The following is a 56,557-nucleotide window of genomic DNA, read 5'->3' as shown; positions in this document are numbered from 1 at the left end:
CAGAACATTTTTGGACGGTTGGCGCGTCACGTCTTCGATCGTGACTCCGTCGAGTGAGGCAAAAAATGCCTCTTGCGCGTCGTGGAGTGCACTCCGCAGGAGGCATCCGCCGCGCAGAGGGCACGGTTTGTCGCCTTCGCAGTCCACAACCTCTCCGGGCCCTTCGAGGCGTCTGGCGAGCCAGCCGATGGTGGCGGTCCGACCCAGTTCGGTGATGGAGAGCCCGCCGCCGCGCCCGCGTCTGGTGTTGACTATGCCCAGTTCGCCGAGTCGTGTGACCACTTTGGTTGCGTGGGCGTACGACACGTTGAGCTGCTCGGCAATTACCCGCGTACTGGGGGAGGCGTCGGCGTCGAGTACGGCAAGCCGCATGACGACGCGCAATCCCAGGTCGGTGAACTGCGTCAGTTGCATGACCTGAATCTACATAATTCGCATCTGAGATGACTATTTATGTGAGGGGGATCTCGAGCTCAAAGGCGGGTGGCCGAACCGCCCGGGGCGACGTGAAGAAAACGGGGCGGTTGCCAGGTTCGCGCTGTAAAGGCCTCGCAGATGGATGCGGTGACAGCGGCGGACTTCCCCGCCGGCATCAGTGCGATGGCTGATCCGCCGAATCCGCCGCCGGTCATCCGGGCAGCCACAGCGCCGCCGAGTCGGGCAGCGGTGACCGCGACGTCGAGTTCATTGCACGAGACTTCGAAGTCATCGCGCAGCGAAGCGTGGGAGCTGTTCAGCAGTGAACCCATGTCGCCGAATCTTCTGATGCGCAGAAGTTCTGCGGCCGACAACGTTCGGTTGATTTCTGTAACCACATGCCGTGCCCGCGCCCGGAGTATCGGATCGCTCAGGGATTCAGCCTGCTCCGCGGTGGCTTCTCGTAGACTGGTGATGCCGAGAACCGCTGCGGCATCTGTGCATTGGGTGCGGCGCAGCCCGTACTGTCCGTCCGCAAGTGAGTGTTTCACGCGCGTGTCGATGACCAAGAGTTCGAATCCGGCATCGCGGAGGTCGAAGGGAATGTGTTCGATAGATCCGTCCTGGCAGTCGAGTAACAGGGCGGTCGACGGCTTGGCGAACATCGCGATGGTTTGATCCATGCCGCCGGTCGGTGCGCCGACGCCGTCGTTCTCCGCTCGAATACACACCTGCACCAGCTGATCCCGGGTAAGGCTTGCGCCCTGAAGATCATTGACCGCCAGTGCAACCGAACAGGTCAGGGCCGCTGAACTGGACAGACCTGCCCCTACCGGAACCGACGAGTCGATGACCAGATCGAGGCCGGCAACGGTCATGCCTTCGCGGGCGAGTGACCACAGGACTGCTGTGGGATAAGCCGCCCAGCCTGCTCCGATCTCGCCGACGGCTCCCACATATGTCTCGTCGGACTGCCTGCTGTGTATGCGAACTGTCTGGTCGTCGCGCAGGGCAACTGCTACCAGCGTCCGCTGCTCGAGAGCGACGGGCAGACATAACCCGCTGTTGTAATCGGTGTGCTCGCCGATCAGATTGACGCGGCCCGGCGCCGACCACACGCCGGTTGCCTGATATCCGTACGCGTTGTGGAACTGATGGAGTACAGAATCTTTCGATACGGAACTCATCAGGCGAGCTCACGTAGGCGGGTCGCAACTGCCTCCGGCACCGTGTCGCTGATCCAGGCGCCCATCGCCGATTCGGACCCGGCGAGATACTTGAGCTTGCCGGGTGCACGCAGGATCGAGAACAACTGCAGGTGCAACCGCCCGAGGTGCCGGTCGATGCGGATCGGGGCCTGATGCCACGCCGCTATGTACGGCACGCGGTCGATTCCCGGGTAGAAGCTGTCGATACGCTGGAGTAGGTCTTGATAGACCTGCGCAAGCTCTTCGCGCTCTTCGGTATTCAGTGACGGGAGGTCGGGAACATCGCGGTGTGGTGCCAGATGAATCTCGATGGGCCAGCGCGCGGCGGCCGGGACGTAGGCACTCCAATGCTTCCCGGAGTACACCACCCGGGCGCCGTCTTGTCGTTCGAAGGCCAGGACGTCCGCGAGGAGTGAGCGTCCGGTGCTCTGAAAGTGCTTGTCCGCCTGAGCCAGTATTGCCTGGGTTCGCGGTGTGACGTAGGGGTAGGCGTAGATTTGGCCGTGGGGATGAGTGAGAGTCACACCGATCTCTTCTCCGCGGTTCTCGAAGCAGAACACCTGCTCCACCGACGGATCCGCCGACAACTCCTCGGTCCGCGAGATCCACGCGCCGACGATAGTGCGCAGGCGTTCGGCAGGTAGTTCGCCCACCGACGCGGTGTGATCGCTCGAGAAGCACATCACCTCGCAATGGCCGACCGCGCGCCGATCATCGGGCCCGAAGCGGTTGGCGGACAATAATTCGTCTTGCGCGGGCGCAAAACTGGGAAACCGGTTCTCGAACACTGCGACGTCGTAGTTCGCCTCGGGTATCTCGGTGGGCGCGCCGGCTAGAGTGGTGGGGCAGAGCGGGCATTCGGCTGTGGTGGGCAGGTGCGTTCGCGTCATACGATGCGACGCCATCGTGATCCACTCGCCGGTCAGTACGTCGTAGCGCATCTGCGACTCGTTTGTGGCGGAGGGTAGTTCGCGTAGATCGCGGGCGGTCCGCGTGTGGGTGGTGCCCGCGTCGTCGAAGTAGAAGATGTGTCGACCGTCGGCGAGTGTACGACGCGTCGGACCGCCCGCTGGCGTCATGCGTCAACTTCCCATTCCAGAACTCCCTTGCTCACAACGGGTTTCCACACTCCGATGGTATCGCCCGTCTCGAGTGCGGTGGCGTGGGCCGCCAGCATGACCGAGACAGACGCCCAGATCGGTCCGCCGTTGTCGGTCCCGTCCGAGGCGTATTCGGTGACGCAATGGTGCAGGGCACCGCCCCGTGTGTCCACGAAAAAGTGGTACTCGTCCAGTCCGGCGAAGGGAATGAACGTCGGAATGAACATGTTTGCAGCAGTACCTGCATCGTCCCGATCGCGTCGATCCATTTCGTCTGCGGGATAGAGGTCGGGATTCTCGTAGATCGTCTCGTCCCACGTTTCGAGCAGCGTGAGACGAACCTCCGTCGCGACGTCGATGGGGTACAAGAACTTGTCGGGAAGAACGCTTCCGAGAAAGAGTCCGGTCCTGTCGTCGTGAGTCAGGCTGCCGTTCTGGACTCGATAGAGGTCACGCAGATCCTGGGGCCAGGAAACACCGGTCGACGCCTCGAACTCGTCGATGATGCTGTCGCTGAGTCCTGGTTGAAACGCGGCAGCCGTCACCGGTGCGTGTGTGCGGCACCAGGTGGTGATTCGACCCCATTCGTCTGCAACGCTCATGGGCTTTACGATACGTCCGCGTCAGGACCCGTGAATCAGGTACTGCAGCGTGCTCACCAGTGCCCGGTCCGAATCCTCGGACTTGCGGCCCGCGATTCCCGAGCGGAGAACCGCAGAACCTTCGAGCAGGCTGACAATCGTCTGCGCCGTTGCTGTTCGCCCCGCCGCATCAAGATCTGGTTGTGTGCACACGACAACCCGCTCCACGTGCGCGATGTACTGCGCGTAGAAATCTCGGACCACAACGGAGACTTCTTCGTCGGCGGCGGATAACGCCCACACCTCGACGTACAGCCGAACAGTGGCAGGATCGTCCTGTTCGCCGAGCAGGATTCTGACGAACTGCTCGGATTCCTCGCGGGACACGGTCTGCTGTGTGTCCGTCACGGCGGCCAGCCGGTCGAGCGAACGGGTCAACGCGCGCGCCATGACGGCGCGGATCAGGTCGGCACGGGTGGGGTAGTAGTGCTGCAGGTGCCCCACCCGCACACCGGCCGCGGCGGCAAAGTCTCGCATGGCCGCGTTTGCGTTGCCCTGCGTCGTCAGTACCTGTTCTGCAGCGTCGAGTAGTGCTGCCGCGCGAATGGCGCCCTTGGTCGGGGTCATGTCCGCAATACTGCCACGCCGAGATTCTCCAGCTCGGAGATAGCGTGGCCCGGATTCGGAACTGATTCGGGGAAAGCAACTCCGGGACGTGCGTCGTCGCTCAGGACGTGCCGCACTGCGAGTGCACCGCCTACTGCTGTGAGATGCGCCTGGCCTTGCGGATCGACAATTGTTGCGCTTGTAGCACCGTTGGCACCGGTGACGTCGACTCGTACCTGAGCGCTACCGCCTGTGCCGGGTGAGTACAGCAAGCCGCGTCGTAGCGAGGTGAAGCGTTCTCCGCGTCCCCACCGAAACAGACCGACCTTCTTGGCGGCAAGCAGTGCTGTCGTGGAAGCATTCGAGCTGAAACCGATTCGAGTGCTTGCAGTGTCGACGTTCAGGGTCATGGGAAACGTGAATTGCTCGGGAGTATCGATCCTTCCGACTTTGGTGCGCGATCCCGGGAAATCCACCCAGCGGGTATCCGTCAAGGGGCTGACGGTGATCGGATTTCCGTTCTGCATAACCTCGAAGTCCTGACCGAGACGGTCCATGAACTCGACGGAGTCGAGGCCGGCAATGTCGTTGACGTCGTAGCGAATCGAGACGTCGATCAGCTCGGCGCCGCCGAGCTCTTCCGCGAGCGCGGCGGCAACGATGTTGGTGACACCGCCCATCCAGCCGGACGACAGGTAAACCGTTGCGGTGGGCGACATCTGGCTTGCCAACGTGGCTGCGCGGGCTACCCTCGTAGTCCAGCGGGTGATGTCCACGTACGGTATTCCCGCTTGGACCGCGGCAGTCAACACACGATCGTGTGGATCGTTGACGGTCGACACGACCGCACGTGCCGAGGCGTCGAAAGGCGTCGGATCGGTGAGGTCCCAGCGGCGGACCGAAGCTCCGTGCCGGCGGGCCAACTCGGCGCCCTTCTCGGGGGTACGTCCGGTCAGGAGTAGCAAAAAGTCAGGTGCAAGCAGGGCGGTCAGCGCGCTGCCGACGGTTCCGTATCCACCAGCTACGAGGATGGCGCCGTCTGGGTCGTGGCGCAGTGTGTCGGTCATGCAGCCAACTCTAGGTCAAATGACCTAAAACGTCGAACGGTCCCGGTGTCAGTCCCGATGAGCCACGATGTTGACCACGTTGCCGTCCGGGGCCCGGACCAGGAACCGGCGCACACCCCACACTTCGGTTGTCAGTGGGTGCACGATCTCGTATCCGAGTTTCCGGGCTTCGTCGTACGCGCCGTCGACGTCGTCGGTGTGGACGGAGATGACCGAGTCCTCAGGGGAGGTCGCATCATGCGTGACGAGTTGTACATGCGCATCGGAGTCGGGAGACGCGAAGCGTGCCACCCAACCCATGTTGAACTCCTCGGTGCTCAGGCCGAGGAAGTCGGCGTAGAAACTCTTAGCCGTCTCTACATCGGGAACTTTGAGGTTGGTCGTGATTCGTTGTGAGCGCATGCGGTCTCCCGGTCGTCGACAATAGGTAACTTCGATAATTGCCTGCGCGCCGGGACATGTCGAGAGGTGTTGTGGCGATTGACTGCACGAAATTCGGGCAAGTGGGGGACAATCACCGTCAGGCGACAAGTCGAGGAGATGCAAATGTCCGAGGCCAAATCCGAGCACACCGATGTTGTAGTTGAACCCGAACCGTCGATGATGAAGCGGTACTACCCCGCTGCGGTGCCCGTGATCCTCGGTTTGATCATCTTCTTCCTGCCTGTGCCGGATGGTGTCGATCCCAAAGGTATGCAGATGCTCGGCATCTTCGTCGGCACGATCGTCGCGTTGATCCTGCAACCGCTGCCCACCGGATCAGTTGCCCTCGTCGGCTTGTCGATTGCGATGATCACACAGACGGAGACGCCTTCGGAGGCGCTGGCCGGCTTCAGTAACACCACGATCTGGCTGATTGTGGCCTCGTTCTTCATTGCCGAAGGTTTTCTGGTCACCGGTCTGGGTAAACGGATCGCGTTGATGTTCGTCACGAAACTCGGAAAGTCAAGTCTTGGACTGTCTTACGGGATGGCGCTGACCGATCTGATTCTTGCACCGGCAACACCGTCGAATACCGCGAGAGCGGGCGGCGTGGTGTATCCGATCATCGTCTCGCTGAGCAAACTCGAGGATTCCAATCCGGAACCGGAGGAATCCCGGAAGAAGCTCGGCGCGTATCTGCTGCTCACCTCACTTCAGGTCAACGTGGTCACCTCGGCCATGTTCATCACCGCCATGGCCGGTAATCCGGTAGCCGTCGACGCGGCCGCCAAGCTAGGTATCGAGATATCTTGGGGTAAATGGGCATTGGCGGCTTCGGTGCCGGGAATTGCCAGCTTGATCGCGATCCCGTGGGTGATGTCCAAGATCTTCCCGCCGACCATGCTGAAAACCCCCCAAGCTCCGGAGCAGGCCAGGGACGAACTACGCAAGGCCGGTCCCGTGAGCCGCGACGAGAAGATCATGGCCGCAACGTTCATTCTGCTGCTTGTGCTCTGGTGCCTGGGTACACAACTCAACGTCAACGCCACCACCACGGCGTTTGTCGGCATCGCGATCCTCCTTGTCACGAAGGTGCTCAGCTGGAACAACCTGGTGACGGATAAAGGAGCATGGCAGACGCTGGTCTTCTTCGCTGTATTGGTGGGTATGGCAGGTCATCTCGAAGAGTTGGGCGTGATCGCGTGGATCGGCGGCCAGGTCTCGTCCAGTGTCGACGGGCTGCCGTGGATCTGGGCATTCGCGATTCTCACACTGGTCTACTTCTACGCGCACTACCTGTTTGCTTCCAACACGGCGCAGATCGTCGCGATGTACGCCGTGTTCCTCGGCGCAGCGGTTGCCACGGGCGCTCCACCACTGTTCTCGGCCTTGGTGTTCGGATTCATCGGCAGCCTGTTCGGCGGTATCTCGCACTACGCGTCCGGACCCGCCGGAGTTGTCTACGGCTCCGGGTACATCAAGACCTCCGAGTGGTTCCGAATCGGGTTTGTCATGAGCGTTGTGCTCATCCTCATCTGGACGATCATCGGTGGCGCGTGGATGAAAGTGATCGGTGCCTGGTGATCAGTTGTCCTTGCGGCGCAAGCTGAACCGCATGGATTCCTTGTTGACGGCGGCGATTGCCGTCAACGGGATCTCGGCTGGACACACCTTTGCGCATTCGCCGTAGGTCGAGCACGGCCCGAAGTCGGCTTCCATCTGATCGGACATCGCGCGGGCGCGCTTGCCTCTTTCGTTGCGACCCTGCGTTACCAGCGACAGATGGGTGAGTTTGGAACCCGTGAACAGATGGGCCGCTCCGTTGGGGCACGCGGCAACACAGGCGCCGCATCCGATGCAGGCCGCAAAGTCCAGCGCGGCTTCGGCATTCTGATGGGAGAGCGGTTGACTGTCGGCGTCAGGTGCCGTGCCGGCGTTGACGGAAACATAGCCACCGGCCTCGAGAACGCGATCCATAGCCGACCGGTCGACCACCAGATCCCGTACCACCGGAAACGCCGCAGAACGGAACGGCTCCAAAACAATTCGATCACCGTCCGAGAAACTACGAAGATGCTGGCGGCACGTCGGCGTGTTGGCCACCGGCCCGTGCGGGGTGTTGTTGACGGTGAAACCGCACGAACCGCAAATACCTTCGCGGCAATCGGAATCGAACGCGATGGGGCTCTTGCCCTCTTCGACGAGTTGATCATTGAGTCGATCGAGAAGTTCGAGCAGCGACATCTCGACGCTCGCGTCGTCAACCTGATAAGTATCGAAGGCGCCGGAAGATTCAGGTCCATTCTGGCGCCACACGTCCACAGTGATTTTCATGCGTAGTTCCTCGTTTGCAGCGGAACAGCGGTGAAGGACAACGGTTCGTCGTGACGGATGTGCCGACCGTCCTTGGCGGTTTCCCAGGCCGAGACAAAGCACCAGCGATCGTCGTCGCGTAGTGCTTCACCATCCGACGTCTGGTGCTCGGCACGAAAATGTGCTCCGCATGATTCGTCCCGGTCGAGCGCGTCGACGCACATCAGTTCGGCGAGTTCGAGAAAATCAGAAACCCGCCCAGCCCGTTCGAGTTCCTGGTTGAACTGGTTTCCGGTTCCCACAACCCGCAGGTCCGACCAGAATTCGCCGCGCAGTTCCCGGATCTCCGTAATGGCCTTTGTCAACCCTTCTGCCGAACGGGTGACTCCGCAACCCGCATACAGGATCTCGCCGAGTCGGCGATGGAATCTGTCGGGGCCGTGCTTGCCACCTACAGACAACAGGAGTTCGACTCGTCCTCGTACGTCGTTGAGCGTCGACACCACCGCCTCGTCGTCGAGGCTGAGTTCGGGAGTACCGAGCAGGGGTGCAAGGTAGTTCGGAATTGCATAGGGAAGGGTGAACCACCCGTCGACGCAGGCGGAGAGCAGGGAATTGGCGCCGAGCCTGTTTGCTCCGTGGTACCCCCAGCCGGCTTCGCCACCGACAAACAGGCCTGGGATCGACGTCATCTGGTCGTAGTCGTTCCAGAGGCCACCCATGGTGAAATGCGCGCCCGGTGCAATACGCATCGGCACTGTATAGGGATCCTCACTGGTGGCATCGCGATACATCGAGAAGAGGTTTCCGTACCGCTCTTCGATGGTCTTTCGACCCAATCGCGCGAGCGCATCTCGAAAATCCAGGTACACACTGTTTTTCAGTGGGCCGACGCCATGACCGGTATCGATCTGCTCGCGGGCGGCACGCGAGGAAACATCGCGGGGTGAGAGATTGCCGAAGGCGGGGTACTTGCGTTCGAGGTAGTAGTCGCGCTCGCTATCGGGGATGTCTCCGGGTTCGCGACTGTCTCCCGGTTGTGCTGGTACCCAGATGCGGCCGTCGTTGCGGAGCGACTCGCTCATCAGGATGGTCTTGGACTGCCACTCGGAATTGACGGGAAGTGCGGTGGGATGGAACTGAATGAAGGACGGAGACGCCATCAATGCGCCGCGCCGGTGCGCTCGCCACGCGGCAGTGGCGTTGGAGTTCTTGGCAAGAGTCGATTTGTGGAAGACCGTGCCGTAACCACCCGACGCGAGGACAACCGCATGTCCTGTGGTGGACCTGATTTCGCCGGTCACGAGGTCGCGCGTCACAATGCCCTGGGCGCGTCCGTCTGCGACGATGAGATCGAGCATCTCGGTGCGGGTATGCAGGTTCACGGTGCCGGCAGCGATTTGTCGTTGCAGTGCCTGCGACGATGCTATCTGCAACTGCTGGCCCGTCTGCCCACGCGTGTAGTACGTGCGCGAAACCTGGACGCCACCAAACGATCGGGTGGCCAACGTGCCGCCGTATTCGCGTGCAAACGGAGCGCCGATGGCATTCATATGGTCGATCACCCGCACGGATTCCTCGGCTAGCCGGAAGCAGTCCGCCTCGCGTCCACGGAAGTCGCCGCCCTTCACGGTGTCCTTGACAAATCGATCGAGGCTGTCGTTGTCGACCTTGCGGGCGCGGGCTGCGTTGATGCCGCCTTGAGCGGCGACGCTATGTGCGCGTCTCGGTGCATCGTGGAACGTGAACGACTCTACGTGATAACCCAATTCGCCGAGCGATGCGGCACAGGCCGCGCCGGCGAGTCCGGTACCGACAACGATGACCGTGAACTTGCGGCGATTGAGTGGGCTGACGAGTTTGTAGTCGAGTTTGCGGTTCGGCCAGGCTCTCGACGGATCTCCCGGCGGTACATTACCTTCAATCGGGGTACCGATGGTTCGCAGGTCGTCGGCGTCGAAGCTGCTCATCTGATCACGCTCCTGTTTTCGAGACGAGTCCGGTGAGAACGGCGATGGGGATCGACATGTTTCCCACCATGACAACCAGTGCGATGATGCCGGCGAGCGCGACCGCAACTTGGCGGAACCGCTGACCGGTCACACCGAGATCATTGACGGCACTCCATAATCCGTGGGCCAGATGCATAGCGAGCAGGGCCATCGCGAGGATGTAGAAGGCAGCGACAGCGGGGCGTTCGAAGCTGGCAACGAGATTGTCGTAGGCGTAACTCTGCGATCGGGTGGCCGCTTCGTATTCGGTGCTGCCGATCGGGCGGGTGCCGGTTGTGAGGTCGAGGATGTGAAAGACGATGAACAGCAGGAGAACTGCTCCGGTCACCGGCATTGTCCGGGCGGTGAACGACGAAAGTCCTAACCCCTTGCGGCGGAACGGTCCTCGGGCTCTGCGCGCGCGAAGGGTGAGAAGCCACGCGCACCACACATGGGCGATCAGGGAGACCAGTAGAACGCTGCGGAGAATCCAGAGCAATCCTTCGTAGGGAAGGAACGGTTCGAAGACGGTTCGTAGCCAGTGTGCATAGTCGTCGAAGTGTTCGGCGCCGGTGTACACCTTCAGATTGCCGATCATGTGGACGACCACGAATGCCGCAAAGATCAGCCCCGTCACTGCCATCAGAATCTTGCACGTGACGTTCGACGGGCGTGGGCGTGACCGTGTTGAATCGGCACCGGCGTGCGGTACGCGGGTCGGAACACTCACTCGTAAAACCTCCCAAGCCAGACGTGCCGGATAGGTGTCGTCAGCCTAGGCGTGATTGTGCAATTGGGCAGGGGAACGCAGTGCGACTTGTCGGTTCGTGCCGGTCAATGGTTATGTAACGGACAATATTACTCGGAAGTAAGGAAGCGTGGGCGATGGTGAACTCGACGTCACGACGACGAGCAGTGTGCGTCGGCGCTGCATCTGTCCTGGCAGCTGCCCTGATCGCGGCGGGGTCACCGGCCGGGGCGCAGGAGGCCGCCGACCTGTCCGAGGTCTTCAATCCGCTGGTTGTGCGAGCTCTCCAGGGTGGTGAGATCTCGGGGGAGTTCACTCCACTGGGACTCGCGTCGGACGATCCGTGGTTCGACGAACCGGAGCTCAGCGGCGACACAGCGCCGGGGATCCTTCTGAAAGCCCGCCCTGTGAGTGTCCAGGTCTATCAGGTGCGTCCCGACGCGGTCAGTGCCTACCAACTCATGTACACGACAACCGATCATTTCGGACGTCGGGTGATCAGCACCGGAATCCTGATGATTCCCGAGGACGGCACCGCTCCCGCTGATCGCAAGATCATCGGGTATGCAGAGGCGAACGACAGCCTCGGGGCAAACTGTGCTCCCAGTCACCAGTGGACCGGTGGAAATCAGAGCGACCCGGCCATGTTCTCGGCACTCGGACCCGTTGCGGAGATGTTCGGACGCGGTTGGGCCGTCATGATGAGCGATGTCGGAAACGACGGGGATACCTCGCCGCACCCGTTCTCCGTCGGTCAGTTCTCGGGCAAGGCCACCCTCGACGGTGTACGAGCGGCGCTGGCGCTTCCCGAGGCCGGATTGGCATCCGATACACCGGTTGGCATCTACGGAGTTGCCGGTGGCGGTGTCGCGGCGGGCTTTGCGGCGGAGCAGGCCCATACCTACGCGCCAGAGCTGAACGTGACGGCCAGTGCGATCCAGGCGATGATGATCGATCCGGCAACGTTCGAGGCAACTGCAGCCGGCGGCATCGGTTCCGGGTTTGTCTTCTCGTCCGTCCTCGGTTTTGATGCCGGGTATCCGGAGATCAAGCTGGACGATCACTTCACTCCGGTTGGCCGCGACGTTGCTGCGGCTTTTCGGACATCTTGTCAAGCACTGTATTTGGCGCTTCCGTTCGTTCCGTTCGATGTTCTGTTGACCAACCCCGCGCCCCGAACCATTCCGGCGCTGGCGGCCGCCTACGAGGACAACACCTTGGGCAAGCAGGCACCGAAGTCGAAGTTGCTTATCTCGTCCTGTGAAGACGATTTTCTCGTGCCCTTCAGTGAGGCGCAGGAATTGGCGGATACGTATCGCGCCGACGGTGGTGACGTCGATCTGATTCCTTCGCCGTGTGGGCCTCTCGACTATGTCACCAACCTGTACAAGACGGTTACCGATCAGCTCGGGATGCAGGACGTCGCCTGGCTGGCTGCGGAATTCGATGAAGCAGAGAGTAAGTAGATGATCCGAAAGTCTTTGACGCGCAGAGATTTTGCCCGCACCGTTATGGTGGGCTCGGTTGCACTTGGCAGCGCGATGGCGGTAGGAACAACTGCTTCGGCGCGCGAGGTGGATCGGTACCTCGATCTCGCCGCGGTCAACGCCGATGCCGAAGCCGCAGGTGGGCTTCATCCGACTCTGCCCGCCGATTCCGCGAAACTTCGTGTCCTGCTCGACGAGGCCAGATCGGCAGGGGTGGATCCGCGGCGGTATCAGGTATTGCTGAAGCAGTATTGGCTTGCAGTCGGAACGGAATCCGCGGGAATCGACCTTGCCTCCTGGACTCCGTTCGACGGTGTTCACGCAAATCTCGGCAACCTGACCAATACCTTTGCGTTCTACGAGCGCCTCCAACTCGAACACAGTGAATTACAGTGGGCTGGAATGGGTGGGATGGTTGGTCCGGCTTTTGCAGCGGGACTACTCGACGTGGATTTCGGGCGGGTCGTGCTGAACATCAGAGCGATCAGCGACGCTATGGCCGTGGTGTGGCGCGAACTCGATCGTGTCGGCACACCCATCGCGCAATCGATGGCAGCGCCCGAAGACCTCCAGGCGTTGCTCCAGGTGGGGCACGAAATTCGACCTGAGGATGTGATGTGGTTTCAGGGCAAGGTAATTGCCATGAGCAAACACATTTTCTCGGATCTCATCCCCATGCATATGGCGTGGATACACAACGGGGCGGACGGGATAGGCGAACTGGACCGGGCCGGCCTGCTCGACGAAAATGCGCGAATTGCCTGGCGCAACATTGCATCCGGTAATCCGGAAGCGGTGTTCGACGGTAATGTGCGACTGCTTCGGCGTGAGCAGTACCAATCCGTCGGCGATCAATGGGACGAGGCAAAGAACTATCGCGGAAGCGTCGGTCGGGCGCTGACGTATTTGACCACGTTTGCCGCGTCGCCGTCGATGCCGGGTGTAATCCCACCGCGTGAGTCCGATTCGCTCGAGTTCCAGGTTGGCGCAGCAAGAATCGCGACTCCGTTGCCGGACTTCAACTGGGCGGATCGAGACGGGCGCTGGATATACATCACCAACCAATTGCTTCCCGTCTACCGCGATCTCATGAACGATCAACCGGTCCTGTGGCGCGAGACGTTGGCCGCCCCGGTATCTCAACGGATTGCGGGTCAGGGCATGATCGCGCAGCTGCCGGACCTGCTCCGTTCGATGCTCTCGGCGGTCAAGATCGACTGGAACTGACGGTTGATCCAGGATCTTTCCTGAATAACAATCCTGCCAAAACGGGTAAATAAGACAAAATTCTCGTTACCGTGACCGGACATCCGACATTTCAGGGGGTCCAATTTGATGGTCACTGTGCGTAAATCGGTGTTGAGAGGAATTGTTGCAGCCTCGTTGGTTGCGGTAGCAGGAGTAGGACTCTCGCCGGCAACAGCCAGCGCTGATGTCACGCCCGTTACCCTGGTCAACGGCGTTCTGTCCACAGTTGGTGGGTGTCAAACCACCATTCGTGAATTGATCGTGTTCTGCACGGGCGCAGAGACGTTGACCAGGCGGTCGCCGCTTCTCCTCGATCTGAATCCGGTCGGAACCAACATCGTTGTGCTCGGCGCTGGGCTATTCGACGACGGCACCATGCGAGATATGTTGGTCGACCGTCTGCAAGCTGCCTTGTACCTCGCGCAGAGGTATCCAGCCGCACCGATCATCACCAGCGGCGGTGCGCCCAAGTCGGGTGTCACCGAAGCCAGGGCTATGCGGGATTGGCTGGTGGCCAATGGCGTTCACCCGGGCCGCATAACCGAGGAAGGCCGATCGGGTTCGACAGTGCAGAACGCGCAGTTCACCTCGCAGATCTTGGCCGACCGCGGAGCAACCGGCGTTGTCGTGGTGTCGAGCGCCAACCATGTCGAGCGGGCGATGATCGACTTCAGGGTTGCGGTGGCAGGCAGAATGCTTGTCGCCGGCGTTATTGCTGCGACTTGATCAACTCTGCTTCGGCCAGCAGTTGCTCGTCACCGCTCTGGGCGCGCAGAGCACGTTCCTTGATGAAGGCGACGGCAACAAGGCTGAGCAGCCCCAGAATTCCGGCAATCAGAAACAGGCGTGCGGTGGCGTCGCCGTACGCGATGCGGACGACGTCGGCAAGGGCGTCGGGCAGTTCATTGAGATTGGACAGCCCGGCGCCTCCCGTTGCGTCGACGCCGATTGCGCTCAAGCCCTGAGCAGTCAGATGTGCCACGTGTGTCGACAGAACGGCGCCGAGGATCGAGACTCCGGCTGCCCCGCCGAGCGAGCGGAAGAATGTGATGGTTGAACTGGCCGCTCCGAGATCGCTCGCATCGACCGTATTCTGCACTGCGAGAACAAGATTTTGCATCACCATGCCCATGCCGGTGCCTGCGATGAACAAAAACACGCCGATCCAGACGACTGAGGTGGCGTGGTCGATGGTGGCGAGCAGGAAGAATCCGAGTGTCATCGTGCTCGCGCCGGCAACGAGGAAGATCTTCCATCGACCGAACTTGGTGATGAGTGAGCCGGAGATACTGGACGACAGGGTGGATCCGATCACCATCGGAAGTGTCAGAAGCCCTGCGACAGTGGGTGAGTAACCGCGTGCGATCTGAAAGTACTGTCCGAGGAATACCGCGCCGCCGAAGATGGCAACACCGACGGTGATGCTGGCGAAGGTCGCGAGCGAGGTGGTGCGGTCACGGAAAAGCCGCAGGGGAATGATGGGTTCCTCCACCACGCTCTCGACCCAGACTGCCGCGGCGATAAGCACGATTCCGAGACCGCACAGGAAGAACGACATACCGGAGGACCACTCGAAGTTCTTGCCCGCCAAAGTCACCCAGATGAGGAGTGTGCTTACGCCGCCGGCGATGAGAGTCGCACCGGCGTAGTCGATCTTGACCTTTCTGCGTACTACAGGAAGATTGAGGGTGCGCTGTACGACTATCAGTGCGATCACTGCCAACGGGACGCAGACGAAGAAGGTCCAGCGCCACCCTAGCCAACTGGTATCTACGATGACGCCGCCGATGAGTGGACCGGCGATGGTGGCAATCGACATGACGGCTGCGATCGGACCTTGGTATCGGCCACGTTCGCGAGGACTGAACATGGCTGCGATCACGATGATGACCAGTGCCTGCAAGCCGCCGAGTCCCAGGCCCTGCACAACTCGGAAGGCGATCAATATGCCGACGGATTGTGCGAGTCCGGCCAGGATGGATCCGATGGTGAAGATCAGGATGGAGAGTTGAACCAGCAGTTTTTTGCTCACGAGATCCGAGAACTTGCCCCAGATGGGCGTTGTGGCTGTGGAAGCCAGAAGAGTTGCCGTCACGACCCAGGTGTACTGATCTTGGGTTCCGTGTAGTTCGGTGATGATGGTCGGCAGGGCATTCGAGACAATGGTCGAGGATAGGAAGGCCACGAACATTCCGAGGAGAAGTCCGACAAGCGCCTCGATCTTCTGCCGGTGCGACATCGGAGCGGCGGGGGCCTCCTGCAGGCGGATCGATCCGACTTCTTCATGCGTGACCACGGCGACCCCACTTAGTTAGTTGACACATGCAACATTAGGTTAAGTTGGTTGTAGAACGCAACGGTTTTGCGATTAGTTTTCCATGCTGCCCAGTCGATGCAGAAGCGACGTCAGCGCGATGACGTCCTCGGGATCCCACGTCGCCAATCGTGCACGCCACTCGTCGGCCTGACGATTCTGGACGGTGGTCACACGTTCCCGGGCCTCGGGTGTCAGGGCAACCAACTTTGCCCGGGCGTCATCGGGATCGGGGATCCGCTGTACCAGCCCGAGGCGCTCGGCCGAATCGATTTGTCTGGTCAATGTCGACTTCTCGATATCGAGCGCAGCAATGAGATCCGACATCGGAACCGCATTCGAACGGTTCAGTAGAACCAGGACGGAGTAGAGCGCCGGATCGAGTTTGGGGTGGATGGCCCGCGCGTACTTACGGGCGCGAGCGCGCCCGCGCTGCCACATATCGGCGAGTTCCATCTGCAGGCCCGAGATGGGATCTGAAACCACTGTTGCTACCCCTTAGGTGCGTCGACTTCCGGTGTTCATCCAACCAGAAGGGGCGCGGGATGCGAGTTCCGGATTCATTGTCACCCGAATGCAAATTAGCCATAGCCCTGGCTCGTAGACTCCGCGGCTTCGCGTCGTCGACTGCGGAGTCGGCGAGAATCTCCTAACGGTTTGATGCGGTGACTGATCTATTGTCTGATTCGGGACGGTCCGTAGCTGGATAGTTGCCTGACCAGGCGATATTGCAAGCGCAACGTGTTGGTCGGACCGTCCGTTTTGGCTATGCTGCACGCTATGGCCGAATTTTCGGGGAAATCAGGAAAGTGTGGGCCACCCTGGGGGAAGCGAGAGATTTGCCCTCGAATGATCGAGGCTCCGTCATGAAAGCGTTGATCGACCTGATCGCGCAGTGGTGGCGTCTGCCCGATCAGTATCAGAGTTTCATGCGTTACCTCGAAGACCGTGGTCTTGTGTCGGCTTGCCGAATCCTGGTTGGCGGAACTGCGTTCGGGATGGGGGTGATCCTCGTCCTCATGAGGTGGAGTGCTGTGGGACCGCAAGGTTCGTTCTGGCGATCCGTCAACCTGATTGTGGTCGCAACCTGCCTGATCGCTGCCCTCATTTGGTGGCTGTTTCCGCCAACCCGGCTGTGGTCCTACACCTTTGTTGTCGGCTCCGATATTGCTATCGCGGCGGCGTCGTTCTCGGACGTCGATCCGCTGGCACGATTGTTGTGCTGTGTGGTTTTTGCCTCGATCGGTGGCTACATCGCGTTTTTCCACAACCCCACGTTGCAGCTCGGGCACCTGGTATTCGCCACCCTGGTCACGATTATGGCGGGGTGGCCGCTGCTGTTTGGTGACAACACGGATCCAGGATTGGGAATTGCCAAAATAGGTGTCACTCTCGCGACCGTCTATGTGATTCCCGTCGTCTCACAGATCATGTTGGCGATGCTCAGTTCCGATGCAACCACATCGGAATTCGATCCGCTGACCGGGCTTCTCAATCGACGTGGGCTTTCACGTCGGGCGACGGACATCGTGGGCGAGCAGATAGACGAACACAATGCACTTCTGGTTGTGGTGATCGATCTCGACCGATTCAAGGAGATCAATGATCTCCACGGACACGATATCGGCGACAACACAATTATCAGGACCGGTTTGCGCATCAGGCTCTGGACGTCGCAGTCGGCTCTGATCGCTCGAGTCGGCGGTGACGAATTTGTAGTGCTCGAGCGGGCGCCCTTCAATTCGGTGGCAAAACTGTCGACGCGGATCACCACATTCATGAGTGGTGACAATGACGTACCGGCAATCAGTTCGAGTATCGGAATCGCGATTCGTACGGCGCCCCGAGAAGTGGACGAAACCGTGGACGAGATTGTTTCCGCACTGTTCAGGGTGGCCGATTCGGCTATGTATCAAGCCAAACGTGAGGGTGGAAATCAGGTGCGTGCCAGCGTCGTGTGAAGACTTCTTCAATCGCCGAACGACAACCCTCGTTCGGCGAGTGCCTCACCCAGAATGCGAAGGGCTTTGGGGCCCATTCCGTGAAGCTTTGCCAATTCCGATTCGGATACCGATGCGAGCTGCGACAACTCGGTGTAACCGGCGGCAAGAAGAGCCCGCGTTGCAGGCGCGCTGGTTTTCGGGAAACCGTCTCCGGGCTGTGCAGACTGAGATTCGGTCACGGTTGATCTCCTCGAGACGACGGGAAGGCGCGCGCTGCGATCGCCACACCGATACAGGCTACGACGGCAAATGTGATCAGGAGTAATTGTGCGGAACGCAAAGTCGAGGGTGCGCCGAGATTCACCAGAACTCCGGCGAGAGCGGCGCCGAACGCGTTGGCGATCAATTGCACGGTATTGATCGCCGCGGCGGCTTTTGCGCCTTCGCCTGGTTCCGAAACCGAGTTCATCGCACCGACAGCCAGGTGTGGCCAGGCGATGCCGATACCCGCCCCGGCAATGACCAGTCCGACGATCCACGCTGCGATTGCGCCGGCGCCGGCCTGATCGGTGAGGAACGCGGCCGTCAGAGCAAGCCCGAATGCGACCAGAACAGGTCCGCCGACAACGATTGTGCGGACAGCGCGAGGTGACGTTGCCGAGGCACTCGGAATTTCGCCGAGGGTCCAGCCGAGGGCGAGGGCGGCGCCGAGGAAACCGGCGGCCAACGGTGTCAGACCGGCGAGGAGCTGACCGAACAGCGGAATGAACGTTTCGACCGTCGAGCTCAGGGCCAAGGCGACGATGGTCAGGTACACCCATTTGAGGGACGACGCGGTGAAGGTCGACGGCGGGAGTACTCCATGGCTCGCGCGACGGTCTGCTGCGACAAAAGCAATCAGAAGTATCACTGCCGCAAGAACCAGTGTGGCGGTCACCGCAAGGTTGGACAGAATTCCCGCGACGCTCACCAACAGCGCTGCTGCGGTCAGCAGGGCCAGCGAGAGAATCGGAACCGGACTGCTGGTGGTGCTGCCTGCAGTATGTGCCGGCAGCGCGCTGGGGACGAGCGCGGCAACCGCGATTGTCGCGACCACCAAGGCACCGAATGCCCAGCGCCAAGCGCCGAATTGAGCGAACACTCCACCGATGGCCGGCCCGGCGAACGTGCCGACACCCCACATTGCTGATACGAGTGCCGATGCGCGCGTCCACAACTGCTTGGGTAGGGCGGCGTTGATCACGGCATAACCGAGACCCGCAAGCAGTCCACCGCCGGCACCTTGAACAGCACGCCCGACCAGAAGCATTTCCATCGACGGACTGAGCGCACAGACGATCGTGCCGAACGCGAAGATCGCAAGCGCAATCAGATACGCGCCTCTAGGCCCTTTCGCGCCGAGGATTCGGGTGACCAGCATCGAGGAGATGACTGAGGCAATAAGGAAAACTGTTGCAGTCCAGGCGTAATACCGTTGCCCGCCGATGTCGTCGATCGCCGTCGGAAGCAAGCTGGTCGTGAGATAGACGTTCGTGGCATACAGCGCCACTCCGCCCGCCAGGACGGTAGCGGTCCCGAGATGCCGCCCGCTCAGTAATTGACGCCACGTGCCGGCGGAGACATCAGTAGGGGAATGCATGTCGATGAAGGTAGAGTCTCAAGTGCGCTTGAGGTCAACTTCGGGCGCCAGACGGGAGGCGAGGATGATCCGCAAGAGCGACGAACTCCTCTCTATCGGCGAGGTGTCGGCCCGCACAGGCGTTGCGGTGTCGGCCGTGCGGTACTACGAAACCCTGGGTCTGGTTCCTGCCGTTCGCACTGCCGGCAATATGCGAAAGTTTCCGCGGCATGCCATACGGCGAGTGACGTTGATCCAGTTGGCCGTCCGCTTCGGCATTCCGTTGTCGGAGGTCGGGGAAGTGTTCGCCTCCCTGCCAGAGGGCCGCACACCCAACAAGAAGGACTGGGCAAAGATCTCGACAGCCTGGAATCAGCGGCTAGAGGATCGTAAACAGGCGATCGCGCGCCTCCAGGAGGAGTTGACCGGGTGTATCGGGTGCGGGTGCTTGTCACTGCAAACCTGCAACCTGCTCAATCCGGGAGACGAACTCGGTTTGGGCGGGCAGGGCGCCCGCCGGATCTGACGAACTGTCAGATCAGTTGGCTCAGTTGGTTCCGTTGGCGAGGGTGGGACCTGGCATTCCAACGTCCATTGCGTCGTTCGATCTTGATGGGATGTGAGAAGCAGTCGCTGATGTTCTCCGACGTGATCACATCGTCGGCAAGTCCGGTTGCCGTGACAACGCCGTCCTTGATCAGTAGTGCATGTGTTGTCGTGCTTGGGATTTCTTCGATGTGATGGGTGACAAGAATGCTTGCCAGGGACGGGTTTTGACTACGTAGGTCATCCAGCGCGCTCAGCAGCTGTTCGCGGGCTGCCAAGTCGAGACCGGTGGCGGGCTCGTCGAGAAGAAGCAATCGTGGCTCGACCATGAGCGCTCTGGCGATCAGTGCGCGTCCGCGCTCTCCCTGAGACAAATTGGGCCACAGTGCATTCGATCGGGGGCTCATGCCAAGCAGGTCGATCAAGGCGTCGGCGTGTGCTTCCTGCTCCGGAGTTGGTGACCAGCGAGGCATCAACTCGGTGGTGTTGGTGAGTCCGGTGATCACGACGTTCCGCACCGTGATCGGAATGCCGATCGTATGACGCGGATTGACATGCCCGATGTCCATCCGCAACTCACGCATGTCGACACGGCCCAACTTGTGGCCCAGAACGAATACGGAGCCGCGGGTGGGGTGCGCAGTTGCCCCGAACAGGCTCAGCAGAGTGCTCTTTCCCGCACCGTTAGCCCCCAGCAATACCCAATGCTGGCCGGGCTCGATCGAAATGTTGATGTCCTGCAACAAGTACCGGCCGTCTCGGACCAAGTCGACATGTTCGGTCGACAGCACTGTGCCGCTGGAGTGTTTCACGGATGAAGCCTCTCTATGAATCGAGAATGCGTAGCTGACGGAGGACGGTGTCGATGTTTTCGCGTGTTGCAGCTACTGCGGCGTCGGGATCCGAATCCCATAGCGCGTCGAGCAGTCTGTCGTGGGCCTGTGAAGTATCGGGAACTCCCTCTTCGATGTCCACCATGTCGATGAGAGTCTTGCGGAGAAGCGGACGCACCGATTCGAACAGTGACAGCAGGACAGCGTTTCCCGAGAGTCGAACGACTTCTGTATGGAAATCGAGGTCGGTGTCGACAAACTTCTCGACATCCCGTTCGAAGTGGCTGTGGCGGAGCGTAAGTCGGCGTCGAAGACGCTCGAGATCTTCCGGTTGTGCGCGCTCCGCCGCGAGTCTGGCGGCCTCGACCTCCAACGCCCGGCGCACCTCGAAAACCTCGAGCATCTGTGAGCGTCGTAGTAGCCGGGTGAATTCGTCAGCGTGTTCCAGATCCTCCGCCGCGACAACAAACGTTCCGACCCCGTGCCGTACCTCCAGCAACCCGGCTTGAGTTAGAAGCCGGATCGCTTCGCGGATGGATGAGCGCCCGACTCCCAGTTCTACGGCGAGTGCGGCTTCGCTCGGGATCCGCTGCTTCGGCAGCCATACCGATTGGCGGATCTTCGACCGGAAGATCTGTTCGATCTGCGGCACCAGGGGACCGCTGCGCAGAACGAAACCACCGTGGTCGTCGGTCATTGCTACCTTTCGAATCGAATTCGCCTAGCGTAACAAGTCATCAGACGTCTGAGGACTAACCCTTAGCGGGTGTGTTCGATGGGCACTCACACGCGCGGGACCCCGAGCAGAAGTGCGATCAAATCGAGAGCTGTCTCGATCTCTGCCTTCTCTCGACCTAGTAGAGGTGCGTAAAGGTGGATGTCGCAGATACGAACAAGTGCCTGGCCCAGCACTTGTGGCGACAAGCTGAGGGTCAACTGGCCGGCATCGACCTGCGACTGCAGGATCTCGGCGGCAATGGACGCGGAAATGGACTCGATGGCACCGGGCATCAGCGCGAGCTTGATGAACACCATCGGTTCCCTCTTGGTGAGCGCGCGAAGTTCGGTTGAAGAGTCTACTGAACGCATCACTCGGCCGAATACGTCGATGACGTACTCCGGGCCCTTGCCTGACGCTTGCGACATCGCCTTGCGGTACGTGCGCTCGGTGGCTTCCGCCAGCACCGTCCCCAGTAGTTCGTCGCGATTTCCGACCCATCGGTAGAGCGTCGCGCGGCCTACTCCGAGGCGCTCGGCAAGTAGTGACATGTCAAGCGCCTCTTCGGCGAGATACATGCTCGCGGCGGTGTCGATGGCGCGCCGGCGGTCGCGGTCGGATGGCATACAGGCATTCTCTCCGGTGGGCCGGTGTGTCGATTTTCGGGTCTGTGTACGGCTCTGGCTATCTATTGACGAACCCTCCTAGGTGAGACACACTAGCTCATTGTCTCAGCTTGGTGATGCCGATCACAGTCAGGGGTTTTGTCGATGAGTTCAGTACAGACCGTTCGCGGGGCGGTGGACAGCGCCGATCTGGGGAAGGTGTTGATGCACGAGCACGTCTTTGTTCTCGGAGAGGAGATGCGCCAGAACTATCCGGACTACCCGGAGCCTTGGGACGAAGACGCTCGGGTGGCGGACGCAGTTGCCAAGCTGACCGAACTGAAGTCCCGCGGGATCAACACAATCGTCGATCCCACCGTGATCGGACTCGGTCGATACATTCCGCGCATCGCGCGAATCAACGAGCAGGTCGATCTCAACATCATCGTCGCCACGGGCATCTACACCTACAACGACATTCCGTTCCAATTCCATCACACAGGACCGGGATTACTCTTCGATGTGCGAGAGCCGATGGTCGATCTGTTTGTCAAAGACATTCGAGAAGGCATCGCCGGCACTGGTATTCGCGCAGCATTCCTCAAGTGCGCCATCGAAGAGCCCGGGCTGACTCCCGGAGTCGAGCGAGTGATGCGCGCAGTTGGAGCTGCGCAGGTCGAAACGGGTGTGCCCATAACCGTCCACACCGACCCGCATACCGAATCCGGGCTCGTTGCACAGAAAGTCCTGGCCGACGAGGGCGCAGATCTGACCAAGGTCGTGATCGGTCATTCGGGTGACTCGACGGATCTCGACTATCTGTGTGCGCTCGCAGATGCCGGCTCCCTACTGGGTATGGACCGCTTCGGTCTGGATGTGCTCTTGCCGTTCGAGGAGCGCGTGAACACCGTGGTGGAGATGGCTCGTCGCGGCTACGCGGAGAAAATGGTCCTCGCCCACGACGCGTCGTGCTTCATCGACTGGTTCTCCAGCGAGGCGAAGGCTGCCGCTGTGCCGAACTGGAACTACACGCACATCAGCGATCACGTCATCCCGACCTTGCTAGAGCGAGGTGTCACGGAAGACCAGATCACGACGATGCTGGTCGACAATCCGCGTCGATATTTCGAGAGCTGATCATGGACGACGTGTATGCGGGCAAGCTGTCGGTGCCACGTCCTTGGCTTGCGCGCTACGACAGTGGTACTGCGCCAACCGTTAACATCGAATACACCAATGCCCTGGAGATGTTCCGTGCGTCGGTGGCCCGCGACGCTGATGCTCCCGCAATCAGATACTTCGACGCGACTCTCACGTTCGGCGAGCTCGACACGATGTCAGACGCTTTGGCAGTGGCTCTCGCCGGTGAGGGTATCGGATTCGGCGATCGGGTGGCATTTGTCCTGCAGAATGTGCCGCAGTTCTTTGTCGCGACTCTGGCTGTCTGGAAGTTGGGAGCCGTTGTGGTTCCGGTCAATCCGATGTACCGCGACCGTGAGTTGGCGACGGTCCTGCTCGACAGCGGTGCCGTTGCGGTGATCTGCCTCGAGTCCTCGGCCCAGACGGTGGTGGCGGCGTCTGTGGGTACGGATGTTGGATGTGTTATCACTACGTCGGAACTCGATTTTCAATCACGAAGTGATCAAAGGATTTTCGGGTCTGCCAGCCGCGTGAGGAACGAGGGTTACCACGACCTGCTGGAGTTGATCGAGGAGAACCGCGGCGCCGCACCCGATCCCGTTGACCTCGAGCCGAGCGATCTTGCGTATCTGCCGTACACGTCCGGTACGACGGGTCCGCCCAAGGGGTCTATGAACACGCACGCCAATGTGGTGTTCGCAGCGCAGATCTATCGGGACTGGCTGGGCCTGCGCCCGGGTGGCGCGATGTTTGCCGTAGCCCCGTTGTTTCACATCACTGGTTTGATCGGACACGTCGCGGCGCCACTGCTATCGGGGGCCGCTACAATTCTCACGTGTAGATTCCACCCCGTTGTTGCGGCGGAGTCTATTTCGGAGCATCGCGCCACAGCGATCATCGGTGCAATTACCGTTTTCATCGCGTGGACGGATAATGCGGCAGTATCGAAGGAGCTGTTGAGCAGTCTCGAATCGGTCTATTCGGGTGGCGCGCCCATTCCGCATGCAGCGCTCGAGTCGTTTCGGGCGAAGTTCGGTCACTACATCCACAACGGCTACGGTTTGACCGAAACCAACAGTCCTGCAATCGTTGTGCCGAACTCACGAGAAGCGCCGGTCGACCCCGCGTCGGGTGCGGTAGCGGTCGGCGTGCCTGTCTCGAGTACGCATGCCGAGGTGGTGGACGAAAACGACAATCCGGTACCGGTTGGGGAGTACGGGGAGATAGTTGTCAGCGGCCCGCAGGTAGCGCTCGGATACTGGAACAAGCCGGAAGAGACCGCCCACGCCATGCCCAACGGCCGTTTCCACACCGGCGATGTAGGTTTCATGGACGCTGACGGATGGTTCTACGTGGTCGATCGGATGAAAGATCAGATCAATGCCTCGGGATTCAAGGTATGGCCGCGCGAAGTGGAAGATGTTCTCTACGAACATCCTTCCGTTCGTGAGGCTGCAGTAGTGGGTGTCATGGACCCCTATCGCGGAGAGACCGTGAAAGCCTTCGTTTCACTCAAGGAGGGGCTGGAGGCGACGCCGGATGAACTGGTGGAATTCTGCAAAGTCCGTCTGGCGGCGTACAAGTACCCACGCATTGTCGAGGTCATGAGTGATCTTCCAAAGACTGTGAGCGGCAAGATTCTTCGTCGTGAATTGAGGGTTACGCGCTAATTCCGCACTCGAACAACTGCCGGCTCCTCGAATCGTGATGGGCCGGCAATTGTCGTGTCTGGCTGATCTGACATCAAATCTAGTGCATAACAATACTATTCAGTGATTGACATCACTCCGCCCGTGTCGCACACTGGTCACATCATCCGAACTTGAAGTTGGCGTCAGTTTCTACTGTCGGGGCGGCGCTTCGTTCGGGTGCAATCGCTACGACCCATCGAGGAGTAGGCATGACTAGATCGGTAGTGAATTCGGGAGGGCCCACAGGGCGCGTATCCGATCAAGAGCGCACCAGGAAGCGTGCACATCGCAAGCTTCTCGGCGCCGGACTTCTTGGCAGCTCGATCGAATGGTACGACTTCTTTCTCTATGGAACGGCTGCAGCGCTTGTCTTTCCGCATGTATTCTTTCCGAACTCGTCTGCCCTCATGGGTACGTTGCTCTCGTTCAGTACGTTCTGGGCGGGATTCGTAGCTCGCCCGATCGGTGGGATTGTTGCCGGCCATTTCGGGGACAAGTACGGACGTAAGCCTGCCGTGGTTACCTGCCTGCTCCTGATGGCATTGGCGACGTTCCTGATCGGCGCGATTCCGAGTGCATCGGCAATCGGCGTCGCTGCTCCGATTCTGTTGGTCACCTTGCGATTCATTCAGGGTCTCGCCTGCGGCGGGCAGTGGGGCGGCATAGTCTTGCTTCTCACGGAGTCGGCTAGTCCGAAGAAGCGCGGATTCTCCGGAACCTTTGGACAGATGGGTGTTTCGTTCGGCGTGGTTCTCGGCAACGTCGTATTTCTGATCGCCACCGCGACGATCTCGAACGAAGCATTCCTGAGCTGGGGATGGCGAATTCCCTTCTTCGCCAGCGCATTACTCTTCCCAGTCGTCCTGTACATCCAGACCAAGGTCGAAGACACTCCGGAATTTCTGGAGTTACAGAAAGAAGCGGCTCGCAACAAGAAGGATGCAGTGGTGCAGGCGCCGCTGACAAAAGCGATCAAAACTCATTGGCGCAAGATTCTTCTCGGCTGTGGACTTCTGGCTGCTACCAACTCGCTCTTCTACATCAGCATTGCCGGTGTTTTGAGCTACGGCACAACGGAACTCGGCCTAAAAAGGAACTCTCTTCTGATCATCTCTCTCCTCAGCGCGCTCCTGACCGTCGGAGTGGTGCTGTGGTCGGGAAAGATGTCGGACAGGATCGGGCGTCGTCCGATGATCTTGATCGGTGCGGCCGCGATCGTTGTCTGGGCCTTTCCGTACTTCTGGCTGATCAACACCAAGTCGCTACCGCTCTTCTTTGTTGCTGTCACCGTCGGCAGCGTTTTCCAGTCGATGACATACGGGCCCATCGCGGCATACATGGGCGAGTTGTTCGCCCCGAATGTCCGCTACTCCGCAGCGTCTCTTGCCTATCAACTGGCAGCGATCACTGTCAGCGGTGGCACACCGTTCATCATGACGGCGCTGATCGCGAAGACGGGAACCACGACCCTGGTTGCTGTGTTCGTCGCACTCATGGGATTGGTGACCTTCTTCAGTGCGTGGGCGCTTGCCGAGACCAATCCGAAGGAAGTCCGCGACGATCCGGAGGCGATCCCCGGTGCGCATCTGTATGCGTCGTAGCGAGACAGGTAAGCCCCGGCAGACAATTCTGCCGGGGCTTTCCCGCGTGCTCAGCTCTGTTTCAGAGTGACCAGTCCGGTGCGGTCGATCGAGCGTTTGAGGATCTTGCCGGTGGAACCCTTGGGCAGTGCGTCGATGAACTGCACAACCCGAGGAATTTTGTACGCCGACAGGCGCTCCCGTGCCCATGTAGTCACGTCGGCAGCATCGACGGCGCTACCCGATCGCACCGCTACGACTGCCGCGACTTCCTCACCGTAGTAGTCGTCCGGGATACCTATCACTGCAGCTTCGATGATGTCGGGATGCTGATACAGCACCTCCTCCACTTCGCCGGGGTACACGTTGTACCCGCCGCGGATGATCAGATCCTTGACCCGATCGACTATACGAAGGTCTCCGTCCGGATCGGTTTCACCGAGGTCGCCGGTGCGGAACCACCCGTCTGGGGAGAGTACCGCCGAGGTATCGTCCGGGCGTTTCCAATAGCCCTTCATGACAGTGGGGCCCTTGATGAAGACCTCTCCGACTGTGCCTGCGGGGCAATGATTTCCGTCGTGATCGCGAACCTCGACTTCGGTTCTCGGGACGGCCCGGCCGGTGTAGCCGATTTTCGGCGGACGGTCGATGCTGTTGAACGTTCCGAACGCGCTTGTCTCGGTAAGGCCGTACCCTTCGAGGATCGTGCAGGCGAACCGAGTTTCGAAGGCGCGGGCCACCTCGCCTGGAAGGGAGGCTCCGCCGGAGATTGCGATTCTGAGTTGCTCGAAGTCGGAGCTGTCCACGTCGGCTGCTGCGTGGAGCATGGCATTCCACATCGTCGGAACACCGGCCATTATGGTGAGTTTGTCCTTGCGGACCAGATCGAGCATGGCGGTCGGATCGAAACGCGGAAGCAGGGAGAGTGATCCGCCGCCGGTGAAGGTTGCCATCATCACGGAGCCCTGTCCGAAGATGTGGAACAGCGGTAGACCCGTTCCCGTTCGGTCCGAAGAGTTTCCGCGGCTACTCTCGGCTCCGATTTCGCCGGCCGACAACAGGTTTCCCACGGTCAGCTGAGCACCCTTCGGGCGTCCGGTGGTGCCGGAGGTGTAGAGAATCGCAGTGGTGTCGTGTACATCTCGGTCGGCAATCGCTGTCGGTTCCTGGTCGGTTCTCGCCGATTCTTCGGTAAGGGTCCAGACCGGAACGCCGCGGGCAGCGCCGGCGTCATGGGTCGCCGGCCCGAGTTGATGCCAGGCGATGGCGAGTGAGATATCGGCGTCGTCGAGCACGTACTCGATCTCGGGCTGTGCCGACATTGTATTGACCGGGACGACAACGCAACCGGCAGCCTGAATTCCCATGTACGCCACGATGAATTCCGCAACCGACGGAGCGGCGAGCAACACCCGATCTCCTTCGCTCAATCCGGCAGCGCGGATTCGGCCGCCAAACGAGAGGGAGGCGTCGTGGAGTTGTCGGTATGTCCAGTCCCGGCCGGAACCGCGAATCGCGATGTTGTCCGGTGTGGCTGCGGCGTAACGGGTTACCGGATCGAGAACGCTGACCATGGATATGCCTTTCAGGAGAATCGACCGATTGTGTGTCCTGATGTCCTTGCCGAGCGTACACTTGAACTCGGTGTCAACATTGAGTTTGTCGTGAATATCCCTCAGTAGCAGTGAACTTCGGAAAGGTGAGTAGCGTGGTGAATGACGACTCGCGGATATCCGAACTGCCTCTTGCTCCGCCGGCGGGGCATCGTGATCCGCCGAGCACCGAACGGGGTGCTCGCACCAGGGCTGCGCTGATCGCCTCTGCACGTGTGGTTTTCGAGCGGGCCGGCTATTTGGATGCGCGATTGATAGATATAGCGAAGGAAGCTGGGTGTGCTACCGGTTCCTTCTACACCTATTTTGCCAACAAGGAAGAAGTTTTTGCGGCCGTCCTCGAGGTAGCTCGTGAGGAAATGATGCATCCGGGCATCGGTAGGGTTGCGGGCACTGACGATCCATATGCCGTTCTGGAGGCAAGTAATCGGGCGTATCTTGCGGCATATCAACGGAATGCAAAGTTGATGGGATTGATGGAGCAAGTTGCCAGTATCGACCCGGAGTTCCGCAGGATTCGCAACGAGCGGGCAGATGCATTTATTCTGCGCAACGCGCGAGGTATCGCCGAACTGCAAGAACGTGGTGTCGTTGATCCCGGCTTGAATCCTCTGCTTACGTCAATGGCATTGTCCGGCATGGTGAGTCGATTTGCCCACAGTGTATTCACGTTGGGTGACGGGCGAGTGGAAGGCAGGCCGGTCGAATTCGACGAGATTGTCGGCACCGTGACGGATCTGTGGGCCAATGCGCTGAAGTTCCCGAGGCGGAGCTGACGAAGCGCGCCCTGGTCGAGAGTGCTCAGGGCGCGCTTCGAAAATCGTCTCAGCTCTTCTCGACGACGCGAGCTACCGCTTCCGCGACGGCCACAGGCTTGTCGGAACCTTCGCGTTCGAGCACCTGGCGCGTCTTTACCTGGATACCGCCAGGCAACTGCTCGGCGGACACCACGGTTGAGCGCATCCGCAGTCGCGAGCCCACCGGGACCGGCGCGGGGAAGCGCACTTTGTCGTATCCGTAGTTGAGGCTGTGCGCAAAGCCGTCGAAGGCCAGGAGTTGGGAGGAGAACTGTGGGCCCAGTGAGAGGCTGAAAAGTCCGTGCGCGATGGTGGTGCCGAATGCGCTCGCCGCCGCACGCTCTGGGTCGACGTGAATCCACTGGTGATCGTTGGTGACCGCGGCAAAAGCGTCGATGCGATCCTGCGTGATCTCGTACCAGTCGGTGGGTCCCAGTTCCTGGCCGATCAACTTCTCGAGCTCGGCAAACGTGGACGGGCGGACGGGCAATTGCTCTTCAGTCATCGTGGTCCTTTACTCGCAGTTCAGGAGGTTGGAAAATAGATTCCAGCGGCGACGGTTGAAGTTGACGCCGGATTCAACTATACATGACAAGAGACGTGGATCACGGTAAAAGCTTTCGGTGAATGCAAGCGAGAGGAATCGCCAATGAAGGTCGCCCAGAAGGTTGCAATTGTCACCGGAGGTGGAGGCGGTATCGGGGGAGCGCTCGCCAGGAAGTTGGCGGCGGAGGGTTCCCGCGTAGTTGTGGCCGATCTCGATGCCGATGCAGCTGCCGCTGTGGCCGACGCGGTCAACGCAGGGCACCCAGGATCGGCGGTCTCCGCCGGTGGCGACGTGTCCGACGCCGGTGTGATCGAGGGGTTGATCGCGCAGGCCGAGGAGGCTTTCGGTCCCGTTGATCTCTACTTCGCGAATGCCGGTATCACCGGAGGCCTCGGTCTCGACGTCGACGAGGACGGCTGGGACGTAGCCTTCGACATCAATGTGCGGGCCCACATTCGCGCTGCTCGTTTGTTGGTTCCGGGATGGGTCGAGCGCGGCGAAGGGTACTTCGTCAGCACCGCTTCGGCCGCCGGCCTGCTCACGCAGGTCGGTTCGGCGGTGTACTCGGTTACCAAGCATGCGGCAGTGGGTTTTGCCGAGTGGCTGTCGATGACATACGGAGACAAGGGCGTCCGAGTCAGCTGTCTGTGTCCGATGGGTGTCAACACCAAGCTCCTCTATGAAGGGAAAGAGACCGGTGATCCCCTCGGAGTCGCTGCGACGGGAGCTGTCCTCGCTGCCGGCGAGGTGATCGAACCCGACCAGTGTGCCGAAATCGTCTTGGCTGCAATGGACGCCGAGCACTTCCTCATCCTCCCGCACCCGAAGGTACTGGACATGTACCGGCAGAAGGGCGCTGACTACGATCGCTGGCTCAGCGGAATGCGCCGTTACCAGGCGTCGTTGCTCGCCGGAACGCGATGATTCCGGAACTTGTACTTTCGCAGCAGCGTGGGCCCGTCCTACTGCTGACCTTCAATCGTCCGGATGTCCTGAACGCCTGGACAAACGAACTCGAGGACGTGTACTTCGATCTACTGGCCGCCGCGGACGACGATCCCGACGTCCGGGCAATCGTGATCACGGGTGCGGGTCGCGGATTCTGCTCGGGTGCAGATCTGAGCAACCTGAAGAACGTCGGCGACGTTTCCGACGAGGATCTGGTGAGGCCTCGGTCTCGCGAGTTTCCCACGTCGCTACGTAAGCCGTTGATCGGCGCCATCAACGGAGTAGCGGCCGGACTTGGTTTCGTGGAAGCGCTGTACTGCGACGTTCGATTCGGTTCGTCTGCAACACGATTCACCACCGCATTTGCCAAGCGTGGGCTGATCGCCGAGTACGGCATCTCATGGATGTTGCCTAGACTTGTCGGCCGGAGTCGGGCCACCGATTTACTGCTGTCGAGTCGAATGGTCGGAGCCGACGAGGCCTACCGCATCGGACTGATCGACCACCTGGTCGACGGTGATGTCGTAGAAGCTGCGGTTGCCTACGCCGCAGAAATTGCGGCCAACTGCTCGCCGACCTCGTTGTCCGTCATGAAATCCCAGCTGAGCGCCGACGAGACCGGCACGTTCGACGAATCCACGCAGCGCGCGGAAACGCTCATGGTCAACGCATTTCGCGGACCGGACGTCGTCGAAGGTGTCGCGAGTCATCTGGAGCGTCGGCCACCTAATTTTCCTTCCCTCTCTGTCAGGAGTTCACATGTCAGTCTTTGAGTTCTCGGATCGCACGAAGAAGTACCAGGCCGAACTGCTCGACTTCATGGACAAGCACGTCTATCCGGCCGAAGCGGTCTACGAAGCGCAGATGCGTGAGTCCGGTAACCCGCACTTCCAGCCGCCGATCATCGACGACTTGAAGAAGGAAGCCAAGGCGCGTGGGCTGTGGAACCTCTTTCACCCGCACCCCGAATGGGGCCCCGGCCTGACCAACCTGGAATACGCACCGCTCGCGGAGATCATGGGCCGCAGTCACCTGGCTTCCGAAGCCACCAACTGCGCCGCTCCGGACACGGGAAACATGGAGGTGCTCACGCTCTTCGGCACCGACGAGCACAAGGAGAAGTACCTCAAGCCGCTTCTCGAAGGCGAAATCCGGTCTGCCTTTGCCATGACCGAACCCGAGGTTGCCAGCTCCGACGCCACCAACATCCAGCTCCGCATGGATCGCGATGGCGACGAGTACGTACTGAACGGCCGTAAGTGGTTCGCTTCCAACGCTTTGCACCAGAACTGCAAGGTTCTGATCGTCATGGGCAAGACGGACTTCAATGCCGCGACGCACCGCCAGCAGTCGATGATGGTCGTGCCGATCGACGCTCCCGGCGTCACCATCGTGCGTAACCTGCCCGTCTTCGGTTACCAGGACCGCGAGGGACACGGCGAGATCACCTTCGAGGACGTACGCGTCCCGGCCAAGGACATCCTCGCCGGCGAGGGTGAAGGTTTTGCGATCAGCCAGGCCCGCCTCGGCCCCGGCCGCATTCACCACTGCATGCGTGCAATCGGAATGGCCGAGCGCGCACTGGAACTGATGTGCAAGCGCGCATCCACCCGCATCACCTTCGGAAAGCCCGTCAGCGACAACGCCAACATCCAGGACTGGATCGCCGAGGCGCGCATCGATATCGAAATGGTTCGGCTACTCACGCTCAAGGCCGCACACATGATGGACACGGTGGGCAACAAGGAAGCACGTACCGAGATCGCGGCCATCAAGGTTGCGGCCCCGAACATCGCGCTCAAGATCATCGACCACGCCATCCAGGTTCACGGCGGCGGCGGCGTGACGGACGACTTCCCGCTCGCAATGGCATACGCCCACATGCGCACCCTTCGGCTCGCCGACGGCCCGGACGAGGTACACAAGCGCGCCATCGCCAAGCAGGAGCTGCGCAAGTACCGCGAAGTCAAGGCGAACTGACATGGCAGGACTGGACCTCACCGGCAAGACTGCGATCGTCACCGGCGCATCGCGTGGCATCGGCCTCGCGACCGCGCAGGCGATTGCGGCGGCGGGCGGAAACGTCGTACTGACTTCGCGCTCACAGGAATCCGCAGATTCCGCTGCCGCACAGGTGACCGGCAACGCGATCGGCGTCGGCGCTCACGCGACGGACGAGGATGCTGCCCGCAAGTGCGTCGAGCAGACGATCGAGCGTTTCGGCAGTCTCGACATCTTGGTGAACAACGCGGGCACCAACCCGTCATTCGGGCCGATCATCAACCAGGATCACTCGCGCTTCGCCAAGACCTTCGACGTCAACGTGTGGGCTCCAGTCCTGTGGACCGGCCTGGCAGCGAGGGCTTGGATGGGCGAGCACGGTGGATCCGTGGTCAACACCGCCTCGATCGGCGGCATGGCGTTCGAGGCCGGAATCGGCACGTACAACGCGTCGAAGGCTGCTCTGATCCACATCACCAAACAGCTTGCGCTCGAACTGTCACCGAAGATTCGTGTCAACGCCGTTGCTCCGGGAGTGGTGAGAACCAAACTCGCCGAAGCTCTGTGGAAAGAACATGAAGAAGCGGTATCGGCGTCGACCGCTCTCGGACGCATCGGTGAACCCGAGGACGTGGCTGCTGCCATCGCCTTCCTGGTTTCGGATGCAGCCCAGTGGATCACCGGAGAGATCATGACCATCGACGGTGGCCAGTTGTTGGGTGACGCGCTCCCGTTCCGGCGCGGAGCGTCCGTCGGTGGCTAGCGTCGGAGTAGTGGGACTCGATACCGAAGCGGTCACCGGGTGGATCGCAGGCCTGGGGATCAACTTCACCGGGCCGTTGTCCTTCGATCGAATCGGCCTGGGGCAGTCCAACCTCACGTACCTGGTACGTGATCAGGACGGTAACCGTTGGGTGCTCCGACGCCCACCGCTGGGGCATCTGCTGGCTTCGGCTCACGACGTAGCGCGCGAAGCTCGAATCCTGAGAGCTCTCGAATCCACGGATGTACCCTCGCCTCGCGTGTTCGGGTTGACCGAGGACCCGGCTGTCACCGAAGTTCCGTTGCTGCTCATGGAGTTCGTGGACGGCGAAGTTGTCGACCGGATGCCACTTGCCGAGGCGTTGTCGGAGGATCGTCGCCGGGCAATCGGCATCTCGCTCGCTCAGACGCTGGCGAAGATACATGCCGTCGACCTGAAGCAGGCCGGGCTCGACGATCTGGCAAGCCACAAGCCTTACGCTGCACGACAACTGAAGCGTTGGGGTGGACAGTGGGAGCAGTCGAAGACACGAGAATGCCCTGATCTGGACGATCTTACGCAACGTCTGATTGCAGCTCAGCCGGCACACACCGAAACCACGTTGGTGCACGGCGACTTTCACCTACGCAACGTGATCACCTCGGCGAGCAACGGCGAAGTGGTCGCGGCCCTCGACTGGGAACTCTGCACGCTCGGCGATCCGTTGGCAGACGTCGGAAGCTTGTTGGCGTACTGGCCGGCGGCGGGGGAGAACACGGGCGGCGATTTCCCGGCGTCGGCGCTACCCGGATTCCCGTCGCGAGACGAGATCTCTCAGATCTACCTCGACGCTACCGGGAGAGATCCGGCTGCGCTGAAGTTCTGGCATACCTTGGGCCTGTGGAAGATTGCGGTGATCGCCGAAGGCGTGATGCGTCGTGCCCGCGACGAACCGCAGAATGCGGCCGAGAGTGGAACTCCCACAGTGGAACGTATTGACGCCTTGGTGGCAAAAGCCAGGGAAATTGCAGATCAGGCCGGGATCTGACGAGATCGTCCGGTATCCGTCGAATCACGAAATCATGGAGGGCCAGTGAGCCAGGAACGTAGAACCGCAATTGTCACGGGTGCAGCACGCGGAATCGGTGCGGCAGTGGCCAAGCGACTGTCGGAAGACGGCTTTGCCGTTGCCGTGCTCGACCTCGACGAAGCAGCGTGTGCCGGAACCGTCGACGCGATCAAGGCCGCAGGCGGGCAAGCCCTGGCCGTCGGCGCTGACGTTTCCGACGAAGGGTCGGTCGCCGCAGCAGTGGAGCGGGTGGCAGCAGAACTCGGTTCGCCGACCGTACTGATCAACAACGCAGGCATCACCCGCGACAACCTTCTGTTCAAGATGAGCGTTGCCGAGTGGGACTCGGTGATGAACGTCCACCTGCGCGGAGCGTTCCTCATGTCGCGCGCGGTGCAGAAGTACATGGTGGAAGCGAAGTTCGGCCGCATCGTGAACCTCTCGAGCACATCGGCTCTCGGCAACCGCGGACAGGTCAACTACTCCGCAGCCAAGGCCGGCATGCAGGGATTCACCAAGACATTGTCATTCGAATTGGGCAAGTTCGGCGTCACCGCCAACGCCATTGCCCCCGGATTCATCGAAACCGAGATGACCGCCGCAACGGCCGAGCGCATGGGAGTCGGCTTCGAGGACTTCAAGACCGCTGCCGCTTCGCAGATTCCGGTCAACCGCGTCGGTCAGCCCGAGGACATCGCGCACACCGCGTCGTTCTTCGTCAGTGAAGGCGCAGGCTTCGTTTCCGGTCAGGTCGTCTACGTCGCCGGTGGACCGAAGGACTGACCGTCCGCTCACCGCTCGAACCGAAGGAATGGGCATGGCTTTCGACGAAGAGGCAGTATCGCGTGACCTCACCGAAAAGGTGAACACGCTTCTCGCGGAAAATGATCCGAACGCTGTATCGGTATCGGATTTCCTCGCCGCACGATTCGACGCCGGACTGGCGTGGGTTCACTTTCCCGAAGGCCACGGCGGTCTTGATCTGCCACAGAGCTTTCAGCGACAGATCAACGCGCAATTGGCGGCAGCGGGAGCCCCGGGGCCGGACACCGGCAAGAACGGTATCGGCCTCGGCATGGCTGCTCCCACCATCGCAGCGTTCGGCACCGAAGAGCAGAAAAGAAAATTCCTGCGGCCGTTGTGGACATCCGAAACGGTGTACTGCCAGCTCTTCAGTGAGCCGGGTGCAGGATCGGACCTGGCTGCCGTCGCCACCCGGGCTGTCCGCGACGGCGACGACTGGATAGTGAACGGGCAGAAGGTCTGGACGTCGGGGGCGCAGAACGCGCAGCTGGCGATTCTTGTTGCCCGGACTGATCCGGAGCGGTCCAAACACGCAGGATTGAGCTACTTCATCTGCGACATGACCGATCCCGGAGTTGATGTCAGGCCGCTCCGCCAGATCACCGGTGAGGCTGAGTTCAACGAGGTATTCCTCACGGACGTCAGGATTCCGGATGCCAACCGGCTGGGCGGCGAAGGCCAGGGATGGAAGGTTGCAACCACCACCCTGAACAACGAACGGGTGGCCATCGGTTCCGGTGCACCGCGTGAGGGCGGAATGATCGGTAAGGTCGCGCAGGCTTGGCGCGACGAGCCTGAGCTGCGCAACCCGGCGATGCACGACGAGTTGATGCGGCTCTGGACCGAATCGGAGGTCGCGCGTCTGACGGGTGAGCGTCTGCGCCAACAGCTTGCCGCCGGCCAACCGGGGCCTGAAGGTTCGGGAATGAAGCTGGCGTTTGCAGGCTTGGCACAGCAGATTTCAGGTTTCGAGCTGGAAATGCACGGCGAAGACGGGCTGCGGTACGACGACTGGACGCTGCGTCGTCCGGATTTTGTCGACTTCACCGGGCGTGAACCCGGCTACCGGTATCTGCGAGCCAAGGGCAATTCGATCGAGGGCGGAACGTCCGAGATCCTGCGCAACGTCATCGCAGAGCGCGTTCTCGGGTTGCCGCCCGAGCATCGCGTCGACAAGGACATCGCCTGGAAGGACCTGCCCCGATGAGCGCCGATCTGCTGTACTCCGAGACCGAACAAGACCTGCGTGCCAGTGTTCGACGTTTGCTGAGTGCGCGCTCAGGTGCCGACACCGTGGTCACTGCCTACGACGACGTGTCCGCCGACTTCACCGGGCTGTGGAAGTCCCTGGCGTCGGAACTCGGTTTGGCGGGACTGCTGGTACCCGAGGAGCTGGGCGGTGCGGGTGCGTCCACGCGTGAGGCCGCGGTCGTGATGGAGGAGATCGGCCGCGCGGTCGCTCCCGTTCCGTTCTTCACGAGTGCGGTGCTGGCGACGACGGCGCTGTTGAAAGCCGGCGAAACCGAGGTGCTCGGTCGATTGGCAGCCGGGGATTCGACGGCTGCTCTGATCATCCCGTTATCCACTGCACCAGGTACTTTCGCGCCCACGGTCAGAGCGACGGCAAGCGGACTCGTCGGCAGCGTCACCACGGTTGCCGGCGTCGCCGAGTCCGATGTTCTTGTTGTTCCGGTTGCCGGTGAGAGTGGTGTGGAGCTGCACACCGTTCGGATCGCTGACGCTACTGTGACACCGATCCTGTCCCTGGACATGACGCGCCGATTGGCGGACGTCGAGTTCACGGAGGCGCCATCGATCCGCGTCGACAGTGGCAATGCCGCTGAGGCTGTCGAGGAGGCATTGCTCTGCGGAAGTGCACTCCTGGCCTCGGAGCAGTTCGCCGTGGCGCAGTGGTGCCTCGAGACCACGCTGGCTTATGTGAAGGAACGCAAGCAGTTCGGCCGCGCAATCGGTTCGTATCAGGCGATCAAGCATCGTCTGGCGGACCTGTGGCTCGAAGTCAGCTCTGCGGGTGCGGCCGCGCGTTATGCGGCTGATACCTACGCACGCGGTGACTCCGACGCGGCAGTTGCTGCGACGCTCGCTCAGGCGTACTGCAGCGGAGTCGCGGTTCACGCGGCGGAGGAATGTGTACAGCTTCACGGCGGGATCGGTATGACGTGGGAGTATCCGGCGCACCTGTATCTCAAGCGAGCCAAGAGTGACCAATTGACGCTGGGAACTGCATATCAGCACCGGGCGCGGCTTGCCGAGCTCGTCGACCTCCCCATCTCGTCCTGAACCACCCTCACTACCGAAACTGGAGAAAACACTGTGAAGGCTTGGCGCGTCAATCAACTCGGTGAACCCCGCGATGTCCTCTCGTTGGAGGAGGTGCCGGAGCCCACAGCTGGTGCCACGGAAATGCTGGTGAAGGTGCTCGCAGCACCGGCGAACTTCCCCGACGTACTCATGTGCCGTGGTGAGTACCAGATCAAGCCGCCGCTGCCCTTCACTCCCGGTGTGGAATTGTGTGGTGAGGTTGTCTCCGTAGGTGATTCGGTCACGAAGTTTGTGGTAGGTGATCGCGTGATCGGCAATCCGAGCTTGCCGTCGGGTGGCTTTGCCGAACTCTCGGTGCTGGACCAGAACAACACCTTTCCGGCGCCGTCGGCACTGGACGACGCCGAAGCCTCCGCGCTGAGCATCGGCTATCAGACGGCGTGGTTCGCGCTGCACCGTCGCACCCAACTGCTCGAAGGTGAGACCCTGCTGGTTCATGCCGCCGCAGGTGGCGTGGGCAGTGCCGCAGTGCAACTCGGGAAAGCTGCCGGTGCCAAGGTGATCGGTGTTGTCGGCGGACCGGAGAAGGCCGAGTACGCGCGCAAGCTCGGGGCGGACCTCGTGGTGGACCGTCACAGTGAGGACTTTGTTGCCGCGGTGAAGGAGTTCACGGGCGGCAAGGGCGCCGACGTGGTCTTCGACCCGGTTGGCGGCGATGCGTACGCAAAGTCGACCAAGTGCATCGCGTTCGAAGGTCGGATCGTCATCATCGGATTTGCCGGTGGCACGATTCCGCAACCGGCTCTCAATCATGCTCTCATCAAGAACTATTCGATCATCGGTCTGCACTGGGGCCTCTACAAGGCGTACAACCAGCAGGCCATCGACGATTGCCACGTCGAGCTCACCAGGCTCGCCGACGCAGGCTTGGTCAAACCCCTGATCAGTGAGCGGTTGTCGTTGACGGACGTTGCCGACGGTATCGGTCGCCTCGGCGACGGCACCACGGTCGGCCGAGTCGTGTTCCAACCCTGAATCGCACAACACTGGAAAGGTCCTCATGAGACAAGCTGTCATCGTGTCCACCGCCCGCACTCCGATCGGCAAGGCGTACCGCGGCGCGTTCAACAACACACAGGCTCAAGAGCTTGCTGCACATGCTATTTCGAATGCCGTTGCGCGCGCCGGGCTCGAGGGCGGCGAAGTCGAGGATGTCATCCTCGGCGCAGCGTTGCAGCAGGGATCGACGGGTGGAAACGTCGCGCGTCAGGCAGTGCTGCGGGCAGGACTGCCGGATTCGGTGTCCGGTATGACCCTCGACCGTCAGTGCTCGTCCGGACTGATGGCCATTGCGACGGCGGCAAAACAGATCGTCGACGACGGTATGCAGATCGCGATCGGTGGTGGCGTCGAATCGATCTCGTTGGTCCAGAACGATCACATGAACAACTTCCGTGCGGCAGATCCGTGGCTGAAGGAGAACAAACCCTCGATCTACATGCCGATGCTGCATACGGCCGAGATCGTGGCCGAACGCTACGGCGTCACGCGTGAGCAGCAGGACGAGTTTGCACTGGTGTCCCAGCAGCGCACTGCAGCAGCTCAGGAAGCAGGCCGTTTCGATCTCGAGATCGTGCCGCTGACGTCGGTCAAGCAGGTTCAGAACAAGGAGACCGGCGAAATCGGCACCGAGTCGGTCACACTCACTCGCGACGAAGGTAATCGTGCGTCCACCACGTTGGAGGGCCTCGCGAGCCTGCGTCCGGTGCTGGCCGACGGTACCGTCAGCGCGCAAGCGTCCATCACCGCCGGAAATTCGTCACAACTGTCCGACGGCGCGTCGGCATCGGTGTTGATGGAGGCTGGTGAGGCGGAACGTCGCGGCCTGGCTCCTCTTGGCATCTACCGCGGAATGGCTGTTGCCGGTTGCGCACCGGACGAGATGGGAATCGGTCCGGTATTCGCGATTCCGCGTCTGCTCGACCTGCACGGACTGAAGATCGACGACATCGATCTGTGGGAATTGAACGAGGCATTTGCTTCTCAGGCGCTGTACTGCCGCGACAAGCTCGGCATCGACCCCGACAAGTACAACGTCGACGGTGGCGGAATTTCCGTCGGACATCCATACGGGATGACGGGTGCGCGGTTGGTCGGCCATGCTCTCCTGGAAGGGAAGCGCCGCGGCGCCAAGCTGGTTGTTGTCACCATGTGCATCGGCGGCGGCATGGGTGCTGCCGGGCTTTTCGAGGTCGCATGAGCTTGCTGGAGGGATTGTTCGACGTCAGTGGCAAGACTGTCGTCGTGACGGGTGGTTCGCGCGGAATCGGCTACATGATCGCTCGAGGATTTGTCGAAGGCGGCGCGACGGTAGTCATCTCGGCCCGTAAAGCGGAAGCGTGCGATGAAGCAGCGCGAGAGCTTTCCGAGTTCGGCACCTGCATCTCGCACCCGGCTGACTTGTCCACGGACGAGGGAATCGAGAGCCTCGCTGCGAAGGTCGCCGAGATTTCGCCGACACTCGACGTGCTGGTGAACAATGCCGGCGCAACGTGGGGCGCCCCCGTCGACGATTTCCCGGCAGCCGGCTTCGACAAGATCTTCGACATCAACGTCAAGGCGATCTTCCTGCTGACGCAGAAGTTGTTGCCACAGTTGCGTTCTGCGGCGACGGTAGACGATCCCGCCCGAGTGATCAACATCGGATCGATCGACGGTCTTGTGGTGTCAGGCTCGGAAAACTTCTCGTACGGAGCGAGTAAGGCCGCAGTGCACATGTTGACCCGCAAGTTGGCGGCGACGCTTGCCGGCGAACGGATCACGGTCAATGCCATTGCGCCTGGGCCCTTTCCGTCGAAGATGATGGCCTTCTTGCTCGAGAACGAGGAAAGCGCGCAGGCGGTGGCGGATTCTGTTCCGCTTGGCCGGGTCGGAACGCCACAGGATGCGGCCGGTCTTGCAATCTTCTTGTCCTCACGCGGCGGCGCCTACTTGACGGGGACGGTAATTCCCCTCGATGGTGGAACGAGCGGAGCGCGCTGATCGGCTGACGACGGTCACGTCTGCGCCGGTTGCAGATAGACGATCTCCTCTGTGATCGGCGCATCGTCAATTGGCGGCTCTTGTCGGCACCGCCACCAGATGGTGAACACGACGGCTCCGATCACCAGAGCTGCCAAGGCAGCTACGGCCAGCCAGAACCTCGGCCCGTAGTAGCCGACCAGGACCATGCGCATCGCGTTGCGTGCCCAGGTCAGTGGCATCAGGGCGTGCAACCACCGCAGCGGGGCAGGCATCTGTTCGATGGGATACACCGCACCGAATGCAAAGATCTGAATCATCAAGGCGCTCAGTGCGATGAACGTTCCGTTGACGGCGCCGAATACAACGGTGAACAGGCGTCCGCAGGCAACTGCAGCTGCACCGACAAGGATCATCACGGCGACCATCGCCACCACGCTGGGTGGGTCCACATCCGCGACGGTCAGCGCAATCACGGACAGTATCAAAGCAGTGACAAGGGTGACGAGTGCCGGAATGCGGTAGCGGCGCAGACCTTCACGCAGCATCGAGCCATGCACTTGCTGCGAGCGCCCACGACGTGGGCGGACTACGAACCAGGTGAGAATTCCGCAGAGGAACAGGGCTACGGACATCACTGCCGGTACTGCTCCAGGTCCGAATCCAGCCGCTGGGTAGTTGTTTCGAGCGTCAACCGCGACGGGTGCCGACAACAGGTTGGCGGTGGTGGCGCGTTCCTCGTCGGTGAACTGCGGTACCTGGGCGGCGCCGTCGGTGAGTCCCTGGGCCAGCTCGCCCGAGCCTGCATTCAGTTCACCCATGCCGACATTCAACTCGCCAAGACCGTCGCGGAGTTCGACGCTGCCTGCTGCCAGTTGGTCGATGCCGGAGGATAGTTCGTTTGCTCCCGCATCAAGTTGGTGCGCACCATCGGACAGTTGCCCGAGGCCGGTGCTCAATTCGCCGGCGCCGGCGGCAGCGGCGTTCAATCCGCCGCGATAGTCACTTGCCGGATCGGTGAGTTGGCGGGTGATTTCCCTGGCGCCGTCCCGGAGTTGGCTGAGTTGGCCCATCACGTCGTCATCTGCAGGTTGTGCGGTGAGCGAGGTTCGTAACGTGGAGAGCGCGTCGACAAGTCCGGCGGACACGGGGTCACCTGCGAGCCGAAGCGAATTCGTCAACGCGTCGATCTGACCGACCACAGCACCCGCCGAGTCGGCGATGTCGAGGATTGGCGTCGTCACCATGTCGACCACTTCACTGATCTGGCGCGCCCCGGCGCCCAGTTCGTCCGCGCCGCCCACCAATTGCTGCATTCCGGTCGCGAGTTCTCGAGACCCGGCTGCGGCCTCATCGGTACCCGCGGCGAGTTCGCCCGCTCCCGCCGCAAGTTCCTGTCCGCCCTGGTTCGCCTCGCCGAGACCGGCCGCAAGTTCCGTACTGCCGGCGTAGAGCTGGTTGGTGCCGGCCAGTGCGGCAGCGGAGCCGTCGGAAAGCTGTTGTGCGCCGGCGGCTGCTTCTCCGAAGCCGGTTCCGAGTTCGCCGAGTCCCACCAGAACCTGGTCGATGGACTGCTCGCCGATGGATTCGGAGACGGCTGAACGTACCTGCGCGATGATGCTCTCGCCGACGGGGCCGGCGACGAGGCTGTTGTAGTCGTTGTAGACCACCTTCAATTGGGCTTTCCGTCCCGAACCGGTAGCCGCACTTGCCACATCGGCGCTGAACGACTCGGGTATCACGACGGAGAAGTAGTACGTGCCGTCGTCGACGCCCGTCTGCGCTTCCTGAGCCGTGACGACCTTCCAGGCGACGTCACCACTGTCGACCAGTGCGGCCACCACGTCGTCTCCTGCAACGATGTGGGTGCCGTCGAGATCGGTGCCCTTGTCGGCGTTGACAATGGCCACGGGCAGACGGTTCACAGTGTCGCCCGGGTCCCACAATGCCCACATGTAGAAGGCGGCAATCGAGAGCGGCGCGATCACCAGTACCGCGAGGATCGTGCGAATGACATGCGCACGCCGGGGCGAAGCGTCGTGAGCGGATGTGGACACCATGAACGGCTCGTTTCTCGTGAACCGGAGTGGACGGCGGGGCACTCCGAATGCGCTGGACATACGTCCAGCTCGGTCACACTACAAAGCAATCGAGTTCGGCGTGAGGTTTTCCGCATAATTGGTGCGCAGCCGACAAATCGGCGCTGGAACTCATCCGGGAGGAATGCGAGGAATAATCAGCGACATGCGATTCTTGGAACTTCGACACGCACAATGCGAGCCCCCGGCTGCGTACTCTCCGGTCTTGGATACGTATGGCGATGTGCAGACCGTCCTGTTGGGAACCGACCCGCTTCCCACACATGTCGAGTTCGACGCGGTGATCGTCATGGGTGGCCCGATGGGCGTCGGCGATCAAGACGACATCGAGTGGTTGGCCTCCGAGATCGCGTACATTCGTGCGCTCGTCGACGCAGACGTTCCGGTCTGGGGAGTGTGCCTCGGTTCGCAATTGTTGGCGGCAGCGCTTGGTGCTCGCGTGTACACCGGGGCAGTCCCGGAGGTGGGCGTCGAGGACGTCACGTTGACCGAGGCCGGCACACTGGATCCGATCTGGGGGAGTCTGCCCGCCACTTTTCCTGCCATGCAATGGCATTCGGATACTTTCGAGATCCCGGAGGGCGGCGTGCATCTTGCAGGTTCTTCCAAGTACCAGAACCAGCTCTTCCGGTACAAGGAGAGCTACGGCGTGCAGTTTCACCTCGAAGCGTCGTGTGAGGTGGCACGCGATTGGATGGAGTTGGACGAGTATCGCGAGTCGCTCCTGACTTCGCTGGGCGCCGACGGACCTCGGATCTTCATCGAGCAGTTGGCATCCGCGGAAACCGAAGGACTCGAGTTTGCCGCGACGGTCATGAACAGGTGGCTGAAGTCGATTTCGGCCAGGTAGGCCCGAAGCAGCCGCGCAAGGCTTACGGTGTGGAGAATGTCCGGGTTCTTGTCCGAAAGGATCGGCTATGCGCTCATTTCTGATTCCGGACAGCCAGCGTCGCAGCCTCGAGGAACTTGACGATCGGCTGGATCTCTCCACCGGAGACAAGGCGGCAAAACGTTCCGCGTTCTGGATAATGCTCGTTCTCTCCGGGATGATCGCGAGCGCCGGGGTGGTGGGTGACTCGACGGCCACCGTGATCGGGGCGATGATCGTCGCTCCGTTGTCCACGCCGATTCTGGGGATCGGCCTCGGCATCGTTACCGGTCGGGGCGCACTCATTGCCCGCAGTGTTGTGTACGTCGCGGGTGGGCTCGTTGTTGTTGTTGCTCTCGGTTTTCTGTTCTCCCTTGTTCTGCTCAACCCGACGAGTGTGCTGTCCAACTCTCAGGTGACTGGACGAACCACCCCGACGTTGACGGATCTCGCGGCGGCCATCGCCACGGGGTTTGCCGGGTCGATCGCGATTACCCGGCGCGATGTCGGTGACGTGCTCCCCGGCGTGGCGATCGCGATTTCACTGGTTCCGCCTCTTGCCGTTGTGGGTGTCTGTCTCGGATCGGGTGCACCGTCGCTTGCGTTGGGGGCGCTGATCCTCTTTGCGTCGAATGTCGTTGCCATGGTGATCACGGCGACGGTGGTACTGGTGATCGCCGGTTATGCGCGCGAATCAGGGGCAGCTGCCGCGGGACATCGACGGGTCTACCTGGTGTTGGCGTCGGCCCTGGTTGTTGTTGCCATCCCGATGGTGGTGAATTCTCTGGCTTCGTTGTGGGCGAGCCAGATCCATGATGCCGCCGAAGAGTGGCTGGCTGGAGTTCCGGGCGTTCAAGTCGGGTCCGTCACGTGGCAGGCGCACACCGCGGTGATCGAAGTACTGGGACCGCAGGATCTGCCGCCTGTCGACGACCTCGAGCGTGCGGTCGACGCGTTGGTGCCCTGGGGTCCGCACATCGTGATACTTCACGCCGTCGGTGCCCGAGTAGAGGCCGCGGAATAGAAGCGAAGTTACGTTCGCCTCTCTTCGGGGCATCCTCCCCGCGAAAGGGGAGCGATGAAACAGTCATGGAAATTGCCGGTAGTCGCATTGGCCTGTGCCTTTGTGCCCGCCGGCGTTGTCACAACAACAGCCCAGGCCTCGCCGTGGGGTTGCAATATCTCGGCGATCTTCGACAAGTCAGGTGGGCCGACCAACCCGATTCCGTGGCTCAACGGAACCGACGGGAATCTCCCCGACATGCAAGGCCGCACGTCTGCGGTCGAATACATCACCGGAGCGCTCAGCCCCAATCAGACGGTCGAACGGTTCAATGTGCTCGGCACCGATCTCGGGATCATGTGGGACAACGGCGCAGGCCAGGTTCTGACGGTCTTCGGCGATACGGTCGGATTGAATTCGGACCCGACGTGCGGCGGCGTTGTGGGTGACTGGCGAAGCAACGTCCTCTTTCGCAGCGCCGACGGCATTCTCGGTGACGGCATGAATATCGACTCCTCACCGGTCGATCGCCCCAATCGCTCCCGCGAAATCATCGACAGCCTCAAAGTCACCGGAGTCGAAACCAGCAGCATTCCTACGACGGGTATCGCGGTGGGTGGCGTGCAGTACGTCAACTACATGTCGGTGCGGTCGTGGGGAGGATCAGGAGAATGGGTGACAAATTTCTCGCAGATCGCGTCCTCCCGGGACAACGGCGAAACGTGGCAGGTGGAACCGGCGTCGGCGCGTCCGAACCTGCCGTTGACCGGTAACGCCAACTTCCAGATGGGGTCCTTCGTCAAGGACGGTGGGTATGTCTACAACTTCGGGACACCGTCGGGCAGGTTCGGCGAAGCGCGACTTTCGCGAGTGAAGGAAGAGTCGATCGTAGACGTCGCGGCGTACGAATACTGGGACGGAAAGGCTTGGGTGCCAAACAAACCCGATGTAGCGACGCCGGTTCTCGACGGCGACGTCAGCGAACTGTCGGTGCAGTACAACAACTATCTCGGAAAGTTCGTTGCGATGTACTCGAACGAATGGGGTGCTCTGGTGTTGCGCACCGCCGACCAACTGACCGGCCCGTGGAGTGCCGCCGACATCGTGATCGAACCGGGCGCCGTCCCTGGCCTCTACGGCGCGTACATGCATCCGTGGTCTCAGGGGCAGGATTTGTACTTCCTTGCTACGACGTGGTCGGACTACAACGTGATGTTGATGAAGACGACGCTGTAAAAGTGAGTGGCTATCGTTGAACGGTGAGTACCACCGAACAACTCCCCACCCTCATCTCCGACCTGCGCGACGTACTGGTGGGTCCGCTGCCCGAGATCGGCCGCCGGTTCTCGGTGTTGCTCACTGATCTGGTGCCGCACACCGCGCTCGTGATCTTCACACGTGAATGCACCGGCCGGCCACGCAAGGTGGCTGGAGATCCGGCAGTCGTCGATCGAGTCACCATTGCCGAGCTCGATCGTATCCGTACCGATCTTGCTGTGGGACAGATCTTTCGGGGGCAACTGGCGGTTGCCGGCCGGGAGCGTGAAGTGGTTGCTGTTCTCGATCGGACAGACACGGTACTGGTCCTGTTGCCGCGCTCGACGGCAACTCGGGCAACGGCGCTCGAGTTGACGGCAGCACTGTTCGGAGTGGTCGCGACCGGCATTCAACTGCAGGTCCGCAATGCCAGCCCGGCTTATTTGGCGGAGTCGCGGGCCGCGTCGTCGGAACGCGCGCGCACGGTTGCCGAGATGACCGAGGTTCACGCGGCGACGCTGGAGACCGTCCTGGCCACGTTGCGTTCGGATGATCTCGACGACACTCGGGCGCGAACAGCTGCCAGGGAGACCACGTCGTCGGCGTTGATCCGGTTGCGGTCCGCTGTCGACGTCCATCGGGAACTGGCGGAAGAGGCAATCACCACGGCTTTTGCGCGGATGCGCGGGGAGTTGCGATCACTGCTCAAACACCGCAACGTCGAGTTGGAACTGGTGGAACCGCCGGTCGAGGGGCGTGGGCTTCCCGGTGAAGTTGCGCACGGCGCGCGGGCGGTGGTGCGAGGTGCGGTGCTTGCTCTTGCGGATCAACACACGCTGTCGCGGATTCGGGTCGAGTGGAGCCTCGACGGTTCCGCTCTGTTGATCGACATCCGCGACGACGGGCGAGGCGAAGCCGACGTTGCCGATCTGGAACGCCAATTGCGCTCGCGGGTAGAGACGTTGGGCGGAACAATAGATTCGGAGTCGACTACAGGTTGGGGCAGCCGGATCAGTGCCACCATTCCGCTCGACGTGGTTGCCGCGACGCCCGTCGACCACACGCTGTCCGATCTGGGTCCGCGAGAAATCGAAGTGCTCGAGCATCTGGTCGCGGGTCGTCGGAACAAGGCGATCTCCGAGCGTCTCGGTGTCAGTGAGAGCACCGTGAAATTTCACGTCGCGGGAGTTCTCAAGAAACTGGGCGTCGACAGCCGCGGTGCTGCCGCAGCTGTAGGCGCGGAAGCCGGTGTCAAACCAGCTCCCTAGCTCTTCGGATAGGTCGGTCAGTTATTTCGGCCAGGGTTCCGGCTCGGGTATTCGGGTTAACCTCGTAGTGCGTTCATATATTGCTATGTGACGACATGTCCGAAAACGCACAAGCCAGGAGCAGAGCCATGCCACAGCAGGTACGCGGCGTCATCGCCCGATCCAAGGGTGCCCCCGTCGAAATCGTTCCCATCACGATTCCCGATCCCGGTGCCAACGAGGTGGTTGTTGCCATCGCAGCGTGCGGCGTGTGCCACACCGACCTCACCTACCGCGACGGCGGCATCAACGACGAATACCCGTTCCTTCTCGGGCACGAGGCGTCGGGCATCGTCGAGAGCGTCGGCGCGGGAGTCACGCACGTCGAGGTCGGCGACTTCGTCGTCCTGAACTGGCGCGCCGTCTGCGGGCAGTGCCGTGCATGTAAGCGCGGACGCCCCCAGTACTGCTTCGACACCTTCAACGCCGAGCAGAAGATGACCCTCGAAGACGGAACCGAACTGACGCCGGCCCTCGGCATTGGCGCGTTTGCCGACAAGACCCTTGTCCACGAAGGCCAGTGCACCAAGGTCGATGCGTCGGCTGATCCCGCTGTTGTCGGTCTGCTCGGTTGCGGTGTCATGGCCGGTATGGGTGCCGCCATGAACACCGGCAACGTCGGCCGCGGCGACTCGGTGGCCGTCATCGGCTGCGGTGGTGTCGGCGACGCCGCCATCATGGGTTCGCGTCTGGCCGGCGCCAATACCATCATCGCCATCGACCGTGATCCGCGAAAGCTGGAGTGGGCCACAGAACTTGGCGCAACCCACACGATCAACGCCACCGAGGTCGACGACGTTGTCGAAGCTGTTCAGGAGCTGACCGGTGGTTTCGGCGCAGATGTCGTCGTTGACGCAGTTGGACGCCCGGAGACGTGGAAGCAGGCCTTCTACGCGCGTGACCTCGCGGGAACCGTAGTGCTGGTAGGTGTTCCGACGCCGGACATGACTCTCGAGATGCCACTTGTCGACTTCTTCTCCCGTGGTGGCGCACTCAAGTCGTCATGGTACGGAGACTGCCTGCCCGAGCGCGACTTCCCGGTCCTGGTCGATCTGTACCAGCAGGGGCGTCTGCCGCTCGAGAAGTTCGTCAGCGAGCGCATCAAGCTCGACGAGGTCGAGAAGGCCTTCGAGACGATGCACCGCGGCGAGGTCCTGCGCTCGGTGGTGGTCCTGTGACCTTGCGAGTCGATCGCGTCGTCACATCAGGTTCGTTCAGCCTCGACGGCGGAACGTGGGACGTGGACAACAACATCTGGCTGATCGGTGACGACAACGAGGTGGTTGTCGTGGATGCTGCGCACACCGCGCAGCCCATCATCGACGCCGTTGCCGGCCGCAAGGTTGTCGGAATCGTGTGTACTCACGGACACAACGATCACGTCACCGTTGCGCCGGAACTGTCCGAGAAGCTCGACGCTCCGATCTACCTGAATCCGGCTGACGACGTCCTCTGGGAGATGACACATCCAGGCGTCAAGCACCTGAGTTTGGAAGACGGGCAGCGAATCTCGGTGGCAGGCACCGATATTCTGGCCATGCACACGCCGGGCCATTCGCCGGGATCGACCTGCCTCTACCTGCCCGAGGCGGGGGAACTGTTCAGCGGCGACACCTTGTTCTCCGGTGGACCCGGTGCAACGGGGCGCTCGTACTCCGATTTCCCGACCATCATCGGATCGATCCGCGACAAGCTGTTTGCCTTACCTGCCGAGACCACGGTTCACACCGGTCACGGTGACGGCACCACAATCGGTACCGAGGCGCCGCACCTCGAGGAATGGATCCGCGCCGGATCCTGACTGCGGCAGAAACGGTCGGTGCGAGCACGGCGTGTGTTCGCACCGACCTTCAGGGCGCGTTCCCTGACCGGAACCCGGCGTCACAGAGTCTCGCCGAAAAACTCCATAGTGCCTGACCAAGCGAGTGTTGCGACGTCGGGGTTGTAGTGGTCGCCGGCGGTGTCGTTGTTGAACGCGTGGCCCGCGTCTGCATACCGGTACACCCGGGCGAGTTCGGAGGCGGCCCCGCGTAATTGTTCGACGCTCTCCGGCGGGATACCGGTGTCGAGGTCGCCGTAGTGACCGAGCCACGGAACCTTCAGTTGGGCTGCAAGTTCGGTCCCGGCAGCGATTCCTGACCATCGTGATTCGGCAACCGCGCCGCCGTAGTAGGTGACCGCGGCATCGACAAGAGGAACAGCGGCGCACCACAGTGACACGGTGCCACCCATGCAGAATCCGAGGGAGCCGACCTTGCCGGCTCCCTCGGACTTGCAGTACGCGACGGCGGCACGTACGTCGTGACCGATCCCCTCGCTGTTCAGCGCCATGAGAGAATTCTTGGCCGATGGAAAATCGGTGAAGAACGACTGTGATCCACGGTGGTAGAGGTGCGGAGCGACCGCAAGGTATCCGGCGTCGGCGAGGCGTAACAGGATGCTCTCGATATGAGCGTTGACGCCCCAGGCCTCCTGCAGCACGATCACCGCAGGTTTCTGCGTGGCAGGCGATTCGGGTCGGGCGATGCTCAGCGGTACGTCGTTCACCGTGCTCGAGAGAATGTCCATTCTCCGACTGTAAGCGAACGCTCAGCCCGTCGCAGCGAGCACCTCGGATTGTGCACGTAGCCACGCCATTGCTTCCATGCGGTAACCGTCGATACCTTTGTATTCGGCTATTTCCTGAGGTAGTTCGGTCACTATGGCCGCCAATTGCTCCGCCCATTGTGGGATTGCGGCGATGTCCGACAGCGGGGCCAGGTACGTGCGGATATTGAAGACCAGTGCTCCGGTCAAGGGAAGTCGGATCAGGTGTTCGAGTTCTATGCGGAGTTGGATTCGGCCCCAGTCTTTCTGGGAGATCAACTCCGGCATGTCGTGCATCCACTGTGGCATCGTTTCGAGGCTGGTGTCACGCAACCGGGAACCGACGGCGGAGAACGTCCAGTTCACCCGGCGATAGATCTGGTCTGTTGTCAGCATCCGCATGAAACTCTGGGCTCTGCCGCTCACACCGCCTGCGGTCAACCCAGGTACCGGTACGTGAATCTCGTCGAAACTCATTCCGATATCGAATTTCACGGACCAGTCGGCAGACGAGGTGACCAGTGCGGCGTCGAACCACAATTGGTCGTCGCGTTCGGTGAGCAGCAGAATATCGTCGGGTACCTGGCAACCGATGAATGTCAGTGGGTCTTCGGGAAGGGTGAACAGATCTCCGAGTGTGAAGCTCTGTTCGATCCCCAGTAGCCGATTGGTCCAGCGATAGTGATTGTCTTTGCCTTCCAACAACATCGAAGCCGGATAGGACGCGGCGAGTTGACGCATGAGAAACAGCATGACGTCCCAGCACGCCGGCATCATGTGCGGCAGCATCTGTGCCCGGCCTGGATCCCGATCGAGGATGTCGCGTCGTAGCTGCATCATGTAGAGGTAGTCGTCGCCGAGATCAACGACGTGTTCACCCCATTCGCCTGCCAGAGTTGTCGTCAACCGCGGTGCCGGTTGAACGTTGACGCCGTAGCGAAAGGTTCGGTCTTCGTCGGGGAACGGCCACGGCAAGGTTTTCAGATCACTCACAACTGCACTCCTCGAGCGGAAAGGGGGTGTTACGCGGCGACGGAGCCGAGGTAGCTCCCTTGATGTGAATTTCTGTGTACCCGGATATCGAGTAGTAGTCGGCACGAAGGGCATTCGTGTGCCGAGCCGGGACGGGTCTCGACCCGATGGGTGTGTGCGCAATGTGGGCAGAAGAGCGAAATTGTTCCCGTGCTCGTGACGCTGGATCGCACTTCGCATGGCAGTGCGCCGCAGGCACGTATGGCGGCCAGTGCTTGCATCACGTCGTACTCTGGACCGGCAACGGCAATGCGGGCACCGGTGTGGGAACCTGCCACCGACTGCTCGATGCGCGAGAGATCGAGTTGATCCTGAACGTGAACAGTCACCGATCGCCCGGCGGCGATTGCCTCGGTTGCCCAGTCGATCACGGTGTTTCGACCGTCGGGACAACCACCGAGTGCGATGAGGAGAAACTCGCGCCCGGCAATATCCAGTTCCGGGGCTTCGGTCACGAGCCCACTCCTGCATGCGCGCGCAGCCACTCCATTGCCGGTCCGCGGGTTTTGGTAATCCCTTTGTAGTCGGCCATGTCTTCCGGCAGGTCGTCGAGCACTGCGTGTAGACGCTGAGCCCAGACGGGAACCGATGCGATATCTCGCAGTGGCAGAAGGTAACTCCGGATCAGAAACATGATCGAACCGGAGTTTGCCAAGCGAATCAGGTGCTGTACCTCGACGCGGAGGAACAGTCGGTCGCCGACATCCTCGAGTGGTCCCTGGGCCAGGCTGGTTCGGTCGGGTCCCCACTGCGGATACGTCTCGGTGGAGGTATCGAGTTTGCCGTCGACGGTCAAGGTCCAGTTGGTTCGGCGGTATCGCTCACCGGGTTCGAGGCGCATGAGAAAACTCTGGGCGCGGGAGACAATACCCTCAGCATGCACGCGAGGTACCGGGCCGTGGATCTGCAGAAAGCTCATGCCGACGTCGAATCGTAAAGACCAATCCGCCGCAAAAGTGACTACACCGGCGTCGCCCCAGAGCTGTCCTTCTCGCTGATCGAGGAGGACGACATCTTCCTGAATCTGGTTGGTGGCAAACCGAAGTGGGTCGATCGGAAGCGTACCGAGATCGCCGACGACAAACCGTTGCTCGGTATCGAGCAGTCCGTTTCGCCAGATCCAAGCCGTGCCGTCGCGTTCGAGACTCATGGAGTCCGGATAGCTCTCGGCGAGCATGCGCATGATCGAGATCATGGCGTCCCACTGCGCCGGCATCATGTGGGGCAGACTCTGATATCGACTGGCGTCCGAAGCCAATATCCTTGTTCGCTCGGCCAATTCGTGATGGTAGTTCTCGTCGATCTCGATCGTGTGTTTGCCCCACTCGCCGGCGGCCGTTCTTGCAGGTGTCCCGGCAGGTTCGACGTTGGTGCTGTAGCGGTACGAGTCCTTGGCAAAAGGGAACGGGAAGTTCGCAATTCGAGTGGGCACGTCGAGTAGTTCTGCCGATGCGTTCACAAGTTCAACTCCAATCGTGACCCCTCGGCCCGCGATACACAGGCCATCATCGATGTGCCATGGGATTTCTCCTCGTCGGTCAGATATAGATCGCGATGTGCAACGCTCCCGTCTGCCACCGGTATTCGGCACTCGCCGCATACTCCTTGACGGCAGAGATTGGGGATGGTGATGCCGTGCTGTTCGAGAGTCTCGAGGACACTTGTTCCGGAAGGTACGTCGAATTCTTGTCCGCTGCCGCGCAATGCGACGGTAAACGGTTGTCCGGGGTCCAGCCCCACGCCGCCGAAACGTTCGTAGTGAATGCGGGCACTCGGCCATCCCGCGGCTTTGGCGGCACCCTCGACGGCGTCGATCATCGCGCTGGGGCCGCACGTGTACAGGTGGGTGCCCAGTGGTTGTTTCAGCAGAGCCGGCCCCAGGTGGGCCCACAACTCCTGGCGTGAGGAGAAGACGTGCAGACGTGATCCGCACAGTTCGCGTAGTTCGGCCAGGTGCGCTGCGTCGGTTCCCCGCCACACGTACAGGACGGTGAAGGATCGACCCCATTGTGCGGCGGCCCGCGCGTGCGACAGTATCGGCGTCACACCGATTCCGCCGGCAATCAGTAGGTGGTGCCGTGCTGTGAGTACCGGAGCGAACACACTGCGCGGGCGCGACGTGCGGATACTCGTGCCGATCTCCAAGTCGTGAATCCAGCGTGATCCACCTCTACCGCCTCGATCCAGCTGGACCGAAACGCAATAGTGATCCGGTTCGAGTTCCGGCCCGGTCATCGAATACGAATTGCGCCGCGGCATTCCCTGGGGTGTTGTACCGCAGTCGAGAACAAGGTGACTCCCGGGCGTGAAGGACGGAAGTGTTGAGCCGTCGGCGCTTTCGAGGCGGAGAGATCGGACACCGCCGCAGAGCATGGTGGCCTCTGTGAGCACCAAGGTCAACGACTTGGTGTCTGTGACGCCAGGTGCGTCCGTTGTTGCGGTCATCATTGCTCCTCGGCATCGGCCATGAACCCGAGATAGGCTCCGTACCTACGGGATACATGGTGGTAGACAAACAAGTCGGTACGGCATCGCGGACAGGGGCTGAGTGCTCCGACAGGTGTATCTGTTTGGTGAACGTGCCGGCAATGTACGCAGTAGACGCGGCGTTGCGCGTCGCCTGTGACGTACGTCAGGATCTCTGCGGGTATGGCGCCGGCGGCGATTGCCGCCGAACGTGCCTGTAGTACTTCGATTTCGGCGCCGATCACGATCAATCGCCAACCCACTCTCGCGGCAGCGAACTCCCGCTGCAACACCGCCGATGTCGCGGCGCTCCACTGCGGCCCGAGTTTCAGCCAGCTGACCCGGTGGCCGGAGTGTTCTCCGACCACCTGAGCAGCATCGGTGTGCGCGCGGTTGCCGAAGGAGGCGACGGTGAAGTAGCGTCCGTCCGGATCGCTGAGAAGCCGTTCGGCGTCCCAGCGCGGAACGCTGGTCGACCGGGCACAGACACTCACGACGGTTGGCTTACGGTGCGAACGAGCGGTGGCCGACGTAGTAGGCCAGCGCGCGATCGGGGGTGGTGAACCTGATGCGCGAACCCTTGGGGAAGAAGATCGCATCTTTGGCCTTCGCGACACTCACTTGGCCGGTATCAAGGTTTTCGAGAACGAACTCGCCTTCGAGGACCACCTTCATTTCGTCGTATTCGTAGAGGTAGTCGAGTGGAGCGTCGGTCTGGATCAATTCGAAGTAGCCCGCGGACATCGCTGAACCGTCTGGATTGGAGTAGACGTCGTCGATGAATCCCTTGGTGCCGGGGTACTCGGATTCGGGCATCTGGGGGAGGTCTGCCCAGAAGTCTGCGGTGACGCGGAACTCTGCCGGTGTGGTGGACGTCGTAGAAATGCTCATCGGTGCTCCTGAGGGAATGGGATGGTTGAAAGAGCGTCCGATCGCAGGGATGTGATCGCTGACGTGAAACTTACTGTAATGAGAGGAAACTGATTTTCGGTTACGTGGCGGTAAACAAAATCTCCGTAATCTGTTTTGCTGCAACTTGATTAGAAATTCACCAGTGCCGACGGTGCCGTCATCACAACCTCACTTGGGCGTAACGAGATGGACATATCAACCTTGTTTCCTGTTAGATGACAGTGATTCACCCAGTGAAACCGGAACAGCCGACCACGTTGGGTGGAACTAGGGCCCTGCGTGAAACTAGGAGTCTCGATGGCGATCGACACCGCCGAACTGAATGAAACAGCGGCAGAGTTGCATGCAGTGCCCCAGGCAATCCCGGATGCAGTGACAGGTGAGCGCCCGATGGACCTGGCAACGCGAGCGCGGGCCGACGGAACACGATTCATCCTCGCGGTATTCGTCAATCTCGCCGGTAAACCGTGCGCGAAGTTGGTGCCGATCGAATCGGTGGAAGAACTGCAGACAGAGGGCGTCGGATTTGCGGGTTACGCAGCCGGCGCGATGGGGCAGGAGCCGAAGGATCCCGATCTCGTGGCGATCCCCGACCCAACCTCCTACACCCCTATTCCATTTATCCGGCCCGGCCTTGCGCTGGTGCACTGCGATCCGCATGTCGAGGGCAAGCCTTGGCCCTACGCACCGAGAGTGATGCTGCGATCCGTGCTCGCGGAGGCAGCGGAGATGGGCTTGGACGTGAACGTAGGAGCGGAGATCGAGTACTTCCTCGTGGACAAGGACGAGAGCGGAGCCCTGCGCACCGCAGACACTCTCGATACCTCACGCCAACCGTGCTACGACGCCCGCGATGTCACCCGCATGTACGAGCACCTGACGTCGATTTCTACTGCCATGAACAAGCTGGGGTGGGGAAACTACGCCAACGACCACGAGGACGGAAACGGGCAGTTCGAACAGAATTTCAACTACTCGGATGCGATGACCACCGCCGACCGAGTGATCACCTTGCGTTACCTGATCTCCGTCCTTGCCGAAGAACGCGGTATGACTGCAACATTCATGCCGAAGCCCTTCGCCGACCGTACGGGGAGCGGCATGCATATGCATCTCTCGCTCTGGCGAGACGGAGAATCGGCATTCCCGGATTCGACGGACGAGCGAGGCCTCGGATTGTCGTCGACCGCGTACTCCTTCATCGCCGGAATTCTCGACCATGCGTGTGCACTCCAAGGAGTGATTGCCCCGACGGTCAACTCGTACAAGAGAACCGGAGCCACCGCAACGACCAGTGGCGCAACGTGGTCACCGCGGCATGCGACGTACGGCGGCAACGACCGCACACACTATCTCCGGGTTCCCGATCGCAACCGCGTCGAACTGCGTGGTGGTGACGGCTCTGCCAACCCGTATCTTGCCGCCGCCGCGACGATCGCAGCCGGTCTGGACGGTATTCGGCGCGAACTGGACCCAGGCGAACCGGGAGGCGCATCGACGTCGGATTCGCTGCCGATGACGTTGCTGCACGCCATGGATGCCTTGGCCGCAGACCCCGTGGTGACCGGGGCGCTGAATTCTGCGGGCGCCGACGTGGCTGGGTACTTCACGACCCTCAAGCGTGAAGAGTTCTTCCAGTGGCACAACACGGTAACTCCCTGGGAAGTGGACAACTACCTCACCGCGTTCTGATTCTCGTATTCCTTCGCAAGAGACAAGGAGACTGCCCATGTGTGGCATTGTCGGGCTTCATCTGAGAGAGCCCTCGCTGTATCCCCGCCTCGGTGAACTGCTCACCGGAATGCTGGGCGAAATGGTGGATCGTGGACCGGATTCTGCCGGTATGGCGATCTACGGAGACCCGACGTGGTCACCGGCCGGGCACAGTTCGGTGTCGGTACTCGGTGCGGGATCAGACGCTGTGTTCTTGGCGGACAGTCTCACCGAGTCGGTGGGTGCTGCGGTGACTGTACTCGAGGCGGATCCCACCACCGTCATCCACGCCGCCGTTCCGACTGACGTTCTTCTGGCGGCAGTCCGTGAGATGCTCCCCGCAGCGGTGATCATCGGATTCGGTGAGGATGTCACCGTTCTGAAGGGAATGGGCAACCCGCTCGAGTTGGCGCGTGGATTCGGCTTGCCGTCGGCATCGGGGTGGCAAGGTGTTGCGCATACCCGTATGGCAACGGAATCGGCTGTGACGGCGGCAGGTTCACATCCCTTCGCCGTCGGCCCGGACCAATGCCTCGTACATAACGGGTCGTTCTCCAATCACCTGACGATGAAACGTGAACTCGAATCGGAAGGTGTGGTCTTCGACAGTGAGAACGACACGGAGGTAGGTGCGAGGTTCGTAGCCAAGCAACTCTCCGAAGGTGTCGACCTCGAGAAGGCGCTCCGACTGTTGGGTGAGCGATTCGACGGGTTTTACACCCTGCTGGTCTCGACCAGTGATTCCTTTGCGGTAGTGCGTGATCCGATTGCCTGCAAGCCTGCGATCGTCGCCGAGACGGATCAGTACGTCGCGATGGCCTCCGAATACCGCGCACTTGCGGGATTGCCCGGAATCGACCAGGCACACATTTTCGAACCAGAGCCGGAAGAGGTTTACGTATGGCACCGATGACAGCAGTTCCGGTAGATTCCGCACCGGTCACGCTCTCTACCAAATCTTTTGATCTCGATATCACCGAAACCCGAGATTTCAACGCCGCACTTCAGTCCACCGAGGCTCCGAGCAGCGTGAGCGTGAGTCATCCGGCCGGTAAGCATGCACTCGCGTGCGGATTGAATCAGCCGATAGACGTCACAATCGACGGGCACGTCGGCTACTACTGCGCCGGGATGAATCAGCAGGCCTCGGTGACCGTCAACGGAAACGCCGGTGTCGGAGTTGCCGAGAACATGATGTCGGGGACAGTGCGGGTACGCGGCGACGCGTCGCAGTCCGCGGGTGCGACGGCCCACGGCGGACTGTTGGTGGTGGAAGGCAATGCTGCTGCGCGCTGCGGTATTTCGATGAAGG

At 61.1% G+C, this 56,557-nt stretch carries 57 protein-coding genes (2 of these 57 running past the window's edge); 30 read left to right on the top strand and 27 right to left on the bottom strand.

Annotation, left to right across the window (positions count from 1 at the left end):
- The 7 genes in view from EEB13_RS28850 to EEB13_RS28820 are tightly spaced (at most 59 nt apart) and all read right to left on the bottom strand, a layout consistent with a single transcriptional unit that may run on beyond the window.
- Positions 1–414, bottom strand: partial view of an RrF2 family transcriptional regulator gene (locus tag EEB13_RS28850; RefSeq protein ID WP_092804572.1) — the 5' portion only. The gene continues 36 nt to the left of window position 1, outside the view; 414 of the gene's 450 nt are visible here — the first part of the coding sequence; its start codon is at positions 412–414; its stop codon lies beyond the left edge, outside the window.
- A 59-nt stretch (positions 415–473) separates the two neighbouring features.
- Positions 474–1,604, bottom strand: coding sequence for a galactokinase (gene galK / locus EEB13_RS28845; protein WP_095887357.1), 1,131 nt, complete (start codon positions 1,602–1,604; stop codon positions 474–476).
- On the bottom strand, positions 1,604–2,704 hold the full coding sequence (gene galT / locus EEB13_RS28840) for a galactose-1-phosphate uridylyltransferase (RefSeq protein WP_141486833.1): 1,101 nt from the start codon (positions 2,702–2,704) through the stop codon (positions 1,604–1,606). Before galT ends, galK begins: the two co-directional genes overlap by 1 nt.
- Positions 2,701–3,327, bottom strand: a complete 627-nt coding sequence (locus tag EEB13_RS28835; protein ID WP_033233661.1) for an SMI1/KNR4 family protein — start codon at positions 3,325–3,327, stop codon at positions 2,701–2,703. The genes galT and EEB13_RS28835 overlap by 4 nt, the downstream gene beginning before the upstream one ends.
- A gap of 21 nt (positions 3,328–3,348) precedes the next feature.
- Complete coding sequence (locus EEB13_RS28830; RefSeq protein WP_033233660.1) at positions 3,349–3,933, bottom strand: TetR/AcrR family transcriptional regulator; 585 nt, start codon at positions 3,931–3,933, stop codon at positions 3,349–3,351.
- Positions 3,930–4,979, bottom strand: a complete 1,050-nt coding sequence (locus tag EEB13_RS28825; RefSeq protein WP_141486832.1) for a saccharopine dehydrogenase family protein — start codon at positions 4,977–4,979, stop codon at positions 3,930–3,932. The genes EEB13_RS28830 and EEB13_RS28825 overlap by 4 nt, the downstream gene beginning before the upstream one ends.
- Before the next feature lie 48 nt (positions 4,980–5,027).
- A complete protein-coding gene (locus EEB13_RS28820; protein WP_033233658.1) occupies positions 5,028–5,381 on the bottom strand; it encodes a VOC family protein in 354 nt (117 codons plus the stop codon).
- Positions 5,382–5,525: 144 nt separating this feature from the next.
- On the opposite strand from EEB13_RS28820, the gene EEB13_RS28815 reads away from it, so the two are divergent.
- A complete protein-coding gene (locus EEB13_RS28815; RefSeq protein ID WP_033233866.1) occupies positions 5,526–6,986 on the top strand; it encodes an anion permease in 1,461 nt (486 codons plus the stop codon).
- Here EEB13_RS28815 and EEB13_RS28810 read toward each other — a convergent pair whose 3' ends face one another.
- The 3 genes from EEB13_RS28810 to EEB13_RS28800 are packed head-to-tail and all read right to left on the bottom strand — an operon-like array spanning position 6,987 to position 10,436.
- Positions 6,987–7,736, bottom strand: coding sequence for a succinate dehydrogenase/fumarate reductase iron-sulfur subunit (locus tag EEB13_RS28810; protein ID WP_141486831.1), 750 nt, complete (start codon positions 7,734–7,736; stop codon positions 6,987–6,989). It lies immediately after the preceding gene.
- Positions 7,733–9,685: a fumarate reductase/succinate dehydrogenase flavoprotein subunit gene (locus EEB13_RS28805; RefSeq protein ID WP_141486830.1), complete on the bottom strand. Its 1,953-nt coding sequence runs from the start codon at positions 9,683–9,685 to the stop codon at positions 7,733–7,735. The genes EEB13_RS28810 and EEB13_RS28805 overlap by 4 nt, the downstream gene beginning before the upstream one ends.
- 4 nt (positions 9,686–9,689) lie before the next feature.
- Positions 9,690–10,436 carry a succinate dehydrogenase cytochrome b subunit gene (locus EEB13_RS28800; protein ID WP_261984670.1) on the bottom strand — a complete coding sequence of 249 codons (747 nt, stop codon included), beginning with the start codon at positions 10,434–10,436 and terminating at the stop codon, positions 9,690–9,692.
- A 155-nt stretch (positions 10,437–10,591) separates the two neighbouring features.
- Between EEB13_RS28800 and EEB13_RS28795 the strand changes: the two genes are divergently transcribed.
- The 3 genes from EEB13_RS28795 (at position 10,592) to EEB13_RS28785 (ending at position 13,915) form a co-directional block, all read left to right on the top strand.
- The gene (locus tag EEB13_RS28795; protein ID WP_141486829.1) at positions 10,592–11,920 is read left to right on the top strand and encodes a lipase family protein; all 1,329 of its coding nucleotides are present in this window, start codon (positions 10,592–10,594) and stop codon (positions 11,918–11,920) included.
- On the top strand, positions 11,921–13,168 hold the full coding sequence (locus EEB13_RS28790) for a Tat pathway signal protein (RefSeq protein ID WP_141486828.1): 1,248 nt from the start codon (positions 11,921–11,923) through the stop codon (positions 13,166–13,168).
- A gap of 108 nt (positions 13,169–13,276) precedes the next feature.
- On the top strand, positions 13,277–13,915 hold the full coding sequence (locus EEB13_RS28785) for a YdcF family protein (protein ID WP_033233652.1): 639 nt from the start codon (positions 13,277–13,279) through the stop codon (positions 13,913–13,915).
- Here EEB13_RS28785 and EEB13_RS28780 read toward each other — a convergent pair.
- The gene (locus EEB13_RS28780) at positions 13,899–15,428 is read right to left on the bottom strand and encodes an MFS transporter (protein ID WP_141486904.1); all 1,530 of its coding nucleotides are present in this window, start codon (positions 15,426–15,428) and stop codon (positions 13,899–13,901) included. The two genes, EEB13_RS28785 and EEB13_RS28780, sit on opposite strands and share 17 nt — an antisense overlap.
- Positions 15,429–15,557: 129 nt before the next feature.
- Positions 15,558–15,989, bottom strand: a complete 432-nt coding sequence (locus EEB13_RS28775) for a MarR family winged helix-turn-helix transcriptional regulator (protein WP_033233651.1) — start codon at positions 15,987–15,989, stop codon at positions 15,558–15,560.
- 380 nt (positions 15,990–16,369) lie between these two features.
- Here EEB13_RS28775 and EEB13_RS28770 point away from each other — a divergent pair, with 380 nt between their 5' ends.
- The gene (locus tag EEB13_RS28770; protein WP_141486827.1) at positions 16,370–17,464 is read left to right on the top strand and encodes a GGDEF domain-containing protein; all 1,095 of its coding nucleotides are present in this window, start codon (positions 16,370–16,372) and stop codon (positions 17,462–17,464) included.
- 8 nt (positions 17,465–17,472) lie between these two features.
- Here EEB13_RS28770 and EEB13_RS28765 read toward each other — a convergent pair whose 3' ends face one another.
- Positions 17,473–17,685 (bottom strand): DNA-binding protein, encoded by a 213-nt coding sequence (locus EEB13_RS28765; RefSeq protein ID WP_033233649.1) that lies wholly within the window; start codon positions 17,683–17,685, stop codon positions 17,473–17,475.
- Complete coding sequence (locus EEB13_RS28760) at positions 17,682–19,085, bottom strand: MFS transporter (RefSeq protein ID WP_141486826.1); 1,404 nt, start codon at positions 19,083–19,085, stop codon at positions 17,682–17,684. The genes EEB13_RS28765 and EEB13_RS28760 overlap by 4 nt, the downstream gene beginning before the upstream one ends.
- Before the next feature lie 64 nt (positions 19,086–19,149).
- Here EEB13_RS28760 and soxR point away from each other — a divergent pair, with 64 nt between their 5' ends.
- Positions 19,150–19,590: a redox-sensitive transcriptional activator SoxR gene (gene soxR / locus EEB13_RS28755; protein WP_033233647.1), complete on the top strand. Its 441-nt coding sequence runs from the start codon at positions 19,150–19,152 to the stop codon at positions 19,588–19,590.
- Between the two features lie 7 nt (positions 19,591–19,597).
- On the opposite strand, the gene EEB13_RS28750 is transcribed toward soxR, so the two are convergent.
- From EEB13_RS28750 to EEB13_RS28740, 3 genes are all read right to left on the bottom strand, one after another.
- Positions 19,598–20,422, bottom strand: a complete 825-nt coding sequence (locus tag EEB13_RS28750; RefSeq protein WP_095887352.1) for an ABC transporter ATP-binding protein — start codon at positions 20,420–20,422, stop codon at positions 19,598–19,600.
- A 13-nt stretch (positions 20,423–20,435) separates the two neighbouring features.
- Positions 20,436–21,140, bottom strand: coding sequence for a FadR/GntR family transcriptional regulator (locus EEB13_RS28745; protein WP_045065478.1), 705 nt, complete (start codon positions 21,138–21,140; stop codon positions 20,436–20,438).
- Positions 21,141–21,226: 86 nt separating this feature from the next.
- A complete protein-coding gene (locus EEB13_RS28740; protein WP_045065476.1) occupies positions 21,227–21,787 on the bottom strand; it encodes a QsdR family transcriptional regulator in 561 nt (186 codons plus the stop codon).
- 144 nt (positions 21,788–21,931) lie between these two features.
- Here EEB13_RS28740 and EEB13_RS28735 point away from each other — a divergent pair, with 144 nt between their 5' ends.
- The 3 genes from EEB13_RS28735 to EEB13_RS28725 all read left to right on the top strand — a co-directional run bounded on the left by EEB13_RS28735 (position 21,932) and on the right by EEB13_RS28725 (position 26,198).
- Complete coding sequence (locus tag EEB13_RS28735; protein ID WP_141486825.1) at positions 21,932–22,903, top strand: phosphotriesterase; 972 nt, start codon at positions 21,932–21,934, stop codon at positions 22,901–22,903.
- 2 nt (positions 22,904–22,905) lie between these two features.
- Positions 22,906–24,576, top strand: a complete 1,671-nt coding sequence (locus EEB13_RS28730; protein WP_141486824.1) for an AMP-binding protein — start codon at positions 22,906–22,908, stop codon at positions 24,574–24,576.
- Between the two features lie 230 nt (positions 24,577–24,806).
- Positions 24,807–26,198, top strand: coding sequence for an MFS transporter (locus tag EEB13_RS28725; RefSeq protein WP_141486823.1), 1,392 nt, complete (start codon positions 24,807–24,809; stop codon positions 26,196–26,198).
- A gap of 50 nt (positions 26,199–26,248) precedes the next feature.
- Here the strand turns inward: EEB13_RS28725 and EEB13_RS28720 are convergent, their stop codons facing one another.
- On the bottom strand, positions 26,249–27,751 hold the full coding sequence (locus tag EEB13_RS28720) for an AMP-binding protein (protein WP_141486822.1): 1,503 nt from the start codon (positions 27,749–27,751) through the stop codon (positions 26,249–26,251).
- A 134-nt stretch (positions 27,752–27,885) separates the two neighbouring features.
- Here EEB13_RS28720 and EEB13_RS28715 point away from each other — a divergent pair, with 134 nt between their 5' ends.
- Positions 27,886–28,566, top strand: a complete 681-nt coding sequence (locus tag EEB13_RS28715) for a TetR/AcrR family transcriptional regulator (RefSeq protein WP_141486821.1) — start codon at positions 27,886–27,888, stop codon at positions 28,564–28,566.
- Between the two features lie 49 nt (positions 28,567–28,615).
- Here EEB13_RS28715 and EEB13_RS28710 read toward each other — a convergent pair whose 3' ends face one another.
- Positions 28,616–29,092, bottom strand: coding sequence for a MaoC family dehydratase (locus EEB13_RS28710; RefSeq protein WP_045065467.1), 477 nt, complete (start codon positions 29,090–29,092; stop codon positions 28,616–28,618).
- Positions 29,093–29,236: 144 nt separating this feature from the next.
- Between EEB13_RS28710 and EEB13_RS28705 the strand changes: the two genes are divergently transcribed.
- From EEB13_RS28705 to EEB13_RS28655, 11 genes are read left to right on the top strand one after another with little or no spacing between them, the layout of a single operon-like run.
- Positions 29,237–30,058, top strand: a complete 822-nt coding sequence (locus tag EEB13_RS28705) for an SDR family oxidoreductase (RefSeq protein ID WP_141486820.1) — start codon at positions 29,237–29,239, stop codon at positions 30,056–30,058.
- Entirely contained in the window at positions 30,055–30,855 is an 801-nt protein-coding gene (locus EEB13_RS28700; RefSeq protein WP_141486819.1) for an enoyl-CoA hydratase-related protein, read from the top strand. Before EEB13_RS28705 ends, EEB13_RS28700 begins: the two co-directional genes overlap by 4 nt.
- Positions 30,842–32,062, top strand: a complete 1,221-nt coding sequence (locus EEB13_RS28695; RefSeq protein WP_045065464.1) for an acyl-CoA dehydrogenase family protein — start codon at positions 30,842–30,844, stop codon at positions 32,060–32,062. Before EEB13_RS28700 ends, EEB13_RS28695 begins: the two co-directional genes overlap by 14 nt.
- 1 nt (position 32,063) lies before the next feature.
- Complete coding sequence (locus EEB13_RS28690; protein WP_045065462.1) at positions 32,064–32,846, top strand: SDR family oxidoreductase; 783 nt, start codon at positions 32,064–32,066, stop codon at positions 32,844–32,846.
- Entirely contained in the window at positions 32,839–33,873 is a 1,035-nt protein-coding gene (locus EEB13_RS28685) for a phosphotransferase family protein (RefSeq protein ID WP_187328639.1), read from the top strand. Before EEB13_RS28690 ends, EEB13_RS28685 begins: the two co-directional genes overlap by 8 nt.
- 45 nt (positions 33,874–33,918) lie before the next feature.
- Complete coding sequence (fabG, locus tag EEB13_RS28680; RefSeq protein WP_141486818.1) at positions 33,919–34,677, top strand: 3-oxoacyl-ACP reductase FabG; 759 nt, start codon at positions 33,919–33,921, stop codon at positions 34,675–34,677.
- Positions 34,678–34,711: 34 nt separating this feature from the next.
- Positions 34,712–35,905, top strand: coding sequence for an acyl-CoA dehydrogenase family protein (locus EEB13_RS28675; RefSeq protein WP_116102770.1), 1,194 nt, complete (start codon positions 34,712–34,714; stop codon positions 35,903–35,905).
- The gene (locus EEB13_RS28670) at positions 35,902–36,999 is read left to right on the top strand and encodes an acyl-CoA dehydrogenase family protein (protein WP_141486817.1); all 1,098 of its coding nucleotides are present in this window, start codon (positions 35,902–35,904) and stop codon (positions 36,997–36,999) included. The genes EEB13_RS28675 and EEB13_RS28670 overlap by 4 nt, the downstream gene beginning before the upstream one ends.
- Positions 37,000–37,032: 33 nt before the next feature.
- On the top strand, positions 37,033–38,016 hold the full coding sequence (locus EEB13_RS28665) for an NADPH:quinone oxidoreductase family protein (protein ID WP_141486816.1): 984 nt from the start codon (positions 37,033–37,035) through the stop codon (positions 38,014–38,016).
- A 25-nt stretch (positions 38,017–38,041) separates the two neighbouring features.
- Positions 38,042–39,241, top strand: a complete 1,200-nt coding sequence (locus tag EEB13_RS28660; RefSeq protein WP_141486815.1) for an acetyl-CoA C-acyltransferase — start codon at positions 38,042–38,044, stop codon at positions 39,239–39,241.
- Positions 39,238–40,023 carry a RhlG family 3-oxoacyl-ACP reductase gene (locus EEB13_RS28655; RefSeq protein WP_141486814.1) on the top strand — a complete coding sequence of 262 codons (786 nt, stop codon included), beginning with the start codon at positions 39,238–39,240 and terminating at the stop codon, positions 40,021–40,023. The genes EEB13_RS28660 and EEB13_RS28655 overlap by 4 nt, the downstream gene beginning before the upstream one ends.
- Positions 40,024–40,037: 14 nt before the next feature.
- Here the strand turns inward: EEB13_RS28655 and EEB13_RS28650 are convergent, their stop codons facing one another.
- Entirely contained in the window at positions 40,038–42,062 is a 2,025-nt protein-coding gene (locus EEB13_RS28650) for a YhgE/Pip domain-containing protein (RefSeq protein WP_141486813.1), read from the bottom strand.
- A gap of 244 nt (positions 42,063–42,306) precedes the next feature.
- On the opposite strand from EEB13_RS28650, the gene EEB13_RS28645 reads away from it, so the two are divergent.
- The 6 genes from EEB13_RS28645 (at position 42,307) to EEB13_RS28620 (ending at position 48,337) form a co-directional block, all read left to right on the top strand.
- Positions 42,307–42,951 carry a type 1 glutamine amidotransferase gene (locus EEB13_RS28645; RefSeq protein WP_261984669.1) on the top strand — a complete coding sequence of 215 codons (645 nt, stop codon included), beginning with the start codon at positions 42,307–42,309 and terminating at the stop codon, positions 42,949–42,951.
- A 67-nt stretch (positions 42,952–43,018) separates the two neighbouring features.
- On the top strand, positions 43,019–43,993 hold the full coding sequence (locus tag EEB13_RS28640; protein WP_092804499.1) for a TIGR00341 family protein: 975 nt from the start codon (positions 43,019–43,021) through the stop codon (positions 43,991–43,993).
- Positions 43,994–44,047: 54 nt separating this feature from the next.
- On the top strand, positions 44,048–45,208 hold the full coding sequence (locus EEB13_RS28635; RefSeq protein ID WP_141486812.1) for a DUF4185 domain-containing protein: 1,161 nt from the start codon (positions 44,048–44,050) through the stop codon (positions 45,206–45,208).
- A 23-nt stretch (positions 45,209–45,231) separates the two neighbouring features.
- Positions 45,232–46,497, top strand: a complete 1,266-nt coding sequence (locus EEB13_RS28630) for a response regulator transcription factor family protein (protein WP_141486811.1) — start codon at positions 45,232–45,234, stop codon at positions 46,495–46,497.
- 128 nt (positions 46,498–46,625) lie between these two features.
- Positions 46,626–47,714 carry an S-(hydroxymethyl)mycothiol dehydrogenase gene (locus EEB13_RS28625; protein ID WP_033233613.1) on the top strand — a complete coding sequence of 363 codons (1,089 nt, stop codon included), beginning with the start codon at positions 46,626–46,628 and terminating at the stop codon, positions 47,712–47,714.
- A complete protein-coding gene (locus EEB13_RS28620) occupies positions 47,711–48,337 on the top strand; it encodes an MBL fold metallo-hydrolase (RefSeq protein WP_092804491.1) in 627 nt (208 codons plus the stop codon). Before EEB13_RS28625 ends, EEB13_RS28620 begins: the two co-directional genes overlap by 4 nt.
- 80 nt (positions 48,338–48,417) lie before the next feature.
- Here EEB13_RS28620 and EEB13_RS28615 read toward each other — a convergent pair whose 3' ends face one another.
- Genes EEB13_RS28615 through EEB13_RS28585 form a run of 7 tightly spaced genes read right to left on the bottom strand, consistent with a single transcriptional unit; the run spans position 48,418 to position 53,511 of the window.
- Positions 48,418–49,104, bottom strand: coding sequence for a dienelactone hydrolase family protein (locus tag EEB13_RS28615; RefSeq protein WP_141486810.1), 687 nt, complete (start codon positions 49,102–49,104; stop codon positions 48,418–48,420).
- 21 nt (positions 49,105–49,125) lie between these two features.
- Positions 49,126–50,115 (bottom strand): heme-dependent oxidative N-demethylase family protein, encoded by a 990-nt coding sequence (locus EEB13_RS28610; protein ID WP_261984668.1) that lies wholly within the window; start codon positions 50,113–50,115, stop codon positions 49,126–49,128.
- A 29-nt stretch (positions 50,116–50,144) separates the two neighbouring features.
- A complete protein-coding gene (locus tag EEB13_RS28605; RefSeq protein ID WP_141486808.1) occupies positions 50,145–50,609 on the bottom strand; it encodes a dimethylamine monooxygenase subunit DmmA family protein in 465 nt (154 codons plus the stop codon).
- Entirely contained in the window at positions 50,606–51,613 is a 1,008-nt protein-coding gene (locus tag EEB13_RS28600) for a heme-dependent oxidative N-demethylase family protein (RefSeq protein ID WP_141486807.1), read from the bottom strand. The genes EEB13_RS28605 and EEB13_RS28600 overlap by 4 nt, the downstream gene beginning before the upstream one ends.
- Positions 51,610–52,599, bottom strand: coding sequence for a PDR/VanB family oxidoreductase (locus EEB13_RS28595; protein WP_141486806.1), 990 nt, complete (start codon positions 52,597–52,599; stop codon positions 51,610–51,612). The genes EEB13_RS28600 and EEB13_RS28595 overlap by 4 nt, the downstream gene beginning before the upstream one ends.
- Positions 52,599–53,114 carry a dimethylamine monooxygenase subunit DmmA family protein gene (locus tag EEB13_RS28590; protein ID WP_141486805.1) on the bottom strand — a complete coding sequence of 172 codons (516 nt, stop codon included), beginning with the start codon at positions 53,112–53,114 and terminating at the stop codon, positions 52,599–52,601. The genes EEB13_RS28595 and EEB13_RS28590 overlap by 1 nt, the downstream gene beginning before the upstream one ends.
- A 10-nt stretch (positions 53,115–53,124) precedes the next feature.
- A complete protein-coding gene (locus tag EEB13_RS28585) occupies positions 53,125–53,511 on the bottom strand; it encodes a cupin domain-containing protein (protein WP_045065424.1) in 387 nt (128 codons plus the stop codon).
- A 318-nt stretch (positions 53,512–53,829) separates the two neighbouring features.
- On the opposite strand from EEB13_RS28585, the gene glnT reads away from it, so the two are divergent.
- The 3 genes in view from glnT to EEB13_RS28570 are tightly spaced (at most 37 nt apart) and all read left to right on the top strand, a layout consistent with a single transcriptional unit that may run on beyond the window.
- Positions 53,830–55,224 (top strand): type III glutamate--ammonia ligase, encoded by a 1,395-nt coding sequence (gene glnT / locus EEB13_RS28580; protein ID WP_045065421.1) that lies wholly within the window; start codon positions 53,830–53,832, stop codon positions 55,222–55,224.
- 37 nt (positions 55,225–55,261) lie between these two features.
- Positions 55,262–56,158 (top strand): class II glutamine amidotransferase, encoded by an 897-nt coding sequence (locus EEB13_RS28575; protein ID WP_033233604.1) that lies wholly within the window; start codon positions 55,262–55,264, stop codon positions 56,156–56,158.
- A protein-coding gene (locus EEB13_RS28570) for a protein glxC (protein ID WP_033233603.1) crosses the window boundary here: on the top strand, positions 56,146–56,557 show its 5' portion. Its footprint extends 314 nt past the window's final position; 412 of the gene's 726 nt are visible here — the first part of the coding sequence; it begins with the start codon at positions 56,146–56,148; its stop codon lies off the right edge, out of view. The genes EEB13_RS28575 and EEB13_RS28570 overlap by 13 nt, the downstream gene beginning before the upstream one ends.

The organism is Rhodococcus sp. WS3 (genome assembly GCF_003797085.1).
GTDB lineage: Bacteria > Actinomycetota > Actinomycetes > Mycobacteriales > Mycobacteriaceae > Rhodococcus_F > Rhodococcus_F globerula.
This window is presented reverse-complemented; position numbering and strand designations above follow the sequence as displayed.

What these genes read in the sequence shown, in the direction of transcription:
- EEB13_RS28700 (WP_141486819.1), top strand. Translation starts at nt 30,055, where the DNA reads ATGATTCCGGAACTTGTACTTTCGCAGCAGCGTGGGCCCGTCCTACTG.
- EEB13_RS28720 (WP_141486822.1), bottom strand. Translation starts at nt 27,751, where the DNA reads ATGGTCAGCGTTCTCGATCCGGTAACCCGTTACGCCGCAGCCACACCG.
- EEB13_RS28735 (WP_141486825.1), top strand. Translation starts at nt 21,932, where the DNA reads ATGAGTTCAGTACAGACCGTTCGCGGGGCGGTGGACAGCGCCGATCTG.
- EEB13_RS28760 (WP_141486826.1), bottom strand. Translation starts at nt 19,085, where the DNA reads ATGCATTCCCCTACTGATGTCTCCGCCGGCACGTGGCGTCAATTACTG.
- EEB13_RS28690 (WP_045065462.1), top strand. Translation starts at nt 32,064, where the DNA reads ATGGCAGGACTGGACCTCACCGGCAAGACTGCGATCGTCACCGGCGCA.
- EEB13_RS28670 (WP_141486817.1), top strand. Translation starts at nt 35,902, where the DNA reads ATGAGCGCCGATCTGCTGTACTCCGAGACCGAACAAGACCTGCGTGCC.
- EEB13_RS28625 (WP_033233613.1), top strand. Translation starts at nt 46,626, where the DNA reads ATGCCACAGCAGGTACGCGGCGTCATCGCCCGATCCAAGGGTGCCCCC.
- EEB13_RS28635 (WP_141486812.1), top strand. Translation starts at nt 44,048, where the DNA reads ATGAAACAGTCATGGAAATTGCCGGTAGTCGCATTGGCCTGTGCCTTT.
- EEB13_RS28790 (WP_141486828.1), top strand. Translation starts at nt 11,921, where the DNA reads ATGATCCGAAAGTCTTTGACGCGCAGAGATTTTGCCCGCACCGTTATG.
- EEB13_RS28745 (WP_045065478.1), bottom strand. Translation starts at nt 21,140, where the DNA reads ATGACCGACGACCACGGTGGTTTCGTTCTGCGCAGCGGTCCCCTGGTG.
- EEB13_RS28640 (WP_092804499.1), top strand. Translation starts at nt 43,019, where the DNA reads ATGCGCTCATTTCTGATTCCGGACAGCCAGCGTCGCAGCCTCGAGGAA.
- EEB13_RS28660 (WP_141486815.1), top strand. Translation starts at nt 38,042, where the DNA reads ATGAGACAAGCTGTCATCGTGTCCACCGCCCGCACTCCGATCGGCAAG.
- EEB13_RS28675 (WP_116102770.1), top strand. Translation starts at nt 34,712, where the DNA reads ATGGCTTTCGACGAAGAGGCAGTATCGCGTGACCTCACCGAAAAGGTG.
- EEB13_RS28575 (WP_033233604.1), top strand. Translation starts at nt 55,262, where the DNA reads ATGTGTGGCATTGTCGGGCTTCATCTGAGAGAGCCCTCGCTGTATCCC.
- EEB13_RS28595 (WP_141486806.1), bottom strand. Translation starts at nt 52,599, where the DNA reads ATGACCGCAACAACGGACGCACCTGGCGTCACAGACACCAAGTCGTTG.
- EEB13_RS28725 (WP_141486823.1), top strand. Translation starts at nt 24,807, where the DNA reads ATGACTAGATCGGTAGTGAATTCGGGAGGGCCCACAGGGCGCGTATCC.
- EEB13_RS28655 (WP_141486814.1), top strand. Translation starts at nt 39,238, where the DNA reads ATGAGCTTGCTGGAGGGATTGTTCGACGTCAGTGGCAAGACTGTCGTC.
- glnT (WP_045065421.1), top strand. Translation starts at nt 53,830, where the DNA reads ATGGCGATCGACACCGCCGAACTGAATGAAACAGCGGCAGAGTTGCAT.
- EEB13_RS28835 (WP_033233661.1), bottom strand. Translation starts at nt 3,327, where the DNA reads ATGAGCGTTGCAGACGAATGGGGTCGAATCACCACCTGGTGCCGCACA.
- EEB13_RS28780 (WP_141486904.1), bottom strand. Translation starts at nt 15,428, where the DNA reads ATGTCGCACCGGCAGAAGATCGAGGCGCTTGTCGGACTTCTCCTCGGA.
- EEB13_RS28740 (WP_045065476.1), bottom strand. Translation starts at nt 21,787, where the DNA reads ATGCCATCCGACCGCGACCGCCGGCGCGCCATCGACACCGCCGCGAGC.
- EEB13_RS28710 (WP_045065467.1), bottom strand. Translation starts at nt 29,092, where the DNA reads ATGACTGAAGAGCAATTGCCCGTCCGCCCGTCCACGTTTGCCGAGCTC.
- galK (WP_095887357.1), bottom strand. Translation starts at nt 1,604, where the DNA reads ATGAGTTCCGTATCGAAAGATTCTGTACTCCATCAGTTCCACAACGCG.
- EEB13_RS28770 (WP_141486827.1), top strand. Translation starts at nt 16,370, where the DNA reads ATGAAAGCGTTGATCGACCTGATCGCGCAGTGGTGGCGTCTGCCCGAT.
- EEB13_RS28805 (WP_141486830.1), bottom strand. Translation starts at nt 9,685, where the DNA reads ATGAGCAGCTTCGACGCCGACGACCTGCGAACCATCGGTACCCCGATT.
- EEB13_RS28825 (WP_141486832.1), bottom strand. Translation starts at nt 4,979, where the DNA reads ATGACCGACACACTGCGCCACGACCCAGACGGCGCCATCCTCGTAGCT.
- EEB13_RS28585 (WP_045065424.1), bottom strand. Translation starts at nt 53,511, where the DNA reads ATGAGCATTTCTACGACGTCCACCACACCGGCAGAGTTCCGCGTCACC.
- EEB13_RS28795 (WP_141486829.1), top strand. Translation starts at nt 10,592, where the DNA reads ATGGTGAACTCGACGTCACGACGACGAGCAGTGTGCGTCGGCGCTGCA.
- EEB13_RS28820 (WP_033233658.1), bottom strand. Translation starts at nt 5,381, where the DNA reads ATGCGCTCACAACGAATCACGACCAACCTCAAAGTTCCCGATGTAGAG.
- EEB13_RS28730 (WP_141486824.1), top strand. Translation starts at nt 22,906, where the DNA reads ATGGACGACGTGTATGCGGGCAAGCTGTCGGTGCCACGTCCTTGGCTT.
- EEB13_RS28815 (WP_033233866.1), top strand. Translation starts at nt 5,526, where the DNA reads ATGTCCGAGGCCAAATCCGAGCACACCGATGTTGTAGTTGAACCCGAA.
- soxR (WP_033233647.1), top strand. Translation starts at nt 19,150, where the DNA reads ATGATCCGCAAGAGCGACGAACTCCTCTCTATCGGCGAGGTGTCGGCC.
- EEB13_RS28785 (WP_033233652.1), top strand. Translation starts at nt 13,277, where the DNA reads ATGGTCACTGTGCGTAAATCGGTGTTGAGAGGAATTGTTGCAGCCTCG.
- EEB13_RS28705 (WP_141486820.1), top strand. Translation starts at nt 29,237, where the DNA reads ATGAAGGTCGCCCAGAAGGTTGCAATTGTCACCGGAGGTGGAGGCGGT.
- galT (WP_141486833.1), bottom strand. Translation starts at nt 2,704, where the DNA reads ATGACGCCAGCGGGCGGTCCGACGCGTCGTACACTCGCCGACGGTCGA.
- EEB13_RS28830 (WP_033233660.1), bottom strand. Translation starts at nt 3,933, where the DNA reads ATGACCCCGACCAAGGGCGCCATTCGCGCGGCAGCACTACTCGACGCT.
- EEB13_RS28615 (WP_141486810.1), bottom strand. Translation starts at nt 49,104, where the DNA reads ATGGACATTCTCTCGAGCACGGTGAACGACGTACCGCTGAGCATCGCC.
- EEB13_RS28810 (WP_141486831.1), bottom strand. Translation starts at nt 7,736, where the DNA reads ATGAAAATCACTGTGGACGTGTGGCGCCAGAATGGACCTGAATCTTCC.
- EEB13_RS28695 (WP_045065464.1), top strand. Translation starts at nt 30,842, where the DNA reads ATGTCAGTCTTTGAGTTCTCGGATCGCACGAAGAAGTACCAGGCCGAA.
- EEB13_RS28650 (WP_141486813.1), bottom strand. Translation starts at nt 42,062, where the DNA reads ATGGTGTCCACATCCGCTCACGACGCTTCGCCCCGGCGTGCGCATGTC.